The following is a 56,435-nucleotide window of genomic DNA, read 5'->3' on the forward strand; positions in this document are numbered from 1 at the left end:
TCGACCGCGAAGCCCATCCGCGCCAGGCCCTCGGCGATCAGCGGCCCGCCCTTGTCCTCGTACACCCCGGCCGCCGCCCGGTTCGAGGCGGTGACGACGAGGGCGGCGTAGGGGGCGGTGAGGGCGCCGCCGAGGCCGGCGCCGAGCGCCGGCACGACCTGCTCGTCGAGAGTCGGCTCTTCGTGAGCCCGGCCCTCGCCGGCCTGGTCCCCGTGGCCGTGCGCCCCGGTCACCCGGCCCCCGCGCGTCACGACTCGGCCCCTTCCCGGGTCCAGTCGCCCGACTTGCCGCCCGTCTTCTCCTCCACCCGTACGTCGGTGATGACCGCGCCCTTGTCGACCGCCTTGATCATGTCGACCACCGTCAGCGCGGCCACCGAGACCGCCGTCAGGGCCTCCATCTCGACGCCCGTGCGGTCCGTCGTCTTCACGGTCGCCAGGATCTCCACCGCGTCGTCCGCGACCGTGAGGTCCAGCTTCACGCCCGAGACCGCCAGCGGGTGGCAGAGTGGGATCAGGTCCGGGGTCTTCTTGGCGCCCATGATCCCGGCGATCCGGGCGGTGGCGAGCGCGTCGCCCTTCGGTACGCCCTCGCCCCGCAGCAGCTCGATCACGCGCGGCGAGACCAGGACGCGGCCACTGGCGCGCGCGGTCCGCGCCGTGACGTCCTTCGCCGAGACGTCGACCATGCGGGCCGCCCCCGCCTCGTCGATGTGGGTGAGTCCTTGCTGCGTGCTCATGGCCGTGACACTCCCGGTCGCTGTGTGGGACGCCACGGTACCGCCACCAGGCCCTCTTCAGCCGAGGAGGACCACGTCCAGCTCGGCGCCGGGCGCCACCTCCATGGTCTCCTCCGGTACGACGAGCAGCGCGTTCGCGTGCGCGAGCGCCGCGATCAGGTGGGAGCCCGAGCCGCCCACCGGAGTGACGGTCCCGGACTCGGCGTCGTACGTCCCGCGCAGGAACTGGCGGCGGCCCGAGGGGGACCGCAGCGGCTTGCCGGCCGCCAGCTCGGCCCGGACCCGCGGCCGGTGGAGGTCGCCGAGGCCCATCAGGGCCCGGATCGCGGGCCGCACGAAGAGCTCGAAGGACACGTACGAGGAGACCGGATTGCCCGGCAGCGCGAGCAGCGGGGTGTGGTCGGGGCCGATCGTGCCGAAGCCCTGCGGCTTGCCCGGCTGCATGGCCAGCTTGCGGAAGTCGACCTGGCCCTCGAACTGGCCGGCCGCCGTCAGCGCCTCCTTGACCACGTCGTACGCGCCGACGCTGACCCCGCCCGTGGTGACGAGGAGGTCGGCGCGGATCAGCTGGTCCTCGATCGTGGCGCGCAGGGTGTCGGCCTCGTCGGTGACGGCGCCGACCCGGTAGGCGATGGCTCCGGCGTCGCGCGCGGCGGCCGCGAGCGCGAAGCTGTTGGAGTCGTAGATCTGGCCCTCGCCCAACTCCTCGCCGGGCTGTGCCAGTTCGCTGCCGGTGGAGATCACGACGACCCGCGGGCGGGGGCGCACGCGGACGGTGGCGCGGCCGATCGCGGCGAGCAGCCCGATCTGCGGCGGCCCGAGGACCGTGCCCGCCTCCAGGGCCAGGTCACCGGCCTGGACGTCGCTGCCCCGCGCGCGGACGTGCGCGCGGGCCTCGGCGGACCGGTGGACGCGGACCTCGCCGCCCGCGCCCTCGGGGTCGGCGCTGGCGGCCCGCATCCCGGTCGCGGCGCCCTCGCCCGTACCGCCGTCGGTCCACTCGACCGGGACGACGGCCTCGGCGCCGGGCGGCAGCGGGGCGCCGGTCATGATCCGGGCGGCCTGACCGGGGCCGACGACGGGCAGGCCGCCGGCGCCCGCGGCCACGTCACCGATCACGGTCAGGACCGCGGGGAACTCCTCGGTGGCACCGGCGACATCGGCGACCCGGACCGCGTACCCGTCCATGGAGCTGTTGTCGAACGGGGGCAGCGCGACCGGCACCGTGACGTCCTCGACCAGGACGCAGCCCTGGGCGTCGGGCAGCTGCAACTCGATGGGTTCGAGCGGGACGATCGCCCCGAGGACGTCGTCCAGGTGCTCGTCCACCGACCACAGGTCGCGCGAGGGACCCGCGCAGGGATCGCCGGACACCGGTGCCGTACTGCTGCTCAAGGTGCTACATCTCCTCGCTGACATAACTGCGGAGCCAGGTCCGGAAGTCCGGTCCCAGGTCTTCACGTTCGCACGCCAGTCTGACAATGGCACGCAGATAGTCCCCGCGGTCGCCGGTGTCATAGCGGCGGCCCTTGAAGACCACGCCGTGGACCGGACCCCCGATCTTCCCCTCGCCGCTCGGTGCCGACTGGTACGTCTTGGCGAGCTTCTGCAGGGCGTCGGTCAGCTGGATCTCGCCGCCGCGGCCCGGCTCGGTCTCACGCAGTATGTCGAAGATGGCCGGATCCAGAACATAGCGGCCGATGATCGCGTAGTTGCTGGGCGCCTCGTCCGCGTCCGGCTTCTCGACCAGATCCGTCACCCGCACGACGTCGGAGTCGGCCGTCGCCTCGACCGCCGCACAGCCGTACAGATGGATCTGCTCGGGCTCGACCTCCATGAGCGCGATCACGCTGCCGCCTTCACGCTCCTGGATGTCGACCATCCGGGCCAGCAGCGGGTCGCGCGGGTCGATCAGGTCGTCGCCGAGCAGCACGGCGAAGGCCTGGTCGCCGACGTGCGGGGCCGCGCAGAGCACGGCGTGCCCGAGGCCGCGCGGTGCGCCCTGACGCACGTAGTGCATGGTGGCGAGGTCGCTGGACTCCTGCACCTTGGAGAGCCGCTCCTCGTCGCCCTTGCGGGCGAGCGCCTCCTCCAGCTCGTAGTTCCGGTCGAAGTGGTCCTCCAGGGGCCGCTTGTTCCGACCGGTGATCATGAGGACGTCCGAGAGTCCGGCCGCTACGGCCTCCTCGACGACGTACTGGATCGCGGGCTTGTCGACGACCGGCAGCATTTCCTTCGGCGTGGCCTTGGTGGCCGGGAGGAAGCGCGTGCCGAGACCGGCGGCCGGGATGACAGCCTTGGTGATCCTGGGAGGCGACTGAGTCATGCGGAGCACCATAGCCGTTCGGAATGAGAGGAAGATGGGGCTCCGATTAACTTCCTGTGCATAACGACAGGTACGAGAGGTTAGTGAGCCCACGTGATGTCCCGATGACGGCAGACATGTCCGACGACAAGGCCGCGTTGCGTCGCCAACTCCTCGCCGCTCGCGCCCGGCTGACCAGCCATGATGTCGAAGCCGCGGGAGAGCGGCTCGCGCGGGGTGCGCGGGACCTCGCCGAGCTGGCGGAGGCCTCGACCGTCGCCGCCTACGTGTCGGTGGGCCGCGAGCCGGGCACGCGCGCGTTGCTGGACGCCCTGCGCGCGAACGGCGCCCGTGTCCTGCTCCCCGTACTGCTGCCCGACAACGATCTCGACTGGGCCGCGTACGAGGGTGCGGAGCGTCTGGCGAAGGCCGGCCGCGGCCTCCTGGAGCCGACCGGTCCGCGGCTCGGCCCCGATGCCGTGTGCGCGGCGGACGTGGTCCTGCTGCCCGGCCTCGCGGTCGACGGCCGCGGGATGCGGCTCGGCCGGGGCGGCGGCTCGTACGACCGCGTCCTCGCCCGGCTCGCGCGGGCGGGCGCCGACCCGGCGCTCGTGGTGCTCCTCTACGCGAACGAGGTGGTCGCGCGGGTCCCGGAGGAACCGCACGACCACCCCGTGCACGCGGTGGTGACCCCGGAGGGGGTCAGGCGCTTCGAGCACCCTCAGGAGCCTTCTACGGCTTGAGGAGCAGCGTGTCCTTCGTCGAGGCGTCGACCGCCGCCTTGCCGAAGGACCAGTCGAGCAGCTCGCCCTTGACCCACTTGTCGGTCTGGTCGGTGTAGTGGTCGTGGTACGCGTGACCGGAGGCGCCCGACAGGTTGATCCAGCGGGAGCGGTCCCAGTCGCCGACGTTCACGACCATCCGCATCGACGGCACCCAGACGACCTCGTAGCCGCCCGCCGCGTTCCAGCCGGTCGCGTTCACCGCCGCCTCTCCGCCGCCCAGGTTCCACGGGCCGCGGTTGAGCATGGACTGGACGAATCCGGGTCCCGCGGTGCCGAGCGTCTGGTTCTGCAGGGTCAGCTGGTGCAGCCGGCCCCAGCTCCAGGTGGAGACGTCCTTGCCGAGCTTGGCGGTCAGCTCCCAGCGGGCGTCCTCCATGGCGCGGGCGAGCAGCTGGTCACGGTTCTCGGTGGCCTGGTCCGTGCGGTTGGCCTCGGTCTTCCACCACGCGCTGTTCTCCTGCTTGAGCAGCGGGCGGACCACCTCGTACCAGCGGTCGCCGCCGTCCGGCTGCGCCGTGTCCCCGTCGCGCTCGCCGCACTCCCGTACGCGCTTGTTCTGCTCGTCGACCGGGAGGCCGGTGGAGTCGGCCGGGCGGACGCTGATGCAGTCGCCCTCGGCCCGCAGCTCCTTGGGCAGCTTGTCGCCGAAGGCGAGCTTGAGGACGTTGCGCCAGACCGCGTTGAAGTACGCGGCGGCGGCCGAGTCGGGCTCCTGGGTGTAGTCCCAGCCCTCGAGCAGCTTCTGCGCCTCGCGGACGTACGGGTCCGAGATGTCGATCTTCAGCAGGAGCGGGTTGAGCAGGGTCGCGATCTCGCTGCGGTTGTCCATCTGCATGGTCCGCATGTCGTCCGGCGAGATCTTCCCGCCGTCCTTGATCTTCGACTCGATGAGGTCGTTTATCCGCTGGCTGCGCGAGCCGTAGCCCCAGTCCTCCGTCAGGAGGTAGGGGTACTTGTCGGCGTCGACGACGGCCTGGTTGGCGGTGACGATGTAGCCGCGGTCGGGGTTCTGCTCGTACGGCAGCTCGTCGTACGGGATGTAGCCCTTCCAGCGGTACGAGGAGTCCCAGCCGGGCGCCGGCACGGTGCCGTCGCCCTTGGCGCGCCGCGGGATCTTGCCCGGCGCCTGGTAGCCGATGTTCTCGGCGTCGGCGTAGATCAGGTTCTGGGAGGGGACGGTGAAGTCCTCGGCGGCGGCGCGGAACTCCTTGAAGTTCTTCGCGCGGTTGAGCCTGAAGACCGCGTCCATGGACTTGCCGGGCTGCAGGGCGGTCCACTGGAGGGAGACCCCGTAGCCGGTGCCACGGTCCGGGGCGACGTTGCCGACGGGCGCCTTCTGGCCGACCTTCTCCAGCTCGGAGGAGCGGTCGGAGACCAGCGGGCCGTGCTCGGTCGAGCGGACCGTGATCTTCCGGCTGCCGCCTCCAGCGATCTTGATGGTCTCCTCGCGGGTCGTGAACTCCTTGGTCCTGCCGTCCACCACGTAGCCGTCGTCCCCGACCTTCTCCAGGTACAGGTCGGTGACGTCGGCGCCCAGGTTGGTGAAGCCCCAGGCGATGTTGTCGTTGTGGCCGATGATCACGCCCGGCATGCCGGAGAAGGTGTAGCCGGCGACGTCGTAACGGCAGGTCGCCGAGACGGAGCGGCAGTGCAGACCCATCTGGTACCAGAGCGACGGCAGCATCGGGGCGAGGTGCGGGTCGTTGGCGAGGAGCGGCTTGCCGGAGGTCGTGTACTCCCCGGAGACGACCCACGAGTTCGAGCCGATTCCGTTGCCGTTGGGGCCGAGCAGCGCGGGGATGTCGTCGAGGGAGTCGGAGAGCGCGCCGAGCTGCGACTGCATGCCCTCCAGGGCGCCGCCCGGCGTGGTCCCGCTGCCGTCGTCGTTCTTCTTCGCCTTGGCCTTCGGGTCGAACGCGTCGGTCGCCTTGTCCACCGCGCCGTTCTGCACGATCGGCTGGTGCAGCTCGTACGGGTACCCCGGGTAGAGGTCCTTGATCTGCTGCTCGCTCAGCCGGCTCGTCATCAGGGAGCGGTCGATCTCGTCCTGCATGTTGCCGCGCAGGTCCCAGGCCATGGCCTTGAGCCAGGCCACCGAGTCCACCGGGGTCCACGGCTCGATCGCGTAGTCGTTGGAGAAGGCGAGCGCCGCGTACTCGACGGAGATGTCGGCGGACTCCTTGCCCTTGAGGTAGGCGTTGACGCCCTCGGCGTAGGCCCGGAGGTTCTTCTTCGTCTCCGCCGACAGGACCTTGTCGTACTCGTCCTGCGCGACCTCGCGCCAGCCCAGGGTGCGCAGGAAGGCGTCGGTGTCGACCTGGCTCTTGCCGAACATCTCGGAGAGGCGGCCTGCCGTCATATGACGGCGGACGTCCATCTCGTAGAAGCGGTCCTGCGCCTGGACGTAGCCCTGCGCGCGGAAGAGGTCGGCCTCGGTGTCGGCGTAGATCTGCGGCACCCCGTAGGCGTCGCGCTTGACCTCGACCTCGCCGGAGAGGCCGTCGAGCCGGAGTTCGCCCGTCGTCTGAGGGAACGAGGCACGGACGGTGCTGACGCCCCAGTACCCGCCGAAGCCGACGCCCGCGACCAGTGCGAGGACCAGGACGAGGACGATCAGGCGGGCGCGTCGCCCCTTCTTCTTGGCGGGAGGCGCGGTCGTGTTGGAGGGCATCGCTGTCCTTCGAGGGGCAGGGTGGTCCTGGAGTACGGGAGCAACCTTAGGCGCAGCCTCCGGACGGCCCGGACGCGGTGTCACCAAGAGGGCCACCCAAGATCGCACTGGCGATCGAGGACAAGCAAGGAACGCGTCAAGAAAGCGTTAAAGATTAGGTAAGGTAACGAAGTACCGGCTGCTGGAGGAACGATCCGGCCGCACGCGAGGGGAAGGATCGGCCACTGACTGTCCACGAGCTCAATGAACTCCTGCTCATCTGCTCGCTCGTGCTGCTCATCGCTGTCGCGGCGGTGCGGATCTCGTCCCGGAGCGGGCTCCCCAGCCTGCTGCTGTATCTCGGGATCGGGGTCGCGATCGGGCAGGACGGGATCGGCAACGTCGCCTTCGACAACGCCGAACTGACCCAGGTGATCGGCTATGCCGCACTCGTGGTGATCCTGGCCGAGGGTGGCCTGGCCACCAAGTGGAAGGAGATCAAACCCGCGTTGCCCGCGGCGGTCGTGCTGTCGACCGTCGGCGTCGCGGTGAGCGTGGGCATCACGGCCGCGGCCGCCCACTATCTGGTCGGCCTGGACTGGCGCCAGGCGCTGATCATCGGCGCGGTCGTCTCCTCGACGGACGCCGCCGCCGTCTTCTCCGTCCTGCGCAAGGTGCCGCTGCCCTCGCGCGTGACCGGTGTCCTGGAAGCCGAGTCCGGCTTCAACGACGCCCCGGTCGTCATCCTCGTCGTCGCCTTCTCCGCCGTCGGCCCGGTCGACTCCTGGTACGTCCTCGTCGGCACGATCTTCCTGGAGCTGGCCATCGGCGCCGCCGTCGGCCTCGGGGTCGGCTTCCTCGGCGCCTTCGGGCTGCGGCACGTCGCCCTGCCCGCCTCCGGCCTCTACCCGATCGCCGTCATGGCCATCGCCGTCACGGCGTACGCGGCGGGCGCGCTGGCCCACGGCTCGGGCTTCCTCGCCGTCTACCTGGCCGCGATGGTCCTCGGCAACGCGAAGCTGCCGCACGCCCCCGCCAACCGCGGCTTCGCCGAGGGGCTCGGCTGGATCGCCCAGATCGGCATGTTCGTCCTGCTCGGCCTGCTGGTCACCCCGACCAAACTGGCCGACGACTTCTGGCCCGCAGTCGTGATCGGCCTGGTCCTGACGGTGGTGGCGCGGCCCATGGAGGTCTTCGTCAGCCTGCTGCCGTTCCGTATCCCCTGGCAGGAACAGGCCCTGATGTCCTGGGCCGGCCTGCGCGGAGCCGTCCCCATCATTCTCGCCACCATCCCGATGGTGTCCGGGATCGAGGGCAGCGAACGGGTCTTCAACATCGTCTTCGTGCTCGTCGTCGTCTACACCCTCGTCCAGGGCCCGACGCTGCCCTGGCTGGCCAAGGCGCTGAAGCTGGGCGGCTCCTCCGAGGCCGCCGACCTGGGCGTCGAGTCGGCCCCGCTGGAGCGGCTGCGCGGACACCTGCTGTCCGTCGCCATCCCGGAGGGGTCGAAGATGCACGGCGTGGAGGTCGCGGAGCTGCGCCTCCCGGCCGGGGCCGCGGTCACCCTCGTCGTACGGGAGGACAAGAGCTTCGTGCCCGGTCCGGCGACCGTGCTGCGGCGCAACGACGAACTCCTCGTCGTCGCGACCGACCCGGTGCGGGACGCCACCGAGCGGCGGCTCCGGGCCGTCGGACAGGGCGGAAAGCTGGCCGGCTGGCTGGGGACGGGCGGCGCGACGGCCGTGTCGGAGCCCAAGGGCCCGCACTCGCACTGGCCGCATCTGCCCTTCACCAAGCGAACGTCCGATTAATCACAGGCGTACTTTCGAACGAAAGGGCGTTTTCCCAGGCGGGAAGACGCCCCTTCCCTGTACCATGAAGGCACACTAGATCGAACCAACTCTGCCTGACGCAGAGCTGGCGCGACCGTATGGCGGCCGTGACGCCCTCCGCAGTGGGGCCCGGTATCTACCGCAGTTCCGCGCATGAGGACAGCTCTCGGCGGCGCCCGCACCACCGTGCACGGGCGCGCTACCAGGCGGCAGAAAGGCAAGGACCGTGGTGTCCACGGTCACTTCTGACACGCCTGACACGTCCGTGACGAAGACGGACATGACCGATGTACCCGGCACCACCGGGAAGACCGGTGAGACGGGCAAGGCCGCGAAGGCCGCGAAGGCCTCCGGCAAGCGTGCCGGATACGGGCAGCTCCTGCGCACCCCCGGGGCGCTGTCGTTCCTGCTCCCCGGCTTCGCCGCCCGGCAGCCGTTCGCGATGCTGACGATCGGCATCGTCCTGCTCGTCCAGCACACCACCGGCTCGTACGGCAGCGCCGGCGCGGTCGCCGCCGTCACCGGCGTCTCCATGGCGATGTTCGCCCCGCAGAGCGGCAAGCTCGCCGACCGCTTCGGCCAGCGCGCCGTCCTGGTTCCCGGAGTGCTGATCCACTCCGCCGCGGTCTCCCTCCTCGTCGTGCTCGCCCTGGCGGGCGCCCCGATGTGGGCCCTCTTCCTCGCCGCCGTACCGGCCGGTGCCTCCGTCCCGCAGATCGGGCCGATGGTCCGCGCCCGCTGGGCGGCGAAGCTGGAGAAGTCCCCGCTGATGCCGACGGCCGCGGCCTTCGAGTCGGTCACGGACGAGTTCACCTTCGTCGTCGGTCCGGTCCTCGCCACCGCGCTCTGCACCGGCGTGCACCCGGCGGCCGGTCTGATCGCCGAGGCGGCGCTCACGCTCTTCGGCGGTCTGTTCTTCGCCGCCCAGCGGAGCACCCAGCCCGCCCACGGCCTCATCGCAGCCGCCGCCGGCGGGCCGCGCGTCTCCGCCCTGTCGATCCCCGGCGTACGGGTTCTGGCCATCGCCTTCCTGGGCATCGGCTCGGTCTTCGGCGGTATGCAGGTCTCGCTGACCGCGTTCTCCGAGGAGATCGGCAACCCCGGCGCCAACGGTCTGCTGTACGGGATCTTCGCCGCGGGCAACATGCTCGCGGGCATCGCGTGCGGCGCGGTGGCCTGGAAGATCGGCCCGCGCAAGCGTCTGATCCTGGGCTACGCCGGACTGACCGTGGCGGCCTCGCTGCTCTGGTCGGCGCAGTCCGTGCTGCTGCTCGGCGCGCTCGGCCTGATCGTGGGTCTGTGCATCGCCCCGGCCCTGATCACGGGCTACACCATCGTCGAGACCCTGGTCCCGGCCTCCGCCAGGACCGAGGCCTTCACCTGGCTCACCGGCGCCGTGGCGCTGGGGCAGGCGGCGGCCGTGACGGTCGCCGGCCGCCTCGCCGACGAGCAGGGCTCGAGCGCCGGATTCCTGGTGCCGCTGGTGGGCACGGCGCTCGCCCTGGCCACGCTCCTGGCGCTGCGCTCGCGACTGTCCCCCCGGGCGTCGGGCCGGGTCGCGGCGCGTGGTATCGGTCACCGAGTGCCGGTGACGGTGGACTGATCCCGCGGAATACGTCACTATGGATCGTCGTTAGCACTCGATGAGTGTGAGTGCCAGGAGGAAGACAAGTGCCGACCTACCAGTACCAGTGCACCGAGTGCGGCGAGGGCCTCGAGGCGGTGCAGAAGTTCACCGATGACGCGCTGACCGAGTGCCCGAGCTGCAAGGGACGCCTGAAGAAGGTGTTCTCGGCGGTCGGCATCGTCTTCAAGGGTTCCGGCTTCTACCGGAACGACAGCCGCGGCTCGTCGAGCTCCAGCTCCCCCGCGTCGTCGTCGTCGAAGTCCGCCGCGTCGTCGACCTCCTCGTCGTCCTCGGACGCGAAGCCGGCCGCTTCGTCGAGCTCGTCCGCGTCCTCGACGTCGAGCGCGTCGAGCAGCTCCAGCTCGGCCGCCTGATCCAGGTCTCGCGACCCCGGTTCTCACGGAAGCCCCACCGCTGTGCGCGGTGGGGCTTTCGCCGTTCCCGGGGCCGATGAGCCGTTCCCAGGGCCGATGAGCCGTTCCCGGGGCCGATGAGCCGTTTCTTCAGGCCGATAATGTGACCGGCATGGCGACCAACGCGTTTGCGGACATCGGTGTGATCGGCGGCTCGGGCTTCTACTCCTTCCTTGAGGACGTGACGGAGGTGTCCGTCGACACCCCGTACGGCAGCCCCAGCGACCGCCTCTTCCTCGGCGAGGTGGCGGGGCGGCGGGTCGCCTTCCTGCCCCGGCACGGCCGGAGCCACACACTGCCGCCGCACCGGATCAACTACCGCGCCAACCTCTGGGCGCTGCGCTCGGTGGGCGTACGGCAGGTGCTCGGACCGTGCGCGGTGGGCGGTCTGCGGGAGGAGTACGGGCCCGGCACCCTCGTCGTACCGGACCAGCTGGTCGACCGGACGAAGGCGCGGGCGCAGACGTACTTCGACGGGGAGCCGCTGCCGGAGGCCTGGGGCGGGGCCGTGCCGAACGTCGTGCACACCACCTTCGCCGACCCCTACTGCCCGGACGGGCGGCGGGTGGCGCTGAAGGCGGCCCGGGGGAAGGGCTGGGAGCCCGTGGACGGCGGCACGATGGTCGTCGTCGAGGGGCCTCGGTTCTCCACCCGCGCGGAGTCGCGCTGGCATGCGGCGGCGGGCTGGTCGGTGGTCGGCATGACCGGGCACCCGGAGGCGGTCCTCGCCCGGGAGCTGGGGCTCTGCTACACCTCTCTGGCGCTGGTCACGGACCTGGACGCGGGCGCGGAGACGGGCGAGGGGGTCTCGCACACGGAGGTCCTGAAGGTGTTCGGCGCGAACGTGGGGCGACTGCGGGAGGTCCTCTTCGACGCGGTCGGCGCGCTGCCGGACACTGCGGACCGGGACTGTCTGTGCACGCACGCGCACGACGGCTGGGACCTGGGGATCGAGCTTCCGTAGTGGCTCCGTGAATCCCCCCGGGGAGTGAGGGAGTTGTCCACAAGCGGCGAGTGATCCACAGGCCGCAGCGGGATGTTCGCGGAGCCGGGATGGTGGGTGCGGTTCTCCGGACGGCCGGAGGACGGTACGACTCCTTTCCTGACAGGCGGTGCTGCCATGACGACCTCAGCTTCCCCGGGCCCCCTTCCGTACGCCGACCACTCCCCCGTACCCGCGACATGCGCGGTCCCGCCGTTCGAACCGTTGCGGGTACGGGGCGGGCGGCAGCGGCTGCGCCGGGCGCTGCGGCGCCGGCGGCGGACCCCGGCGGCGATCCTCGCGATGAGCGCGGCCGCGTTCGCGGTCGCGGGCGGGGGCGAGGTCTCCGCCGGCCATCCCCCGCCCACGGCGGCGCGGGAGCGGCACCGGCCGCCTGTGGTGCGGCTGGTGTCGGCGCCGGTGCGGATCGCCGACGCGGAGGCCGTGCGACTGCTGCGGCCCGGTGACCGGGTGGACGTGATCGCCGCGCCCAACTCGCCGATGGGCGGAGGCGGTAGCGGGGGCGGTGAGGCGCGCGTGGTCGCCAGGGGCGCCCGAGTGGCCGACGTTCCACGCATGGGTGAGACTCGTCCGGACGGTGGGGCGTTGGTCGTCCTGTCCGTTCCACGGCCGACGGCTGCGGCTCTGGCCGGTGCGGGTGTCACGTCCCAACTGGCGGTGGCATTGTGCTGATTCGCACGGACTGCCTGTCAAGTAACCGTTCCGTGTGTACGGATTGGACGCATCTGCATCATGCGCGGCCTAATGGCAACGCTACTTGCACAGCTTCTTGCACGAGCGACGAAAGGCACCCGGGTGAGTCCGAAGAACGAAGGCGTGGTGGCAGGCTTCAAGGCCTTCCTCATGCGCGGCAATGTGATCGACCTCGCGGTGGCGGTGGTCATCGGTGCCGCGTTCACCAACATCGTGAACTCGGTGGTCAAGGGTGTCATCAACCCGCTGGTCGGCGCCTTCGGCACGAAGGACCTGGAGAGCTACCGTTCCTGCCTCAAGGGTCCGTGTGTGGTCGACGACGCGGGGAACGTGGTCTTCGGCATCCCGATCATGTGGGGCCTGGTGCTCAGCGCCGTCCTCAGCTTCCTGATCACTGCGGCCGTCGTCTACTTCCTGATGGTGCTTCCGATGGCGAAGTACCTGGCCAGGCGGGCCGCCCACGACAAGGCGAAGCAGGGCGTCCAGGAGACGCTGGAGATCAGCGAGCTGGAGGTCCTGAAGGAGATCCGCGACCTGCTCGCCGCCGGGCGGGGCCCGGACTCGGGCAACGGCGACGGCACGGACACGGGAACCGGTACGGGTTCAGGAACCGGTTCCGGTACGGGTTCAGGAACCGGTTCCGGTCCGCGCACGGGCTCCGGCGGAAGCGGCACCGGGACCGGAACTGCGACCGGGACCGGGACGCACCCCACCCCCTAGCCGGCGACTCGCACCGGCATCAGAGGTGGTGCGGCGGCTTCTCTTCGAGGAAGCGCGCAAGATCGGCGGCACTGTCGCTGCCACCGTGAGGCCGCTCGCCCCACCCGCGGTCCGTATCGTCCGCGGACTGCTGGTCCAGCGGATCGTCGAAGATCAGCTTCGGCTTCGTGGTGTTCTCGTGGTTGGACTCATTGCCGGGCTGCTCCGGGTCTCGCGGGCCGTGGGCGGGGGCGGTGCTCATACGTCCAGGGTACGCCGGGTGCGCGGCCCTGAACCCTGTGATTTCGGCGCTCCCGGCAGCCCGGTCGGCGGTCCTGCGGCGGCCCGGTCGGCGGTCTCGGGCCGACCGGTCAGCGGTCCTTCGGGTCGAGCAGCCACAGGCCGAGGACGACGAGGAACGACAGGACGAGGAAGCCGGCCCCCCACCAGGCCGTGCCGGTGTCCCCGGCCATCCACTCGTCGACCACGATCGTCAGTCCCCAGAGCTGGCCGATGAGGACCGTGAGGGCCAGGGCCAGGCGGGCGCTCAGTTTCGACGAGCGCTCGGGCTCCTGTTCCGTACCGGCGCCCGGGCCCGGGCCGGTGTGGCGGACCCGGGGGTCGCCGTAGCCGCTGGTGGGCCGGATCTGCGGATAGCGCTCGTGGACCGGACGGTTCAGCCGGGGCTGCGCGCTCCCGGGGGTGTAGGCGGGGCGCGGCGGCTGGTCGGGCGCGGCGCCGGGGCCCTGGTGGGGGGCGCCCGGGGGGCGGCCGGGGACCTCGGGGTCCCGGGGGAAGGGCGTGTCGGTCATGTGCGCTCGCTCCTCGTGACGGCGCCGCGTGCGGAGGCGCCCGGGCAGTCGAGGCGCTCGGCCAGATCCGGGCGGTCGGCCCCGAGCTGACGGCACAGGCCCTCTTGGACGCTCTCCCCGGAGCGGGTGGTGCCGACGGCCCAGACACTGCCGTCGGCCTCCTCCACCAGGAGCACCTTCGGCAGCGCCCGCGGGGGCGGGCCCGCGGTCACTGCTCCCGTACGGGCGTCGAAGATCCCTTCGTGGCAGGGGCAGTACAGCTCGCCCTCGCTGCCGCGGTCCTTGCGCCAGAGCACGGCGCAGGCGAGGTGGGTGCAGACGGCCGAGTAGCCGGCGAGGGTGCCGTCCTCCATGCGGATCGCGACCGCGCGGTCCGCCTCCTCCGGGTAGCGGAAGGCGAGGGACTCGCCGGGCAGCAGCTGGTCGGCGATCTTCTTCGGTTCGGGCGTCCCGTCGGAGTCGCCGTGGCGGTGCAGGATCCCGGAGGCGACGCCGATGCCTCCGATGGCCAGGCCGCCGGAGACGGTGGCGACGATCCGGAGGTAGTCGCGCCGGGTGGTGAGCGAGTCGGCGGCGATGCGGTCGTGCAGCGCCTCCTGGGCGGCGTCGGCCGCGCCCTGGCCGTCGGCGGGGGGCTGCTCCGTGACGCTCATCAGACAGCCTTCCCGTTGATCTCGACGACGGGGAGCCCGCCGGGGACCGGCCATTGGACCTTGTCGGCGGGGACGACCATCGCCACTCCGGTGGAGACCGTGGTCGAGCCGAAGGTGAAGGAGTCGGCGACCTGGACGCCGGGCCGCTCGGCCTGGAGCTCTTCGAGGGTTCCGTAGAAGAGGGCGCCGGTGGGGCAGACCGTGGCGCACATCGGGGCGAGTCCGTAGGCGGTGCGGTCGTAGCAGAGGTTGCACTTCATCTGCAGCTTCGCCTGGAGGTCGATCTTCGGGACGCCGAAGGGGCAGGCGTTGACGCAGTTGGCGCAGCCGATGCAGCGGGTGGTGTCGGCCTGCTGCACCACGCCGTCGGCGGTGACGAGGATGGCGTCGGCGGGGCAGACCTCGGCGCAGGGGGCGACCGGGTCCTCGCAGTGCATGCAGACCGTGGGAAGGGAGGCGACGGAGTGCCCCTCGTCGGGGTAGTCGAGATGGATCATCGACTTGCCGCGGTGCGAGTCGCACTCGCGGCAGGCCGAGACACACGCCTGGCAGCCGATGCAGCGCCCGGGGTCGATGAAGATCGTGCGGCCCATCATGAGCGGCGTCAGTTCCTCTCCGCGGTGCCACGGCCCTGCGGGGACGTGGGCGGCAGGGGGTCGGTACGGGAGACCTGCGTCTCCGGGTAGGCGCGGTGCCCGGGGGCGGTCGGGGGTTCGGGTACCTCGTCGATCCGCTCCGCGGCCTCGATGCGAGCCGCGCAGACCTTGTACTCGGGGATCTTGGAACGGGGGTCGAGGGCGTCGATGGTGAGGGCGTTGGCGGCGGTGGGGACCGGCCAGTGGTACGGCACGAAGACGGTGTCGGGGCGGATCGCCTCGGTGACCAGGGCGGGGAAGACCTCGCTGCCGCGGCGGGTGACGACGCGGACGGGTTCGCCGTTGCGGAAGCCGTGGGAGGGGTGGACCTCCACCCAGGGCCGCGGGGTCTGTTCGACGAGGGCGCCCAGGCGACGGGTCTGGTTGCCGGAGAGGAAGTGGGCGACGGTGCGGCCGGTGGTGAGCGAGAGGGGGTACTCCTCGCTGTACGGGTCCATCGGCGGGTGCCATTCGACGACCTGCATATGGATCTTGCCGTCCGGGTGGTAGGTCCTGCCGTCCTCGAAGAGGCGCGGGGTGCCCGGGTGGTCGGTCGTGGGGCAGGGCCAGGCGATGCCGCCGGTCTCCTCCAGGCGTTCGTACGTGATGCCGTAGTAGTCGTTGACCGTTCCGGCCGACGCGACACGGAGCTCCTCGAACACCGAGCGGGAGTCGGGGAAGGCGAACTTGTCCCCGGCGCCCAGGCGCCTGGCGAGCTCGCAGATCACCCAGGTGTCGGTGCGGACCCCGGCGGGCGGTTCCTGCGCCTTGTTGTGCTTGACGACCCTCGCCTCGGCGTTGGCCATCACGCCTTCGTCCTCGGCCCAGACGGTGACCGGGAAGACGACGTGCGCGTTGGCCGCGGTCTCTGAGGGAAAGAAGTCGAACTGGGCGTGGAACTGGAGGGTGTCGTAGCCGTTCTTGACGGTCCCGTAGTTGGGGAGGGAGACGAAGGGGTTGTTGCAGATACCGATCAGTCCGCGGATCTCCTCGCGCTGCATCTGCCAGACCATCTCCATCATGGAGGTGCCTGCGGACGGGAGTTCGGTCTCCTCGATGCCCCAGATCTCGCAGATCTGGCGGCGGTGCTCGGGGTTGGTGATCGAGCGGCCGCCGGGCAGCAGGTCGGACTTCTGGCCGTGCTCCCGGCCGCCCTGACCGTTGCCCTGGCCGGTGATCGTGCCGTAGCCCGCGCCCGGCTTGCCGATGTTCCCGGTGGCGGTGCACAGGTTGATGATCGTCAGGCAGTTCTCGACGCCCTGGGAGTGGTGTTCGACGCCGCGGGCGTGCCAGGCCATGGCCCGGTCCGCGCCGGCGAACATCCGGGCGGTGCGCACGATCTGCTCCTCGGGCACGCCGCAGATCTCGGCCGAGCGGGACGGCGGGTAGGCCTCGACGGTCCTCTTCACCTCGTCCCAGCCGGTGGTGTGGCCGGCGAGATAGGCCTCGTCGGTGAGGCCCTCGGCGACGATCACGTGCAGGACGGCGTTGAAGAACGCGGAGTCGGTGCCCGGCTTGAGGGCGACATGGAGGTCGGCGGTGCGGGCGATGGCCGTCTCACGGGGGTCGACGACGATCAGGGACGCCCCGCGGTCCCGGGCTCCCCAGAGGTACTGGGTCATCACGGGGAAGCATTCGCCGACGTTGGAGCCGGCGATGAGGAGGCAGTCGGTGAGGAGGATGTCGGAGAACGGGTTGCCGGCCCGGTCGATGCCGAAGGCCAGCTTGTTGGCTCCGGCGGCGGAGACCATGCACAGGCGCCCGTTGTAGTCGACGTGCCGGGACTTCAGGGCCACGCGGGCGAACTTGCCGACGAGATACGTCTTCTCGGAGTAGAGGCTGGCCCCGCCGAGCAGGCCGAAGGAGTCGTTGCCGTACTCGGCCTGGATGCGGCGGATCTCGGCGACGGTGAAGTCGAGCGCCTCCTCCCAGCTCGCCTCGCGGAACTCCTCGTCGCGGTTGCGGCGCATCAGCGGGGCGGTCAGCCGGTCGGGGTGGTTGACCTGTTGATACGCGTTGATGCCCTTGGGGCAGAGCCGCATCCGGTTGATGTCGTGGTTGCGGGGTTCCACACCGAAGACCTTGCCGCCGTTGTCGACACGGAGGTACATGCCGCACTGGACGCCGCAGAAGCAGCAGTGGGTGGGGACGAGCGTCTCGCCGTTCTGGTCGGCGTGCCAGCGGTCGGCGGGGATGCCGCCGGCGTCCCGGAAGTTACGGGTGCCGGGCGGGGCGATCGAGGGGTCGAGCGGGAGCTGTTGGTGCCGGCCCACGTGCTGCTGGGTCACTTGAAGCCCTTCTTGACGTGGGTCAGATAGGCGCTGCCGCGCATCACGCGCTTGCAGCGGGGGCAGTACTCCGGACCTTGGTCGAAGCCGAGCTTGAGATCGCGCATGGTGCCCTGGAGGTTCTCGACGTAGGGGGCGGTGTCGATGGGTTCCTGGCAGCGGCGGCAGGCGAGGACCTCGTCGCCTTCCTTGCGTCGGGAGGTGTACTTGAAGAGCTGCATACCGACGGCCGCGGGCCGCTGCACGATGTGGAAGAACTTCCCGAACGGGATGTAGATGAGGGTGAAGACCACCGACACCATGTGCAGGATCGCCAGGAACTCGTATCCGCCGCCGTGCAGGAAGATCGACGAGAAGGTGAGCAGGAGCCCGGTCACGGAGATGACGATGAGAGCGATCAGCGGGACCAGGTCGTAGGCGAAGCGCTGGCCGGTGATGGCACCGCGGTCCTTCATCCGGCGCCACAGGAAGTAGGAGGCGCCGGGGATGACGAGGACGGCGGCGACGTCGAGGCCGTGGAACATCAGCCAGCCGACGATGTTCAGGGAGTCGAAGCCGAGGACCTTGAAGCCCCAGATGCGCATCTCGTAGCCGGGCCCCGACCCGGTGGACGAGGTGAAGGTGAACCAGCCCCAGGTCAGCGGGAAGGTGATCAGGGCGGCCAGGATGCAGCCCCAGAAGATCAGCTGGTGTGCCGCCCAGCGGGCATGGGACCGGGCGCCGAGGAACTTCTGGAAACCGAGATAGGTGGCGATCATCTTCGGCAGCGCGGTGGGGGCCTTGCGGAAGTTGGCGGCCGAGAAGAAGGAACGCCAGCCCTGCTTGAAGAGACGGCGGGCACCCGGCGCGGAGATCCAGACGGTGTAGCGGTAGGCCACGCCGAAGGCGAGGAAGACGGTGGCGACGGCGTACGGGAGGAGCGCCGAGTCGAAGTCGCGCAGAAGCCGGCTGCCGAGGACGATCGCGACGATCAGCAGCGCGGAGACGGCGGTTCCGGCGAGCGCGGCCCGGCGGCGTACGTCGGCCGGGGTCTGGCGGCGCACATCGGGGGGCGTCTGGGCGACGGGCACGGGGCCCTGCGGTTGCTCGGTCAGGGGTGGCTCGGTCACGCGGACACGCTAGGGCGATTTGCCAGAATTAAGCCTGTTTTGCGGGCCGGGTGAGTGAGCGTGTCGCTCAGATGGCGTTCAGGCCGTGGGAGCGGAAGACGGCACGGGCCTCGTCGAGCCGGCCGGGGGTCGGCGAGGGGGTGCCGTGGAGGGTGAAGGGCATGGCGAGTGCTTGCCACTTCGCTTCGCCGAGCTTGTGGAAGGGGAGGATGTCGACGCGCGAGACATTGCCCAGACCGGCGGCGAAGGCGGCGACTCCCTCGATGTTCGAGGGGTCGTCGGTGAGGCCCGGGACGAGCACGAAGCGGACGTGGACCTCCTGGCCGAGGCGAGCGAGGCGGCGGGCGAAGTCCAGGGTCGGCTTCAGCGGCCGGCCGGTGACCTTCTTGTACGTGTCCGGGTCCCAGGACTTGATGTCGAGAAGGACGAGGTCGGTGTCGCGCAGCAGGGCGTCGGTGGCGCGGGCGCCCAGGAAGCCGGAGGTGTCGAGCGCGGTGTGGAGTCCGAGCTCGTGCTTCATCCGGTGGAGCAGCTCGCCGGCGAACACGGGCTGGAGAAGGGGCTCGCCTCCGGAGACGGTGGCCCCGCCTCCGGAGGCCGAGATGAAGCGGGTGTACTTCCGCGCTTCGGCGATCACGTCGTCGGCGGAGGTGCGTGTGCCGCTCCGCATCCGCCAGGTGTCGGGGTTGTGGCAGTAGAGACAGGTCAGCGGGCAGCCGGAGAGGAAGGTGACGAAGCGGGTGCCGGGGCCGTCGACGCCGGTCGACACGTCCCAGGAGTGCACCGAGCCCTCTGAGGGCCGGCGGGTGACCGCAGCGGCCGGTGTCGCGGGGCCGAGAGCGGTGGTGCCGGTGGTGCCCATGGTGCCGGTCGCGCCGGTCGCGCCGGCCATGGAGGTCTTCGTCGTGGTCGTCGTCGTGGTCGTCGTCGGCGTCGTCGCCGAGGTCATGGCAGGACCTCTCCGTTCCGAAGGGGTGCGAGGCACCGGGGCCGAGATGTGCACAGGCCCCGGGCCGCGCGGTCGGGGGTTTCTACAGCGAGCCGTGGAAGGTGCGGTTGAGGACGTCGAGCTGCTGGTCGCGGGTCAGCCGGACGAAGTTGACCGCGTATCCGGAGACCCGGATGGTCAGCTGCGGATAGTTCTCCGGGTGCTCCATGGCGTCCATCAGCACCTCCCGGTCGAGGACGTTGACGTTCATCTGGAATCCGTCGCTCGCCATGTAGCCGTCGAGAACACCGGCCAGGTTCCTGATCCGCTCCCCGGGGGTCCGGCCCAGGCCGTAGGGGGTGACCGTACTGGTCAGGGAGATGCCGTCCTCGGCGTCCTCGTACGGCAGCTTGGCGACCGACAGGGCCGAGGCCACATAGCCGTGGGTGTCGCGGCCGTTCATCGGGTTGGCCCCCGGGGAGAACGGCTCACCGGCGCGGCGCCCGTCGGGGGTGTTGCCGGTCTTCTTCCCGTAGACGACGTTGGAGGTGATGGTCAGAACGGACTGGGTGTGTTCCGCGTTCCGGTAGGTCGGGTGCTTGCGCACCTTCCGCATGAACTCCTCGACCAGCCGGACCGCGATCTCGTCGGCGCGGTCGTCGTTGTTGCCGTACGCCGGGTACGCGCCCTCGATCACATAGTCGGTCGCGAGACCGGTCTCGTCCCGGACCGGGGTGACCTTGGCGTACTTGACGGCCGCCAGCGAGTCGACGGCGACCGACAGGCCGGCGATGCCGCAGGCCATGGTGCGGCGCACGTCGCGGTCGTGGAGCGCCATCTCGACGCGCTCGTAGGCGTACTTGTCGTGCATGTAGTGGATGACGTTCAGGGCGTGGACGTACGTGCCGGCGAGCCACTCCATCTGCTCGTCGAACCTGGCCATCACCTCGTCGTAGTCCAGGACGTCCGACGTGATCGCTCCGGTGGCCGGGCCGACCTGGGCGCCGGACTTCTCGTCGCGGCCGCCGTTGACGGCGTAGAGGAGGGTCTTGGCGAGGTTCACCCGGGCGCCGAAGAACTGCATCTGCTTGCCGACCGGCATCGCCGAGACGCAGCAGGCGATGGCGGTGTCGTCCCCGAAGCGGGGCCGCATCAGCTCGTCCGACTCGTACTGCACGGAAGAGGTGTCGATGGAGACCTTGGCGCAGAACTCCTTGAAGCCCTGCGGGAGCTGCGGCGACCAGAAGACGGTCATGTTCGGCTCGGGGGCCGGGCCGAGGTTGTACAGGGTCTGGAGATAGCGGAAGGAGGTCCTGGTGACCAGCGGACGGCCGTCCTCGCCCATGCCGGCGAGGGACTCGGTGACCCAGGTCGGGTCGCCGGAGAACAGCTCGTCGTACTCGGGAGTGCGCAGGAAGCGGACGATACGGAGCTTGATGATGAAGTCGTCGACGAGTTCCTGCGCCTGCTCCTCGGTCAGGAGCCCGGCCTCGATGTCGCGCTGGAGATAGACGTCCACGAAGGTGGAGGTCCGGCCGAGCGACATCGCGGCGCCGTTCTGCTCCTTCACGGCAGCGAGGTAGGCGAAGTACAGCCACTGGACGGCCTCGCGGCCGGTCGGCGCCGGGCCGGAGATGTCGTGGCCGTAGGAGCGCGCCATCGTCTTCAGCTCGCCGAGCGCGCGGATCTGCTCGGAGAGCTCCTCGCGCAGCCGGATCGTCTCCTCCAGCGAACGGTCGCCTGCGGGAAGGGAGGTGAGCTCCTCCTTCTCGTCCTGCTTGACCGCGATCAGCCGGTCGACACCGTAGAGGGCGACACGGCGGTAGTCGCCGATGATGCGGCCCCGGCCGTAGGCGTCGGGGAGACCGGTGATGACGCCGGCCTTGCGGGCGGCGCGGATCTCGGGGGTGTAGGCATCGAAGACACCGGCGTTGTGGGTCTTGCGGTACTCGGTGAAGACCTTCTCCAGCTCGGCCGAGACCGGGTAGCCGTAGGTCTCCAGGGCGCCGGCGACCATGCGCCAGCCGCCGTACGGCATGATCGCGCGCTTCAGCGGGGCATCGGTCTGGAGGCCGACGATCAGGTCCTTGTCGCGGTCGATCCAGCCGGGGGCGTGGGCGGTGATGGTGGAGGGGATGTCGTACGCGACGTCGAGGACGCCCTTGGCCCGCTCCTCGGGGAAGCGGTCGGTGACGGCCTTCCACACGGCGATGGTGCGTTCGGTGGGGCCGGCCAGGAAGGAGTCGTCGCCCTCGTACGGCGTGTAGTTCTGCTGGATGAAGTCGCGGACATCGATGGCATCGCGCCAGAGTCCGCCCTTGAAGCCCTTCCAGGCCCCTTCGGTCACCGTTGCCTCAGCAGGGGTCGCAGTCATCGCCCGCACCGCCTTCTTCGAATCATTCGATCGCGTCGTTGCTCCCTCCATTGCACGCCCTTTGATCGATCATTCGGGTCGGCATTGGTCACCGGTCGACGGTCCGTTGGTCACCGGTCGGCGGTCCTTGGTCCCCTTCCCGGCATGCGGAAAGACCCCGCCTGAGCGGGGTCTTCTCCGAGCGCGGCCGGTACGCCGGTCACGCGGTCGGTACGCCGGTCACGCGGTCGGTACGCCGGTCACGCGGTCGGTACGCCGGTCAGCTGGGCGCCTCCGCGCCCTTGCGGGCGTAGAACCACCAGGTCACGACCGTGCAGCTGGCGTAGAAGGCGACGAAGCCCCACATCGCGCTGGTCACGGCCATCGAGCCGAAGAGGGCCGGGATGAAGAAGAAGCCGTAGGCGGCGATGCCTGAGGTGAAGCCGGTGACCGCACCGGACTCCATCTCCGACTGCTTCAGAGCCTTCGCGTACTCCGGGGTGCCCTCCGTCAGTCCCTTCAGATGGGTGCCGCGGAAGATCACCGGGATCTGGCGGAAGGTCGAGCCGTTGCCGATGCCGGAGAAGAAGAACGCCGCGAGGAAGCAGAGGAAGAAGCCGTAGAAGCTGCCCGCGTCGGACCCGGACGGAAGGAAGGTGATCACGCCGATGATCGAGGCGGCCATGCCCACGAAGGACAGGATCGTCACCCGCGCGCCGCCCAGCTTGTCCGCGACCCAGCCGCCCGCCCACCGGGCCAGGGCGCCGACGGCCGGCCCCATCCAGGCGTAGGTGGCGACGGAGTAGTCCGGGAACGTGGTCTTGATCAGCATCGGCAGGGCGGCCGCGAAGCCGATGAAGGAGCCGAAGGTGCCGACGTACAGCCAGGTCATCAGCCAGTTGTGCTTGCGCTTGAAGATGATCTTCTGCTGGCTGAAGGGGGTGGAGGCCACCTTCAGGTCGTTCTGCCCGAACCACGCCACCGCCGCGAGGACGAGCAGCACGGGCACCCAGATGAAGGCCGCGTTCTGGAGGAAGACGGGGGTTCCGTCGGCCTTGTGCTGGGCCTTGCCGATCGCAATCGTCGACCAGGTGATGACGATCGGCGTCAGCAGCTGGACCGCAGAGACGCCCAGATTGCCCAGACCGCCGTTGATGCCGGTCGCGCTGCCCTTCCTCGCCTTCGGGAAGAAGAAGCCGATGTTCGCGAGCGAGGAGGCGAAGTTCGCGCCGCCGATACCGCACAGGGCCGCGATGGCGACCATGACGACGTACGGGGTCGACGGGTCCTGGATCGCGATGCCCAGCCAGGTCAGCGGCACGATCAGCACGACCGTCGACAGCGCCGTGAAGCGGCGCTGGCCGATCCTGGGGCCGAGGAAGGTGTAGAAGATCCGGGCCGTGCCGCCCGTCAGACCGGGGATCGCCGTCAGCCAGAACAGCTGCGAGGTGGAGAAGCCGAAGCCGACGTCCCTCAGGTTGGTGGCGGTGACGCTCCACACCTGCCAGACGACGAAGGCCACCAGGAGCGCCGGCACCGCGATCCACAGATTGCGGCTCGCCACACGCTTCCCGATCGACTTCCAGAAGAGCTCGTTCTCCGGCTCCCAGTCGGTGATCGGCCGGCCGGGGCGGTACTGCTCCGCGTCGTACGAGGGTGCCGGCCCGCTCGTCGCCGCTCTGGTCTCCTGGAGTACGGAACTCATGGCGCTTCCCTGAGGATTGGGGCTTTCCTTGCCCTCCCAGGCTGCGCCCGTGCCTCAGGGGCAGGTCAGAGGCCATGGTCGTGACCCTGGCGGGCGGAGGTCCCGACATCGCCGGGCCCTAGGGACACACCCCAGGTCCTGCCCGCCACGGCCCGCGTGCCAAAGACGGCGGGCCGGGCCCCGCTCTGATGTCCTGTGGCGCATGACGCAACCGTTCCTGCCCCTCATCGCGCGCTCCCGCGCCGAGGCGCACCGCGCCGCCACACCGCTCGAGCTCTTCTTCGACCTCTGCTTCGTCGTCGCCGTCGCCCAGGCCGGCGCCGAGCTCGTGCACGCCGTCGCCGAGCACCACACCGCCGACGGCATCTCCCACTACGCGATGGTCTTCTTCGCGATCTGGTGGGCCTGGATGAACTTCACCTGGTTCGCCTCGGCCTACGACAACGACGACGTCCTGTACCGCGTCGCCACCTTCGTCCAGATCGCCGGTGTCCTCATCCTCGCCGCCGGGATCTCCCGCGTCTTCGAGGACGACTTCTCCGTCACCGTGCTCGGCTACGCGGTCATGCGGCTCGCCCTCTCCTTCCAGTGGCTGCGCGCCGCCCACCACGCGACGGACCGCGCCGAGCGCACGATGTGCCGGCAGTACGCGGGCGGCGTGGTCCTCTGCCAGATCGGCTGGACCGCTCTCCTCTGGGCCCCCGAAGCCGCCCGCGGCTGGATCTTCCTCGTCATGATCGTCGCCGAGCTGGCCGTCCCGGCGGTCGCGGAGCGGCACGCCACCACCCACTGGCACGCGCATCACATCGCCGAGCGCTACGGCCTGTTCACGATCATCGTGCTCGGCGAGACCATCGCGGCGGCGACGGTCGCCGTGAAGACGGGGGTCAGCGAGTACGACGCCCTCGACGAGCTGCTCCCGATCGCCGCGGGCGGCCTGCTGATCGTCTTCGCGGCCTGGTGGATCTACTTCGCCGCCCCCGCCCACGTCCGCCTCCACTCCAACCGGGTGGCGTTTCTCTGGGGCTACGGCCACTACCTCATCTTCGCCTCCGCCGCCGCCATCGGCGCCGGTATCGAGATCGCCGTCGAGCAGGCGGTGGGCAAGGCCCACATCTCCACGCTCGCCGCCTCCTCCGCCGTGACGATCCCCGCCGCGATCTTCCTGCTCTGCGTGTGGCTGCTGCACGCCCGGTACTTCAAGGTCGGCATCACGCAGCAGCTCGTCCTGCCCGTCTCGTCCCTGGCGATCCTCATGTGCACGTTCGCCGGCCGCTGGGCGGTCCTGCTCGCCGGTCTCGTCGCGGCGGCGACCGTGGCGGTCGGGGTGACTATGGCGGCGCGCAACCCCACCTCGCACGGGGCGGGCCCCGGCCACGGCCACTGACCGAACGGGCGTGGTACGCAAGGACCATGACGAAGCATGACGCAATCACGGACGTGACCGGGCTGAGGGTCGGCCACGCGCGCGTGGCGGGGCCGGCGGCCCTCAGCGGGACCACCGTCGTCCTCGCCCCGGAGGGCGGGGCCGTGGCCGGCGTGGACGTGCGCGGCGGCGGTCCCGGCACGCGGGAGACCGACGCGCTGGACCCCCGTAACGTCGTCCAGCGGATCGAGGCCGTGGTCCTGACGGGCGGGAGCGCGTACGGGCTCGACTCGGCGGCCGGGGTGATGGCCTGGCTGGAGGAGCGGGGGCGGGGGGTACGGGTCGGGCCCGAGCCCTCGCACGTGGTCCCGGTCGTTCCCGCCGCCTGTGTCTTCGACCTGGGCCGCGGGGGCGACTTCGCGGCCCGGCCGGACGCGTCCACGGGGCGGGCCGCGGTGGAGGCCGCCGCGGCGACGGAGCTGCACGCGCGCGTGGAGACGGGCGCGGTCGGCGCGGGCACGGGGGCCGTCGTCGGCGGGCTCAAGGGCGGGGTGGGCACGGCGAGCACGGTCCTGGAGTCGGGGATCACGGTCGGCGCGCTGGTCGTCGTCAACGCGGTCGGCTCGGCGGTCGATCCGGAGACGGGCGCGCTGTACGGGGAGTACTTCCAGGGCCGCCCCGCCTACCCGGAGGCGGCGGTCCACGAGGCCGCGAAGCTGCGCCTCGCCGAGGCCATGGCGAGGAACACGCCGCCGCCCCTCAACACCACCCTGGCGGTCGTCGCGACCGACGCCGCGCTGACCCGGGCGCAGGCGCAGAAGTTCGCGGGCACGGCGCACGACGGCATCGCGCGCGCCGTCCGTCCGGTACATCTCCTCAACGACGGCGACACCGTCTTCGCCCTCGCGACCGGCGTGCGCGACCTGGCGCCCGAGGCCGGTCCGCTCGCCCTCAACGACATCCTGGCGGCGGGCGCGGACATGGTGACCCGGGCGATCGTACGGGCGGTCCGGGAGACCACCGAGGGGGTGGCGGGACCGGGCGGGGACTTCCCCTCTTACCGCGAGCTGTACGAACCCGGCCCTGCTGTCGACTCCCGGTCCGACAAGGGGAGTTGAGCCGCTCGCACACCCGCGTGCGGGAACTTCCCGCACGCCCCCTTCGTTTTGCCGAACCCCGGACACGATGTCAGACCCAGGGACTACGTTAAGCAAGCACCGAGTGACATGCGGCGACGGCCTGGAGACCCTCTTGAACGATCCGCGGGATCATCACGATCCGTACGAGACGACCGAGACGCACCTTGAGCGGCTCCTCGGCCGGGCGCTCAACTCCTTCGACCTGCCCGACTCCACGATCGAGCGCCTGGAGACGGCGTTCGCCCACTCCAGCGCGCTGCACTCCTCGCACCACAGCGCGTCGCTGCACCGTACGACGTACCACCACACCTACCTCCTGGCCGACGGGACGGCGCTCGGCCTGTGGGAGCTGGTGCACAATTCCGGCCGGGACGGCACCGAGCAGCACGAGCTGTACGCGGACGAGGCGGAAGCCCGGCTCGCCGCCTCCCGGCTCCCGGCCCGCTTCTCCCCGGGCTGGGGCGCCGAGCGCTCCACCGACCTGGACTACGACGAGGACAACGACCTGGAACTGCTGAGCGCCCTGCTGTCCCGCCGCATACCGAAGCAGCCCAGGAGGTACGTCCCCGACGACTCGCCGGACCACGCCCGCCGGGTGCTGCGCCGCGCGGAGAACGAGGACCGCCCCGGCGAGGAGACCGCGCGCCGGCTCCGCGTGGCGTACGCGCACCACATCACCCAGGCGTTCGGCCGCCACTGCGCGGTGGAGGGCGGCCGGGACGCCGGCTTCACCCTCTACGAGCACGCGTTCCTGCTGCTCGACGGCACGGAGATGAGCCTCTGGGAGGTGGAGCACACGGCGACACCGGACGGCCGCCACATGTGCGAGGTCTACGAGGACGAGCGCACGGCCCGCGACGCGATGGAGCACCGGGCGCGGGTGCGGTGAGGCGGGAGCGGTGAGCCGGGAGCGGTAGGACGGGAGCGGTAGGACGGGAGCGGTGAGGCGGGAGCAGGGTCCCTGCTCCCGCCCGGGCCGTCCGCCCGCTCAGGGCTTGCGGACCAGGAGGGCCACCGTGACGCCGGTCAGACGTTCGGTACCGGTCGCGGTGTAGTGCTTCCGCAGGGCGCGCGCCTGGGAGGCGGGGAGCGCGTCCAGCGGGTCGGCCGCGCCCTCGGGTACGACCAGCCAGATGCGGGCCTCGTTCCGCAGACAGGCCGCCGGGTCGGGGCACTCCGAGGACCACAGGTCCGCGCGGTCGGCGGCCGACCGGGCCAGGAAGACGTCCCGGGGCCGCAGCTCGTCGGGCAGATAGTGACGGACGCCCAGGTCGAGGAGACGCCAGTAGTCCTCGCCCCGGTCGTACACCACGGCGTCGCCCGGCCGGTGGTACCTGGCAATAGTCTCGGCGGCGCCCTTGTAGTCCACCCCGTGCCAGAAATGCGCGTACGTCTCCCGCACCGACCGCTGCTCCGGCAGGGTCAGCACGGCCAGGGCGACCAGGGCGGCGGCGAGGACGGAGCGGGAACGGAGCGCGGCGAGCGCCGCACCGGCCAGGACCGCCCACGCCGGCAGGGTGAAGAGCAGGTACCGGTAGAAGAAGTACGAGATGTCGCCGTGCGAGACCGCCCACAGGACGAGGACCGGCAGCACGGCCATGGCGGTCACGGCCAGGGCCGGCCCCCGGGACGCCGGCCGCCAGGAGCTGCCGCTCGCCGACGGAGGCGCGCCGGCGCGGCCCGCCCGCCGGGGCTCCGCCCAGGCCGACACGGCGAGGAGCGTCACCGCCCCGGCGAACGTCCCGGAGGCGTACAGCTGAGGGAGGAAGGCGGCCAGGCTCTCCAGATCCGGTTGGGGGATCCAGGCGATCTGACGTGACGCCTGTCTGCTGCCGAGCACCGCCGCCGGCGCCGCGGCGGCCACCCCGGCCAGTGCGGCGAGCCCGGCCCGGACGGCGAGGGCGCGGTCGACTCGGGCCCATGCCGCCACGACGACCAGCTGACCGGCCAGCACCGTGAGCGCGACCAGGTGCAGCAGTCCGACCGCGGCGACGCACCCGGCGTACGCGGCCCAGCGCCCCACGCGCTCCGGCCGGTCCAGGGCCCGCAGCAGCGCCAGCGTGGCGAGGGCGACGGCGAGGACGACCAGGGCGTACGGGCGAGCCTCGTGGGCGTAGCGGACCACCACGGGGGTGAGGGCGAAGAGCAGCCCCGCGACGAGCCCGGCGCGGCGGCCGAACAGCCGCTGCCCGATCAGCGCCGTACAGGCCGCGGCGCCGGTCATCGCCAGGGCGGAGGGCATCCGCAGGGCGGTGACGGAGTCGCCGAAGACGACCGTCCATCCGTGCAGCAGCAGGTAGTAGGCGGCCAGGACCGCGTCCACGTTCCCCACCGTGTCGAGGAGACGGCCGGTGGGGCGGGTGACCATGTCCCAGGTGTTGAGCTCGTCCTCCCACAGCAGCGGGTGGTCGATCTCGTACAGCGTCAGGGCGAGGGCGAGGAGGGCAGGCCACAGCCAGACACCGTGCCGCAGCCCGCCCTCACGGCGCGGCGCGGCGGGGCGGCGGGTGGCCGGGGCGGGATCCCGGACCTCGGCGGCGACGGAGGAGGGCGTTCCCACGGCGGGCCCCTCAGCCGCGCACCGGCGCGGGCGCGTCGGCGGCGGTCGGAACGGCTGCGGAGGCAGCGCCGGGGGGCGCGGCCGTGGGGGCGGGGGCGTGCGGTGCGGTGGCCGTGGGGGCGGCGGAGTGCGGTGCGGTGGCCGCGTGCGGGATGGGGGTGGCGGCGAGCTTGCCGACGGCGAACTCGCGGTTGGCGCGGGTCTGCTTGCGGTACGGCTCCGGCAGGTCGGGCAGGGCGAGGAGCCGGTCGCAGGCGGCGAGCGAGGCGGCGTAGTCGCCGACCCAGTACGCGGTGATCGAGTATTCGAACAGCAGGCCCCAGCGGTACACCCACGGCTGGGTGAACAGGATGTCGTCCGGCGGCTCGCGGTCGACGACGGCCGTGGTGATCGCGTGGGCGCTGTGGTGACGGTTCATCTTGCGCAGCCGCGCCGCCAGCTCGTAGCAGGCTTCGAGGCGCTCCGGGCGCGCCTCCCAGGCGCGGGAGAGCGCGTCTGCTGCGGCCGGCCAGTCGCCCGTGTCCGCCCTGAGGACTCCGGACTGGAACAACGCGTAGTAGACCTCCTCGATCCAGCCGCCCATGCTCGCCCGGCGCTCGTAGAGGTCGATCGCCTCACCCGTACGACCCATGTCCCGCATGGTCTGGGCGAGATAGAAGACCGTGCGGGTGTTGGCGGGGTCGCGGGCGAGTTCGGCGGAGAGCAGCCGGGCGTCGCGTTCGAACTTGTCGTGGCGCGAGCCCCCGTCGGCGTGGTCCTCGATGACGAGGGCGTCGAGGTTCTCCTGGACGTGGTCCTGGTCCGCGGTGAGGTACTCGTGGGTCACACCCTCGTACCGCCAGGGGAGATCGCCCCTGACCAGGCGCTTGATGCGGTACTCCATCGCGCCCTCGTGGCGCAGCATGTAGGCGTCTGCGGTCGGTGCGGGAAGCGGTCCGTCCTGCCGCAGGACGAGGTCGGCGTCGAGGAGCAGGAGATAGTCGGCCCGGCCGCGGGCGTGGGCGATGTTCAGACTGCGGTTGTGCCCGAAGTTGACCCACGGCTCCTCGTACAGCTCTCCCGGGATTCCGTGGAGAGCCTTGCGGATCAGGTCCTGGGTGCCGTCGGTCGAACCTGTGTCGGAGATGACCCAGGTGTCCACCAGGTCACGGACTGAGGCGAGGCAGCGCTCGATGACGCGGGCCTCGTTCTTGACGATCATGCACAAGCAGATGGATGGCTTCACGGCAACACCACTTTCGGTGCGTCGGCGGGGGGCGACCATAAGCACAGGCCAGGGACCGTCGGGGACGGCACGCCGACAGGCGCTTTCAGGTTCGCCACGCCGTACGCACCCAGGGGGATGGTGGCGGTAGGCCAAGGCGTTGACAGTTCCCTCGGAGCCGTAAAGGCGCCGCGATCGCAGTCCGATGATCTGAAAGGAAGCTCGAACTCGCTTCCGGTGAATCACTCGATCCGGATGAAGAAGGAGCTGTTGCATGAGTCCTGATTCCAGGACCAGGTCCGCACTGGGCCCGCTTCCGCGACGCCGCGCCTGGCTCAACGGAGGTGCCATCGCATCGATCGCACTTGTTCTCACGGGCCTCACGGCCCCCGTCTCCGCCGCGCCGCAGCGCGTGGCCGGGCCTTCGGGGGTGAACGCCGCGGACGCGCCGTCGGGCGGTGACGACTGCCGAGACCACGAATCGCGTCCCGACGAGCAGAACGGACCCCCTCCGGTGCTGTGGGGTCCGGTGTCGAACGAGAAGAACGCCCCGATGCCGCACGCGGGCCCTCCCTCACTCGGTGACCTCCAGAACTACGTGGACCATGAGGTCCAGCAGTCCATGGGCGGCGGCCTCGCGCAGTACCTGCGAGGGGCGTCCGCGGAGGACCTCGACCGCTACGTACGGGCAGTGCCCGAGGGCGACCCCGACCACTGCCACGACGGCCGGCCCGGCCCGACAGGACCGCCCGGCCCGACGGGCGCCACCGGAGCCACCGGAGCCACGGGCGCGACCGGGGCCACCGGGGCCACGGGCGCCACGGGTGCGACGGGTGCGACCGGAGCGACGGGTGCGACCGGAGCGACGGGCGCGACCGGTGACGCCGGACCCACCGGAGCCACCGGAGCCACCGGAGCCACGGGTGCCACCGGAGCCACGGGTGCGACCGGAGCGACGGGTGCGACCGGTGACGCCGGACCCACCGGAGCCACCGGAGCCACGGGTGCGACCGGCGCCACGGGCGCAACTGGCGCCACGGGTGCGACCGGAGCCACTGGGGCCACCGGGCCCTGCTCCGACATCGACCTCTACGCACCCAGTGGCACCCGTGACTTCACCGCTGTCCTCACCGGCGGCAGGGTGTTCGCCGGCGTGGCTGCGGCGGCCGGTGGGGCGATCCAATGGCAGGACCTCACCAACACGACCGCGGTCGGCATGGACCCCGCCAACCCCAATTACCCGCCGAACGTGTGCGCCGTCGGCATCGAAGCCCAGGGCGACGATGCCTACATCAAGGTGCTCACGACGGGCGGGCAGGTGTGGCAGACACACGGTGACATCAACGGCGAGTTCACGTGGGACGAGGCCTGGACCCTCCAGACGACGCCCACACCGGTGGTGCTGCGCAACACCAAGTTCAGCCGCAGCTTGGAGGCGTCAGGTGTGATGAACCGCCCCTGACCTGAGCGGCACGCCCGAGGGGGCGGTGCGTACACGCGCGGTACGTCACCACCCCTCGGGCTCCACGCGGCGCCGGTCAGGCCGCTACGGCCACCTTGGTCTCAGCCTGAGGTTGTTCCCCCGCGCCCACCCCCTCCGGCGCCGACTTCCGCGCGCCCTTCAGGACGATCACGAGCGCGGCGCTCACCACCGTGCCCGCCACGATCGCGAGCAGGTACAGCAGCGGGTTGCCGATCAGCGGGATCACGAAGATGCCGCCGTGCGGGGCCCGCAGCGTGCATTCGAAGGCCATCGACAGCGCGCCGGTGACCGCGCCGCCCGCCATGGCCGCCGGGATGACCCGCAGCGGGTCGGCCGCGGCGAACGGGATCGCACCCTCGCTGATGAACGAGGCCCCGAGCACCCAGGCCGCCTTGCCGTTCTCCCGCTCGGCCTTGGTGAACAGCCTGCCGCGCACCGTAGTCGCGAGCGCCATCGCGAGCGGCGGGACCATACCGGCGGCCATCACCGCCGCCATGACCTTCAGGGAACCCTCGTTGGGGGTGGCGAGGCCGCCGACGGCGAAGGCGTACGCGACCTTGTTGACCGGGCCGCCGAGGTCGAAGCACATCATCAGGCCGAGAAGGGCTCCCAGGATGACCGCGTTGGCGCCGGAGAGGCCGGAGAGCCAGTCGGTGAGGGCGTTCTGGAGACCGGCGATGGGCTTGCCGATCACCAGGAACATCAGGAAGCCGACGACGATCGACGCGAGCAGCGGGATCACGACCACCGGCATGATGCCCCGCAGGGCCGCGGGCACCTTCAGCTTCTGGATGGCGAGGACCGTCCCGCCCGCGATCAGACCGGCGGCCAGGCCGCCGAGGAAGCCCGCGTCGATGGTGAGGGCGATCGAACCGCCGACGAATCCGGGGACGAGACCCGGCCGGTCGGCCATGCCGTACGCGATGTAACCGGCGAGGACCGGGACGAGGAAGGCGAACGCGAGGCCGCCGATCTGGAACATCAGCGCGGCCCAGCTGTCGGCCTGGCCCCAGGCGAAGTGCTCCGCGACGGAGGGGGCCTTGTCGATGTCGTAGCCGCCGATGGCGAAGCCGAGGGCGATGAGCAGACCGCCGGCGGCGACGAACGGGACCATGTAACTGACTCCGGACATCAGCCACTTGCGGAGCTTGGTGCCGTAGCCCTCGGTGGGCTCGCCCGCGCTCTCGACGGGGGTCGGACTCCCGGCGGGGGCCGTGAACTCGCCGCGTTCGGCCTTGCCGCGGACCTCGGAGATCAGCTCGGCGGGCCGGTTGATGCCGGCCTTGACGCCGACGTCGACGGTCGGCTTTCCGGCGAACCGTTCCTTCTCTCGTACGGGAACGTCGTGCGCGAAGATCACGCCGTCGGCTGCCTCGACGACCGCCGGGTCGAGCCGGGTGAACCCGGCGGACCCCTGCGTCTCGACGACGACCTCGACACCGGCGGCCTCGCCCGCCTTTTCGAGGGCTTCGGCAGCCATGTAGGTGTGGGCGATACCGGTGGGGCAGGAGGTGACGGCGACGATACGGAAGGGGGCCGCCTCGGCCGGCGCGGGCGCGGGGGCCGCCGCGGCCGCGCCGACAGAGCCGTCCGCCCCGAAGGAGCCGTCCACGTCGGCGGAGACGTCCGCCTCGGGGCTCTCGGGCTCCGGCTCCTCGCCCGCGATCAGGGCCGCCGCCTCCGACGCCGAACTCGCCGACCTCAGCGCCCTCGTGAAGTCCTCGTCCATCAGCTGGCGGGCCAGGGAGGAGAGGATCGTCAGGTGGGCGTCGTCCGCTCCCGCCGGGGCCGCGATCAGGAAGATCAGGTCCGCCGGGCCGTCCGCGGCACCGAAGTCGATGCCCGCGCGGGAGCGGCCGAAGGCGAGGGTGGGGGCCGTCACATGGGCGCTGCGGCAGTGCGGGATGCCTATGCCGCCGTCGAGGCCCGTCGGCATCTGGGCCTCGCGCGCGGCCACGTCCGCCAGGAAGCCGTCCAGGTCCGTCACCCGGCCGAGCGCGACCATGCGCTCCGCGAGCGAGCGGGCCGCCGCTTCCTTGGTGCCGGCGGACAGGTCGAGATCGACCAGGTCCGCGGTGATCATTCTGCTCATCGCGGGCTCCCTTGCTCGCTGAGTACTCGGTCGAGGGGTACGTCGTCGGTCACCGTGACCGCCGGCGGGTTCAGATCGGCCGGGGTGGGCATCTCGCTCCCCGGCAGCCGGACGGCCGCCGCGCCGTGCGCGACCGCCGCCGCCAGCGCCTCGGGGCCCTCTCCCCCCGCCGAGAGGAAACCGGCCAGGGACGCGTCGCCCGCGCCCACGTTCGAGCGGACCGTGTCGACCGGCGCCGTGGCGTACCAGGTGCCCGCGGCGGAGACGAGGAGTTGGCCGTCAGCGCCCAGGCTCGCGAGCACCGCGCCCGCGCCGAGCCCCCGCAGCTCCTCCGCGGCCTTCACCGCGTCGCCGACGGTCGCCAGGGGCCGGCCCACCGCCTCGGCCAGTTCGTCGGCGTTCGGCTTGACGACGTCCGGCCGGGCCGCGAGGGCTGCGAGCAGCGGGGGGCCCGAGGTGTCGAGCGCGATCCGGGCGCCCGCGCCGTGCGCGCGGGTGACCAGCTCCGCGTACCACTCCGGCGCGAGGCCGCGCGGCAGGCTGCCGCAGCAGGCGATCCAGTCCGCGGCCGGGGAGTAGGCCCCGACGGTCGCGAGGAGGGTCTCGGACTCCTCCGAAGTGAGCTCGGGACCGGGGGCGTTGACCTTCGTCAGCGTGCCGTCCGGTTCCGCGATCGCGATGTTGGAGCGGGTGTGGCCGGCCACCGGCACCGGCGCGACCTCGATCCCCTGATCGGCCAGGAGCTGGGCGACCAGCGCGCCGGGTGCCCCGCCGAGCGGCACGACGGCCACGGTCCGATGTCCGGCGGCGGCGACGGCGCGGGAGACGTTGACGCCCTTGCCGCCGGGGTCCATCCGCTCGGCGGAGGCCCGCAGCACCTCGCCGCGCTCCAGGGCCGGGACCTCGTAGGTCCGGTCCAGCGAGGGGTTGGGGGTGACGGTGAGGATCATGTGCGTACGACTTCCGTTCCCGCGGCCTCGATCGCCGCGGCGTCCTCGGGCCTGAGCCCGCTGTCGGTGATGAGCAGATCGACGTCGGCGAGGGCGCCGAAGCGGGCGAAGTGCTCCTCGCCGAACTTGGCGGAGTCGGCGAGGAGGACGACCCGGCGGGCCGAGGCGATCACGGCCCGCTTCACCGCGGCCTCGGCGAGGTCGGGGGTGGTGAGCCCGAGGTCGGGCGAGTAGCCGTTGGCACCGATGAAGGCGACGTCGGCGCGGATCTCTCCGTACGCCCGCAGCGCCCAGGCGTCGACGGCGGCGCGCGTACGGTGCCGGACCCGGCCGCCGACGAGGTGGAGGTCGATGCCGGGGTGGTCGGCGAGCCGGGCGGCGACGGGCAGGGCGTGGGTGACGACGGTCAGCCCGCATTCGAGGGGGAACCCGGCGGCGAGCCGGGCGACGGTGGTGCCGGCGTCGAGCACGACGCTTCCCTCGTCGGGGAGTTCGGCGAGTGCGGCCCGGACGATCCGTTCCTTCTCGTCGGCGGCCGTCGCCTCGCGTTCGGCGAGGTCCGGCTCGAAGTCGAGCCGCCCGGCCGGTATCGCGCCGCCGTGCACCCGGCGTACGAGTCCGGCCCGGTCGAGGGCCTTCAGGTCGCGCCGCACGGTCTCGGCGGTGACCTGGAACTCCTCGGCGAGGGAGAGGACGTCGACGCGTCCGCTCTGACGGGCGAGCCGGAGGATCGCTTGCTGCCGCTCGGGTGCGTACATGTGGTTTTACGTCCGTTCCATGCCCGAACCTGTGGTTTCACTGGCAGGCTACGCCCGCGTGAGCGGAAAGTAAACGAATTCGGGCACGCTGACGGACACGAACGGGCATCGGCCGGAATTCGGGCCGAAGGCCCCGGGCCGTTGGAACCGGCCCGCCGACGCCCCGGAACGGCGAAAGGCCCGGACCGGGGCCATCGGCCCGGAACAGCGAAAGGCCCGGACCGGGGGCGCCCCGGTCCGGGCCTTGCGTCGCCGTCGTACGAGGCGGGTCGCCTCGCGGAAGGTCAGTGCGCGAGCACCGGCTCCTTCCCGACGTCCACGGAGTCGTCCACGCCCCCGGCCGCGTCGTCCGCGCCCTCGATGTGCTGCTTCGGCTTCGCCGGCAGCGCGAACATCACCAGGAAGATCAGGGCGAGCACCGCCACCCCCCATCCCATCGCGTTCTGGAACGCGTCGGTGAACGCCGCCCCGACCTCCGCCGGGGCCTTCGCGAGCCGCTCCTCGTCGATCACGCCGAAGAAGACGACCGACACGAGCCCGAGTCCGAGCGCGTTGCCCATCTGCCCGGTCGTGTTGATGAGGCCCGAGGCCGAGCCCGCGTGCTCGCGCGGCACGTCCGAGAGGACCGCGTCCGTCAGCGGGGCCACGATCAGGCCCATGCCCAGGCCCATGACGACGAGGGGCGGGATCATCTGCCAGGCCTCGATGCCGGTCCCGTACCGCCCGGCCTCCCACAGGTAGAGGAGCATGCCCGCGGCCATCGTCGCCGCACCCGTCTGCAGCACCTTGCGGCCGAAGCGCGGGACCAGCTTCTGCACCGACAGACCCGCCGCCGTGGAGACGGCGATCGAGAACGGCACGCCCGTCAGACCCGCCTTCAGCGGGCTCCAGCCGAGGCCGACCTGCATGTACAGCGTCCAGACCAGGAAGAAGATGCCCATCACGACACCGAAGGTCAGCTGCACGGCGATACCGGCCGCGAAGCTCTTCACCTTGAAGAGCGCCAGCTCGAGGAGCGGGGAGCCGTCCTTCTTCGTCTTGTACTTCTCGTACGCGATGAGGGCGGCGAACACCACGAGGCTGCCGGCCATGCACAGGTGGCCCCACAGCGGCCAGTCCAGCTCGCGGCCGCGCGTCAGCGGGTAGATCAGCATCAGCAGCGCGAGCGTCACGAGCAGCACGCCCACGATGTCGAGGCGGAGCGCCTTGGGCGCCTTCGACTCGGTGATGAACTTCCGTCCCAGGATCAGGCCCGCGATGCCGACCGGCAGGTTGATGAGGAAGATCGGGCGCCACTCCAGGCCCGCGATGTTCCACTGGGTGAGGAGCGCACCGAGGAGCGGGCCGGAGACCGCGCCGAGGCCGATGATCGCGCCGAACATGCCGAAGACCTTGCCGCGCTCGTGGGCGGGGAAGGTGACGTGGATGATCGACAGGACCTGCGGGACCATCATCGCCGCGGCCGCGCCCTGGAGCAGGCGGGAGGCGACCAGCATCTCCGGGTTCGCGGCGAAGCCGCAGAGCGCGGAGGCGACGGTGAAGCCGGCCGTGCCGAGGAGGAACAGCCGCTTGCGGCCGTAGATGTCGCCGAGACGGCCGCCGGTGATCAGGCCGGCGGCGAACGCCAGGGCGTAACCGGCGGTGATCCACTGGATCGCGCCGAAGGACGCGCCGAGGTCCCGCTCGATGCTCGGGATCGCGATGTTGACGATCGTGGCGTCGACCAGGTCCATGAAGGCGGCGGTCATGACGATGGCAAGGGCTATCCAGCGCCTGCGGTCGGTGGCCGCTGCACCCGGCACGGCGGTCTCGTGTGAACTCATACGAGAAACGTAGAGGCCATATAGGTCAGCTGATGTCCTAGATGCGTCGCATGCTGGAACGCATGACGGACACTCCGGCACGACTCCTCAATCTGCTCTCGCTGCTCCAGACGCCGCGCGAGTGGCCGGGCAGCGAGCTCGCCGAGCGGCTCTCGGTCTCCGCGCGCACGATCCGCCGGGACATCGACCGGCTGCGGGAGCTCGGCTATCCGGTGGAGGCGACGAAGGGCGCGGTGGGCGGGTACCGCCTGGTCGCCGGTACGGCCATGCCGCCGCTGCTCCTCGACGACGAGGAGGCGGTCGCGATCGCGGTGGGCCTGCGGGCGGGGGCCGGGCACGCGATCGAGGGCGTGGAGGAGGCGTCGGTGCGGGCGCTCGCCAAGCTGGAGCAGGTGCTGCCGTCGCGGCTGCGGCACCGGGTCTCCACGCTGCAGAACGCGACGATCCCGCTGACGCGCGGGGACGGGGCGACGGTCGCGCCGTCGACGCTGACGGCCCTCGCGGGCGCGGTGACGGCGCAGGAGCGGCTGCGGTTCGGCTACCGCGCGGGGGACGGGACCGAGTCGCGCCGGCTGGTCGAGCCGTACCGGCTCGTGTCGACGGGGCGGCGGTGGTATCTCGTGGCGTACGACATGGAGCGCGAGGACTGGCGTACGTTCCGGGTCGACCGGGTGTCCGACCCCTTCGCCACGGGGGCTCGCTTCGCCCCGCGCGAGCTGCCGGCGGGCGGCGCGGCCGAGTACATGACGCGCTCGATGTCCCGCGCCCAGCCCGAACTGGACCTGGACGTCACCTTCGACGCCCCGGCCGACTTCGTGACGGCCCGCCTCCCGGCGCACCTCGCCCCGGCACCGACGGGCCCGACGACGTGCCGCCTGCGCACGCGCACCACGGACTCCACGGAATGGCTGGCCATCCGTCTGGCCCTGGTGGACGCCCCCTTCACGATCCACGCCCCGTCCGCCCTGCTGACGTACGCCAAGGACCTGGGCGCCCGCCTGTCGGCGGCGACGGGGTAGGGCCGGGGCAGGCACCTCGGCAGGCGCCGGGGGGCAGGCGCCGGGGGGGCAGGCGCCCGAAGCAGGCACCTGGGCAGGCGCCGGGGCGCACACGAACCCGGCCCCCGGACGCCGGGCTCCCCGGGGGCCGGTTCGCCTGCTCCTCTAGGCCACCGCGTCGAAGCCCGTGTCGCGGGCCATCTTCTTCAGTTCCAGCAGCGCGTGCTTCTCGATCTGGCGGATCCGCTCACGCGTCAGGCCGTGCTCCTTGCCGACCTCCGTCAGCGTGCGCTCGCGGCCGTCCTCGATGCCGTACCGCATCCGGATGATCGACGCCGTGCGGTGGTCGAGCTTGTCGATCAGGTCGTCGAGCTCCTCGCTGCGCAGCAGCGTCAGTACCGACTGCTCCGGCGACACCGCCGACGTGTCCTCCAGGAGGTCGCCGAACTGCGTCTCGCCCTCGTCGTCCACCGACATGTTCAGCGAGACCGGGTCGCGCGCCCAGTCCAGGACGTCCACGACCCGCTCGGGCGTCGAGCCCAGCTCCGCCGCGATCTCCGCGGGCTCCGGCTCGCGGCCGTTCTCCCGGTTGAACTCGCGCTGCACACGCCGGATCCGCCCCAGCTCCTCCACCAGGTGGACGGGCAGCCGGATCGTGCGCGACTGGTCGGCTATGGACCGCGTGATGGCCTGACGGATCCACCACGTGGCGTACGTCGAGAACTTGAAGCCCTTCGCGTAGTCGAACTTCTCGACCGCGCGCACCAGGCCCGCGTTCCCTTCCTGGATCAGGTCGAGCAGCGGCAGCCCGCTGCGCGGATAGCGTCGCGCGACCGCGACGACCAGCCGCAGGTTCGACTTGATGAAGAGGTCCTTGGCACGCTCGCCCGCCTCGTACAGGGCTTCGAGCTCCTCGCGGGACGCGCCGCCCGCTTCGGACTCCACCTCGCCGTCGAGGATCTGGCGGGCGTACACACCCGCCTCGATCGTCTGGGAGAGCTCGACCTCCTTGGCGGCGTCGAGCAGGGGCGTGCGTGCGATCTCGTCGAGGTACATGCCGACCAGGTCGCGGTCGGCGATCTCCCCGCCCACGACGCGAACGCTGCTCGCCCGGCTCTTGCCGCTACCGCCGGTGGCGGAGGACTGACGACGGGCGACGGCACGGGTTGCCATGCGTGCTCCCTTGCTGAGTAGGTCGCGACACCTTTTCGGGTGCCCTGCATCCGACGGAAACAACGACTGGAATCAGGACAGAATTCCCACGCGGCGCATCGATTTTCGCGATCATGCAGTACCCTGTGCCGCCACCGAGGGGGTTCCACGCCGTCCGGACGCACAGAGGCGCAGGTCAGGCCGGGCACGGAAGGCGACCTGGCACCGCTCACGGAGCTGTACAACCACTACGCCGTGAGACCGCGATCACCTTCGACGCCGAGCCCTTCACTCCGGAACGGCGGCTTCCTTGGCTCCGCTCCTACCCTGAAGACGGCCCGCATCGCCTTCTGGTTGCTCACGATGACCGGAAAGGGGCGAACCGGCGAATTCTCGGATATGCCACAAGAAGCCCTTTGCGTCCCAGACCGGTGTACTCCACCTCCGTCGAGGTCAGCGTGTACCTCTCCCCCGACGTCGCCGGCCGCGGCATCGGCGCGCTTCTCCGCGAGAAGCCGGCCGGAAGTTCGGCCGGTACTGGGACGTGGCCTGGTACGAGAAGCGGCTCGGCCCCGGGGACTAGGTCCCCCGGCCGTTACGGACGAGGCACGGCCCCGCCTACGGTCACGACCATGACCGACACCGCGCGCATCTCAGGCACCGACAGCCCTGGCATCGACGGCACCGACAGCCCCAACATCGACCGGTCGCACCTCGACCGGTCGGGCATCGACCGGTCCGGCGTCCTCGACGAAGCCCTCCAGCGTCTCCACGCCAGCGGACCGGAACGGAACGGCTGGCTCAGCAACCACGCCCCCATGGCCGTCGAAGCGCTCGTGCGCCACGGCCAGGCCGCCGCCGTGCACCGCTGGCTGGACCAGTACCGGCCCAAGCTGGAGGACATGCCGGAGCCCCACACCCCGGTCACCGCCGCCACTTGGCGCGAGGCGCTGGGCGACCCGGCGCGCATCGCCGACTGGGCCCGCTTCTTCGAGCGGGAGACGACGGAACGGCCCTGGCGCGAGGTGCTCGCCGAGTGGTGGCCGCGCCTGCTCCCGGGCATAGCGGCCGGGGCGACGCACCCCGTGATCCGTACCGGTCACGCCGTACGCACCCTGCTGACGACCGAGGAGACGGCGCCGCGCCGCACCGAGCTGGCGCACGCGCTCGGCTACTGGGCGGCCCGCGCGCAGCCGCTGCCCGCGCTGACCCCGCTCGCCCCGGCGCCCACCGCGGCCGCCGCCCTCGACGCCGTACCCCCCGTCCCCGACCAGGAGGGCGGGATCCGCACGCGCCTCGCGCAGCTGACCGCGTTCCCCAGCTGGGGGACGACCGCCGACCCCGACACCGCGCGCGCCTCGCTGACGGAGCTGGTCACGGCCGCGACCCACCGCTATGCCACGCACGGCCACGGCGAGCCCACGATGCTGGTCCACGCGGCGACCGCGCCCAACGCCGTCCTGCGCGCGCTCCCGGCCCTCCCGCGCGAGCTCTGGCCGGCGAGCCTCGCGGCCGCCTGGGCGGCCTCGGCCGCCGTGACCGCGGCCTACACGCCGCGCGAGCCGGCGCCGTACAGCGGGACGGCCCTCACCCCGGAGGAGGTCTTCGAGCGGGCCACGGCACACGGCGACGACCACACGATCAAGTTCGCCGACACCGCGCTCGACGTCGGAGATCCGCTCGCTCTGACCGCCGCCGTCCGCGCGATCGACCTCAACCCTCCGGCCTTCTAGTTCCCGCGAAAGTCCGGACCGGTCGTACCTGCCGGACCCGCCACATCCCCTACCCGAACTGGACCGAGCGTTTCGCGAGCCCCATCCAGAAGCCGTCGATCACGCTCCGTCCGCCGCCCAGGTCACCGGCCGCGTCCGCCGCGCCCAGGGTGACGAACAGCGGCGCGAAGTGTTCCGTATGCGGATGGGCCAGGCGGCCCGCCGGGGACGTGTGCTCGAAGTCCAGAAGCGCGTCGACGTCCTGTGCCTCCAGCGCGTGCCGCCCCCAGTCGTCGAACTCCGCCGACCAGCCTGGCACCCCCGCCCCCACGTGCCGCAGCGCGGCCAGGTTGTGGGTGAAGAAGCCGCTGCCGACGATGAGGACACCCTCGTCGCGCAGCGGCGCGAGCCGGCGTCCGATGTCCATCAGCTTCCGCGGATCGAGGGTGGGCAGGGAGATCTGGAGTACGGGAACGTCGGCGTCCGGGAACATCTCCACCAGCGGGACGTACGCGCCGTGGTCGAGCCCGCGGTCGGGGATGTCCTGCACCGGCGTACCGGGACCGCGCAGCATCGCGCGGACGGACGCGGCGAGTTCGGGCGCGCCGGGCGCCGCGTACCGCACCTGGTAGTAGTGCTCGGGGAAGCCCCAGAAGTCGTGGACGAGGGGGATGGTCTCCGTCGCGCCGAGGGCGAGCGGGGCCTCCTCCCAGTGGGCGGAGACCATGAGGATCGCCTTCGGCCGCGGCAGCCCGGCGGACCAGGCGGCCAGCTCGCCGGGCCAGACCGGGTCGTCCGCGAGCGGAGGGGCGCCGTGCGAGAGATAGAGGGCGGGCATCCGTTCCGGCGTGGCGTCCATGACGACCGCCTCCCGTGATCCGAGGGGTGAGGGTAAGAGGACAGCGAGGCCAGTGCTTGAAGGTTCAAGCGTGCCTCACCCTGAGCGTAGAACGATGTAGTTCAACTTTCAAGGACGAGTCGTAGGATGGATGCATGACCACGGCACCCGAAGGCACGGCGGAGCGTACGGACGCGCCCCGCTGGCTCAGCGACGAGGAGCAGCGCGTCTGGCGCGCGTACCTCCACGCCACCACCCTCCTCGAGGACCATCTCGACCGCCAGCTGCAGCGCGACGCCGGGATGCCGCACATCTACTACGGCCTGCTCGTCCACCTCTCCCAGGCACCCCGGCGGCGGCTGCGGATGACCGAGCTGGCCAAGGACGCCAAGATCACCCGCTCCCGGCTCTCCCACGCCGTCGCCCGTCTGGAGAAGAGCGGCTGGGTGGTGCGCGAGGACTGCCCGTCCGACAAGCGCGGGCAGTTCGCGCGCCTCACGGACGAGGGGTTCGAGGTGCTGAGGCGGACGGCTCCCGGCCATGTCGCCGCCGTACGGCAGGCGATGTTCGACCGGCTCAGCCCGGAGCAGGTGGCCCAGCTCGGCGAGATCATGAAGGTGATGGCGGAGGGCCTCCAGCCGGCGGACCCGAACGCGGACCTGCCCTGGCTCCGCTGAGCGGAACCAGGGCAGGCGGCGGTACGCGGACGGGACGTCAGTGCGCGATGACGGGGATCTTCACCTCGTCCTCGGCACCCTCACCCGAACCCGAGCCGGCCACCACGCCGACGTCCGGCTTCCCGGTGTTGATGAGCGCGACGGCGATCGCGGCGGAGACGGCCAGGATGCCGACGGCCCACCAGATGGCCGCCGCGTAGCCCTCGACCATGCCCTGGAGCTGGAGCAGCTTCTGGGCGCCCTGGGTCGTGGCACCGGCCGCGTTGTCGGCGATGTACGCGGTCGTGGCCGAGGCCGCGATCGTGTTCAGCAGAGCCGTACCGATGGCGCCACCGACCTGCTGCGAGGTGTTGACCATCGCGGAGGCCACACCGGCGTCCCGCGGGTCGACGCCGTGCGTCGCGAGCGACATGGCCGGCATGAACGCCGTACCCATGCCCAGGCCGAGCAGCAGCTGGGCGGGGAGGATCAGACCGGCGTACGAGGTGCCGATCTCCAGCTGCGTCAGCAGCAGCATGCCGACGGCGGCGGTCAGGAAGCCCGGCCCCATCAGCCAGCGCGGGGGGACCCGCGTCATCAGCCGCGTACCGATCTGGGTCGAGCCGATGATCATGCCCGCGATCATCGGGAGGAATGCGAAGCCCGTCTTGACCGGCGAGTACCCCTTCACGACCTGGAGGTAGTACGTCAGGAAGAGGAACAGGCCGAACATCGCGATGACGGCCAGACCCAGCGAGAGGTACACACCGCCGCGGTTGCGCTCGGTCAGGACACGCAGCGGCAGCAGCGGCGACTTGACCTTCGCCTCGGTCAGGACGAACGCGGCGAGGAGCACGGCGGAGCCGACGAACATGCCGATCGTCGTGGCGTCCGACCAGCCCTCGGACTCGGCGCGGGTGAAGCCGTAGACGAGCGCGACCAGACCGAGGGTGGAGAGGATCACGCCGGGGATGTCGAGCGGCGAGCGGTTGCGGCCGCCGGCCGGCTCACGGATCACGAAGTACGCGCCGACGGCGGCGACGATCGCGAAGGGGATGTTGACGAAGAAGGTCCAGCGCCAGTCCAGGTACTCGGTGAGGAAGCCGCCGAGGATCAGACCCACGGCGCCACCGCCGCCGGCGATCGCACCGTAGATGCCGAAGGCCTTGGCGCGCTCCTTGCCGTCGGTGAACATCACCGCGAGCAGGGAGAGCGCGGCGGGCGCGAGCAGCGCGCCGAACGCACCCTGGAGCGCGCGGGCACCGAGCATCATCGCCTCACCCGTCGCGGCCCCGCCGAGCGCGGAGGCGGCGGCGAAGCCGATCAGACCGACGACGAAGGTGCGCTTACGGCCCCACAGGTCGGCGATGCGGCCGCCGAAGAGCAGCAGACCGCCGAAGGCGAGGGCGTAGGCCGTGATGACCCACTGCCGGTTGCCGTCCGATATCCCCAGGTCCTGCTGGGCGGAGGGCAGCGCGATGTTCACGATCGTCGCGTCGAGCACGACCATCAGCTGGGCGAGGGCGATGAAGACCAGGGCTTTCCAGCGCCTGGGATCCGTTTCGGACATGGGGGGAGCCACCTCTTGGTGCGTAAAGGAAAAAACTGGACGTAAGTACGGGGTGTTACACAGGGATGCGCAGTCGCGAGACCGGGTTGCGGGACGGTCGGGTCGAGGTCAGGTCACTACTCGTGGGAGTCGCCCCGCAGGTCCTCCAGAGTGGCGGCCGAGCCGGGCAGCACGGAGCGCGCGGGCGCCTCGAGACCGTCCAGGAACAGCTGCAGATGGCGGTGGACGAAGCGGTCCATGTTCAGGCAGGCGGTGCCCGGGAGCGGGCGGGTCAGCTGGGACACGGCCACCAGCAGGTCCCCGACACCGACATCGGCACGGAGCTTGCCCGCCCGGTGCGCGCGGTCGACGAGGCCCTGCACGGCCGACTCCAACCGCTCACGTTCGGCGTGCAGTTCGGGGTGGTTCGCGTCGAAGGAGCCGTCGAGCATCGGGCACAGGGCGCCGATCCGTTCGTCGGCGGCGCCATGGGTGAAGCGGCGGAGCGCGTCGAAGGCGTCGACCTCCCCCGCGTCCACGGCCGCGGCCGCCTCCTCCGCCAGGTCCGACGTGCGGGACGTGACGGAGACGACGACCTCGTGAATGAGGTCGTTGCGCTCGGGGAAGTTGCGGTAGAGCGTGGCGTTGCCGACCCCGGCGCGCCGCGCGATCTCGTCGAGCGGCACCTGCGGGCCGAACTCGACGAACATCTCCCGCGCCGCCGCGACGATCCGCTCACGGTTGCGCAGGGCGTCGGCCCGCGGGCGGGGTGCGCGACGGGCGGGCGCGGTGTCGGCTTCGGTGGTCACGCCACGGCCTCCTTCACATCTGAGTACATCTGGGATCCGCACCGGGACCACATCTGGGATCGCGATCCGGGGAGCGAGTCCCCACTTCCTCGAACACAGGCGTAAACGGGGAGCGAGTCCCCGGTTATTTCCCGCCTGGAATGTGATGTGGGTCACATCTCCCGCACCTCGTGGAATACCCACGATCGGGCCAACCCGGCGCGCGCCCCCGCGCCTCTCGACACAGGCTGATCGAGCAGCAGCTCTGATGAGGAGAGGCGACCGCATGCAGCAGACCCGCCGGCGCATACGCAGACCCGTCGCTCTCGCCGCGACGGCGGCCGTCGCACTCGCCGCACTCGCCTCGGCCAGCTCCACGCTCCCCGGCCCGGCACCCGCGACGGCGGGCCCGGTGGCCTCCGCACCCCCCGCGGACGGCGCGGACGCCGCGGCGGCGCTCGGTCCGTGCCGGATCGCGACGACGATGGGTGTGCAGATGTCGGAGGGAATGCCCACCGCCCCGGGCTACGCCCGCTCCACGGGCCGCGTCAGAGCCCTCAACCTGATGGTCGACTTCCCGGACGCGCCCGGCGAAGGCACCGCGCTCAGCCGGTACGACGAGTTCTTCCCGCAGACGGCGGAATGGTTCAGCACCAGCTCGTACGGGCGCCTGCACTACCACCCCGAAGCCCCGATACCCGACTGGCTGCGGATGCCGCAGCCGTTCGCCTCGTACGGGATAGAGCGCGGCTCACCGTACGAACCGGGGTACCGCGGCCTCGTCGAGGACATCGTGAAGGCCGCCGACCCGAAGGTGGATTTCAGCGCGTACGACCTGGTCAACATCCTGGTCACCCCGAATGCCGGGCCCTCGGCCCTGGACACCGTCCTGAGCGTGACCTTCTCGGGGAACGACGAGGCGCCGTACGCGGACGGGGTCCCGCTCTCCAACACGTCCTTCGTCTACAGCCGCCAGGACGACGGCTCGGGGACGTACGCCGAGACCGGCTACCGCGTCCTGCCGCACGAGAACGGCCATGTCTTCGGCCTTCCCGACCTCTACACCGTGGACGGCGGGGGCACGGTCGGCCACTGGGACATCATGTCCGAGGACTGGGGGGCCAACAACGACCTGCTCGGCTGGCACAAGTGGAAGCTGGGCTGGCTCGACAACGACCAGGTCGGCTGCGCGTCCCAGCAGGGCACCACCGAGTACCTCCTGACCCCGCTGGCCACGGCGGGCGGCCGGAAGCTGGCCTTCGCGCCGCTCTCCGAGAAGTCGGGGTACGCGGTCGAGGTCCGCACCCGCGAGGGCAACGACGAGGCCGTCTGCGAGCCGGGCGTCCTGATCTACCGCGTCGAGTCGGACGTCGACACCGGGCACGGCCCGGTGACCGTGGCGGACAGCGACAAGGACAGCGGCGGCTGCACGCGCCGCCCGAACGTCCACGCGGAGCTGTCGGACGCCCCGTACCGGCCGGGCGAGACCTTCACGGACCGGACGAACGGCATCCGGATCACGGTGGTGGACGAGGCCGCGAACGGCGCGTACCGCGTCCGGATCACCCGGTCCTGACGGCGGCTTGGACGTCGGCCTGCACCTCGGCTTGGACGTCGGCCCGGACGTCGGCATGCGTCTCGGCTTGAACGGCGGCCTGGACCTCGGCTTGGACGCTTGCCTGGACCTCGGAGGCCCGGACGTCGACCTGGCGGTCCGGGAGCGGTCCGAGGCTGTCCGGGAGCGCCTCGCGGAGCTGCCGCTTCAGTACCTTCCCCGTGGCGTTGCGGGGCAGCTCGGCGTCCCGTACCAGGATGTGTGCGGGGACCTTGAACGCGGCGAGGCGCGCCCCTGCGTGCGCCCGCAGCTCGTCGGCGGTGACGGCCGACGCCGCCCTGAGCCGTACGACGGCGGCGACCTCCTCCCCCAGGGTGGGATGCGGCACGCCGAGGACGGCGGCTTCGAGGACGTCCGGGTGGTCGTGGAGGACGGCCTCGACCTCGACGCAGTACACGTTCTCGCCGCCCCGGATCACCATGTCCTTGAGCCGGTCGACGAGGGTGACGCGCCCGTCGCGCAGGTGGGCGAGGTCGCCCGTGCGGAACCAGCCGTCGTCGGTGAAGGCCTCCCGGGTGGCGGCGTCGTCACCCCAGTACCCGCGGACGAGGGACTGTCCGCGCAGCCACAGCTCCCCCACGCCGTCGCCGTCGGGCCGGTCGACGCGGACCTCGGTGGCAGGCGTGGGACGGCCGACGCTGCGCGGATGGGCGCGGTACTCGGCCCCGAAGTTGGCGAACACGCCGCCGCAGGTCTCGGTGAGCCCGTAGCCGTTACGGGGTTCGATGCGCTCCCCGTACGCGGCGGTGAGGCGGGCCACGAGCTCGGGCGGGGCGGCGGCGCCTCCCGTGTTGAGCATGACGAGGCTCTCCAGCGGATCACCGGTCGCCTCGGCGCGGTCGAGCAGCTGGAGAGCGGTGGTCGGGACGCCGGCGTAGTGGGTGACGCGGTGGCGCCGGATCAGCTCCAGGGCCTTGTCGGCGTCCCACTTGCGCATGAGGACGAGGGTCCCGCCTGCGGCCATGACGGAGTAGAACGAGGTGAACGCGGCCACGTGGAAGAAGGGGAACGTGGTGAGCGAGACGGGCGCCGGCCCCTGTCCGGGCACCGTGCCGCGGCCGAGGGCGGAGGCGGCGGCGTAGTACCGCGGATTCATCGCGGCCCCGGCCTGCGCGAGGTGGGTGGCGACGGCGCCCTTGGGGCGGCCGGTGGTGCCGGAGGTGTAGATGATGGTCGCGTCGTGCTCGGGCAGGACGTCGACGGGCGGCGGCCCGAGGAGGGAGTCGGTGTCGCGTACGTACGCCGGGAAGCCGCCGCGCCGGAGGCGGTCGCCGCCGCCCCGGAGCGGTTCGCTGCCGTCACCGCCACGGCCTTCACCGCTACGGCCTTCACCGCCACGGGCGTCACCGCTACGGCCTTCGCCGTGAAAGACGATGCCGGGCACGTGATGCTCCCGCGCCCACGCCCGTACGCGCTCCTCCCGCTCCCCGTCGACGAGCAGGATGCGGGGCGTGCAGTCGTCGAGGGCGTACGTGAGCTCGTCCTCGGTCCACCAGGCGTTGAGGGGTACGGCGACGAGACCGGCGAGCTGGGCGGCCCAGAAGGCGATCTGCCACTCGGGATCGTTCCGCATGGCGACGACGGCCCGGTCGCCCGGCCGGAGCCCGTACTGATCGACGAGACTCCGGGCGAGCCCGCAGGCGGCGTCGAAGAACTCCCGGTAGCTCAGCACCCCGTCTTCGGAGACGAGGAACGGCCGGTCCCCGTAGGCCCAGGTGGCCTCGACGAAGTCGCGCAGCGTGCGGGGGCCCTCGACGTACACCCCGCCCTCGACGGCGAAGAGCGCCCCGGGCTCGACCAGCCGATCGACGACGTCACCCACGACGACCACCTTCCCTGAGCGCTTGCTCACCCCTCGGACGCTAGGTCCACCCTGCCACCCCGTCCGCAGCGCCGTACACCGGCCCACCCGCGCCCCCGGCGAGGAACGGACCGCAGGAACCCATGGCGCCAACAAGGCGACACCGTGGCACACCATGGCGCCATGAAACTTGCAATGGCGCCACGATGGTGCCACCATTGCGTCATGGACCTCACGCCCTACGTAGACAATCTCCGCCATGAGCTCGGCGTGGCCGCCGAGGCCGGGGGCGACGAAGCACGCGCCCTGGCCGACCGGCTCACCGGTCAGCTCGAGTCGGCCGCCCGCCTGACGCTGCTCAACGCACTGTCGGACGCGATGGACGAGGTCACCCGTGACCTGGCGCCCGGCTCGGTCGACCTCCGACTGCGCGGCCTGAACCCCGAGTTCGTGGTGACGCCGCCGCCCACCGCCGACATCTTCGAAGAGGCCGAGACCTCGCTGCCGGCCCCGCCGCCCCCGCCGACGCTTCCCGTGGAGGTCGAGGAGGGCGCCACCTCGCGCATCAACTTCCGGCCGCCGGCCCAGCTCAAGGCCCGGGTCGAGGAGGCCGCGAGCCGCGAGGGGCTCTCGGTCAACGCCTGGCTCGTCCGAGCCGTGACCGCCGCCCTCGAACCCGGCACGGCGGGTCGCACCCGCACCGGCACCACGGGCGTGGGCCCCGCCGTCGGGCAGGGATTCACGGGCTGGGTCCGCTAGCCCCACCCGCAGCAGGCCTCGCGCCACCGCCCCACGGCTCCCACCGCCCCACCGCCCCTCCGCCCCACGCCCAACTGAGGCACACCACCCCGCCACTTACCTCCACCCAGTCAAAGGACGGCACAGCCATGCCTACGTTCGACACCCCCGAACCCCTCTCCGCCACCGTCGAGATCGAGATCGGCCGGGCCCGGATCGTCGCGGGCAAGCGCACCGACACCGTCGTCGAGGTGGTGCCGAGCGACCCCGGCGACAAGCTGGACGTCCAGGCCGCCGCGGAGACCAAGGTCACCTGCGCGGGTGGGAAGCTGCTGGTCAAGGGCCCCAAGAAGCGCTCGCTCTTCGGCAAGGTCGGCGCCGTCGACGTGACCGTCGAACTGCCCGCGGGCTCCGAGCTGATCGGCAGCACGGGCCTCGGCGAGCTGATCGGCGAGGGACGGTTCGGCGACTGCCGTCTCACGACCGCCGCCGGTGACATCCAGCTGGAAGAGGCCGCGGCCGTACGGCTCAAGACCTCGCACGGCGACATCCTGGTGGACCGCACGACGGGCGAGGCCGAGATCCAGGGGTCGGGCCGGGTGCGGGTCGGCCGGATCGACGGAGCGGCGACCATCAAGAACCTGAACGGCGAGACCACCCTCGGCGAGGTCGGCGGCGAGCTGCGCGTGAACTCGTCCAACGGCCCCATCGGCGTCGCACGCGCCCTGTCCTCGGTCACCGCCAAGACGGCGAGCGGCGCGATCCGCCTCGACGAGGTCGTGCGCGGGCAGATCACCCTGGACTCCGCCGCCGGCGGTCTGGAGGTCGGCATCGCCGAGGGCACGGCCGCCTGGCTCGACGTACGGTCCAAGGCGGGCCGCGTACGCAACGAGCTGGGCACGGCAGAGGGACCGGGCCAGTCCGACGAGACGGTCGAGGTCCGGGGCCGTACGAGCGTCGGCGACATCGTCATCCGCCGCGCCTGAGAGCCGGCTCTTCCCCCGGCGCACGCCACGCGAAGGGCGGCCTGACGAGCCGGCCGCCCTTCGGCCCCCTAGAGATCCCGTACAGCCCCGACTCCGAGCGGCGTACGTAACTCCCGGCCGCACCATGCCCGCCATGCTGCCCTCGCCGGTTCCTGCCTGAGGCGCGCCCAGCGCCATCGGATGGATGGCGCCACAACCCTGCCGCGACGGCGATGCCCGCCTCGCACCAGCCGTGCGCCGCCCAGCGCCACCCATGCACCACCCCTGCGCTATCCGGCGCCACTTCGCGCTGCCCAAATCCGGCAGGACAACCGGCCGCCGCGCACCGCGCGCCGCGCACCGCGCGCCGCGCACCGCACGCCACGCACCGCGCCGCACGTGAACCGCACGTGGACCTCACGAGCACCGCACCACGCGTACACCGCACCACGCGGCATCACACCGCACCGCACCGCACTGACCACCACCGACCCTTACGGGAGCCCCACCGTGGCTACGTTCCTTTCCAGACTGGGCCGTCTCGCCTTCCGCCGCCGGGGGGTGATGGTGCTGCTCTGGCTGCTGGTGTTCGGCGGCATGGGCTTCGCCGCCTCCACCGCGCCGGCGCCGCCCGCCGATACGTTCTCGATGCCGGGCACCGAGTCGCAGGAGGCCTTCGACCTGCTGACCGAGAAGTTCCCGGACGCGAGCGCCGATGGCGCCGGCGCCCGGGTCGTCGTCCGCGCTCCCGAGGGCGCGAAGATCACGGCGCCCGCGCAGCGGACCGCGGTCGAGCGTCTCGTCGCCGAGCTGAGGGCATCGTCCCCGCAGGTGGTGGCTGTCGCCGATCCGTACGAATCCCCCGCTGTCAGCATCAGCAAGGACGGCACGACCGCCTACATGGTGGTGACGTACAAGGTTCCCGCGATGGAGGTCGACGACAAGGCGCACGACGCTCTCGACGCGGCCACGGAGCAGGCTCGTGAGGCGGGGCTCACCGTCGAGGCCGGCGGCGACGCCGTGAAGATCGAGCAGGCGATGGGTGGCACCGGCGAGCAGATCGGCATCCTGGTCTCCGCGATCGTCCTCGTCCTCACCTTCGGTTCGGTGATCGCGGCCGGAATGCCGCTGCTCACCGCGCTGATCGGCGTCGGCATCGGCATCTCCGGCATCACGGCGCTCGGTTCGACGCTCGGCCTGTCGGGTACGACGTCGACGCTCGCGATGATGATCGGCCTCGCGGTCGGCATCGACTACGCGCTGTTCATCGTGTCCCGGTTCCGCGCCGAACGGGCCGAGGGGCGCACCCCGGAAGAGGCGGCGGGACGGGCCGTCGGCACGGCGGGCTCGGCCGTCGTCTTCGCCGGCCTCACGGTCGTCGTCGCCCTCGCCGGGCTCGCCGTGGTGAACATCCCGATGCTCACCAAGATGGGCCTCGCCGCGGCAGGCACCGTCGCGGTCGCCGTACTCGTCGCGCTCACCCTGGTCCCCGCCCTCCTCGGTTTCGCGCCGGTCAAGGTGATGGCCCGTAAGGGACGCCTGGCGTACGCCGTCAAGCCGCTGTCGGACCGCAAGCAGCGCAGGGCCGCGAAGCACGCGGCGAAGCTGGCCAGGAAGACCAAGCCCAACCTGGGCTCCCGCTGGGCCGGTTACGTCCTGCGTCACCCCGTCGCCGTGCTGCTCGTGGGCGTGGTGGGCCTCGGCACCGTCGCCGTACCGGCCGCGAGCCTGGAGCTCGGCCTGCCGGGCGAGGGCCAGATGTCGACGGAGACCACACAGCGCAGGGCGTACGACCTGCTCTCGGAGTCCTTCGGGCCCGGCTTCAACGGCCCCCTGATGGTCACCGTGCAGACGACGGGCACCGAGGGGACGGCCAAGGACGCGAAGGCGGCCGGCGACGAGATCGGCAAGGCGCTGCTGAAGACGGACGGCGTGGCCTCGGTCTCGCCGGCCACCGCGAACAAGGCGGGCGACACCGCGATCCTCAACGTCATCCCGGAGACGGGACCGACCGAGAAGGAGACCGAGGAGCTCGTCCGCGAACTCCGCGACACCGCGGGCGCCTTGGAGCGGAGCACGGCGTCCCGGATCCTCGTGACCGGCCAGACGGCCATGTTCATCGACTTCTCGCAGACCCTCGACGACGCGCTGCTGCCCTACCTGGGCCTGGTCGTGGGCCTCGCGTTCCTGCTCCTGATGGTGGTCTTCCGCTCCGTCCTGGTCCCGCTCAAGGCAGCCCTCGGCTTCCTGCTGTCGGTGGCCGCGGCGCTCGGCGCCGTCGTGGCGGTCTTCCAGTGGGGCTGGCTCGCCGATGTCTTCGGCATCGACGCACCGGGCCCGATCATGAGCACGATGCCGATCTTCATGATCGGCGTGGTTTTCGGCCTCGCGATGGACTACGAGGTCTTCCTGGTCAGCCGGATGCGCGAGTCGTACGCCCACGGAGCACGCCCTGCCGAAGCCGTGGTCGACGGCTTCCGCCACGGGGGCCGGGTGGTGAGCGCGGCCGCGATCATCATGATGAGCGTCTTCTCGGGCTTCATCGTCGAGGACAACGACTTCGTCAAGATGATCGGCTTCGCCCTCGCGATCGCCGTGCTTTTCGACGCCTTCGTGGTCCGTATGGCGATCGTGCCCGCGCTCTTCGCCCTGCTCGGCAAGTCCGCCTGGTGGCTGCCGAAGTGGCTGGACCGGATCCTGCCCCGGGTGGACGTCGAGGGCGAGAAGCTCGGCCAGGCGCAGGCACCGACGACGCCCCGGGGCCGGGGCCAGGGCCAGGACCGGGAGCGCACCCCGGTCGGCTGAACGGGCTTCACGGCCCGCCGCGAGGGGCCCCGCACCGGCTCAGGCCGGGGCGGGGGCGCCTTCTGCTCTCTCCCTAGGACGACAAAGCCGCAGGTCAGACGCCACGACGCCACACAGTGGCGTCAATGGCGCCACTGTGGCTCGACATGGCGCCATGAATGTGTCACCATGATGGCGCAAGCGAGGCACGGGAATGGCGCCACAAGGCGCCAAGCCCGGCAGACTCGCCGGCCCGCCAGACCCACCCCTGGACTCCCCGGAAGAGAAAGGCCCGCTCCCATGAACACCGCGACCACAGCGGCCACCAGCACGCGCTCCGCGGCGATCTCCGCGATCGGCCTGCGCAAGTCGTACGGCGACAAGGTGGTGCTCGACGGCATCGACCTGCGGATCCCCGAGGGCACGATCTTCGCCCTGCTCGGCCCCAACGGGGCGGGCAAGACCACCACGGTGGAGATCCTCTCCACGCTGATCACAGCCGACGGGGGCGAGGCGCGGATCGCGGGCCACGACGTGGCCGCCGACGCCGACTCGGTACGCGGCCTGATCGGCGTCACGGGACAGTTCGCCGCCGTCGACGGGCTGCTCACCGCCGAGGAGAACCTGCTCCTCATGGCCGACCTCAACCACCTGAGCCGCGGCGAGGGCCGGCGTCGCACGGCCGAGCTCCTGGAGCGGTTCGAGCTGACCGAGGCGGCCCGCAAGAACGTCGCCACCTTCTCGGGCGGTATGCGCCGCAAGCTCGACCTGGCGATGACGCTGGTCGGCCGTCCGCAGATCATCTTCCTCGACGAGCCGACGACGGGCCTCGACCCGCGCAGCCGCCGCGTGATGTGGGAGCTCATCCGGGACCTGGTCACGGATCAGGGCGTGACCATCTTCCTCACCACGCAGTACCTGGAGGAGGCCGACCACCTCGCCGACCGCATCGCCGTCCTCGACCACGGCAAGCTCGTCGCCGAAGGCACCGCCGAGGAGCTGAAGCGGCTGATCCCCGGCGGCCATGTCCGCCTCCAGTTCGCCGACGAGGACCAGCTCGCCTCGGCGGCCACGATCTTCGGCGTCGCCACCAGCGACGACGAGTCGCTCACCCTGCAGATCCCCAGCGACGGCTCGGTCGCCAATCTCCGCGCCATCCTCGACACCCTCGACAACACCGGGCTGCAGGCCGAGTCGCTGACGGTGCACACCCCCGACCTCGACGACGTCTTCCTCACCCTCACCGGCCGGCAGAACGCCCCGGCCGCCGCCCCCTCCGCTTCCACCATCGCCCAGAAGGAGTCGACCCGATGAGCACCGCGACCCTCACCCCCGCCAAGCCCGCCAAGGCCACCCGCTCGTACGCCCTGCGCGACTCCATGACGATGCTGCGCCGCAACATCAAGCACATGCAGCGCTACCCCTCGATGACGATCTCGATACTCGTGATGCCGCTGCTGATGCTGCTGCTCTTCGTGTACGTCTTCGGCGGCGCGCTCGGCATGGGCATCGGGGCGGGCGACGACCGCGGCGACTACATCAACTACCTGGTGCCCGGCATCATCCTGATGTCCGCGACCTCGGGCGCCGTCGCGACGGCCGTGTCGGTCTGCACCGACATGACGGAGGGCATCGTCAACCGCTTCCGCACGATGTCGATCTCCCGCGGCTCCATCCTCACGGGCCATGTCCTCGGCAGCGTCATCCAGGTCACGGCGGTCCTCGTCCTGATCACGAGCGTCTCCCTCGCGATCGGCTTCCGCCCGAACGCCTCGCTGGTCGAGTGGCTGGCCGCCCTGGGCCTGCTCGTCTTCCTCGCCTTCGGCATGGCCTGGCTGTCCGCCGCGATGGGCATGGGCGCCAAGACGGTCGAGGCCGCGAGCAACGGCCCGCTGCCGCTGACGTTCCTGCCCTTCCTCGGCAGCGCGGTCGTCACCCCGGACTCGATGCCGACGGTCCTGCGCTGGTTCGCCGAGTACCAGCCCTTCACCCCGATCAACGAGACGCTGCGAGGCCTGCTCCTCGGCACCCCGATCGGCAACGACGGCTGGATCGCCCTGGCCTGGTGCACGGCCCTGGCCCTGATCGGCTACCTCTGGTCCCGCGCGGTCTTCAACCGCGAGGTGACCCGCTGACCCACCACCCCCACCCCCGCGAACCGGCCCCGGCCCCTCACCTGCCACCCCAGGCGAGGCCCGGGGCCGCCGCACGAGCCCGACGCGGACCGCGCGGGCACCCCCCAAGATCACCCACACGCTCGCGGCCTCAGCCGGTACGCACCTCTCTCCACCCTCGGATCAAGCACCACCCGCTACACTGACCGCGGTGGCTACGCCCTCCCGGGCTGCCACCACGACCTGTCGCCAAGCAGGCCTGAACAGACCGCCGCTCCAGGCAGCCTGTCCGGACAAGCTTTCCGACGGATCCCCGCCTTCGTAGCTCAGGGGATAGAGCACCGCTCTCCTAAAGCGGGTGTCGCAGGTTCGAATCCTGCCGGGGGCACAAGCGAGAAGACCCCCAGCCGATCATGGCTGGGGGTCTTTGACATCTGCGACGTCACGGAGGCCCTGAAGAGGGCGTGGCCCGCGGGGTCCGGGAAGTGTCAGACAGCCGAGTCGATCGCGGTCATGCGTCCCACCCGCAAGAGATCACGGCCCGAATGACCGAGGTCCACGGAATCCCGCCTGCTCGAACGCCCTGAGCGGCGCAGGCCCCCGCGTCCGCAGCCACAACGACCGCCACCTCATGGGAAGGCTTGCATGACGACCCCCGTAGCTCTCGGTTTCGAGCTTCTGTCAGAGAAGTCCCCCACGACAACCTTCGCTTGCGCCTTGGGACATACCGCCACACCTGCGATTCGTACTACCTCGACAGCGACGACTCCCCCACGGCGTCCCCAGACCTCAGGACGGACCTCGCACGCCTCCTGGCGCAGTGGAGGACCCAGGTTGACGGACTGAGGGGAAGGGGAGGCACTGCCTACCTGCCCTACGACTTCTCCGACGAGTGCACGGGCTGGCTCCGCGTATCGTCCACCGAAGGCCACAGCGCCGAGGTGCAAGCGGGATGCATGGTGAACGGCTGGAGCTTCGCGCCCTCCGACTACCTCACGACAGCTGCCGAGATCACCGATTTCGAGCCCGTGAAGAACGCCCGGATCGAGTGCTCCTTGGACGAGCTGTCCCACCGCATCACCACGAACGCCGCGACCTTCACGGCCCGCTGACCGTAATACGGCAGGCGACCGCCGAGGAGGCGACTACTCGGCATCCGGAAGGCCGCACTCGTCACCCACATCTGACGGCCCTGGCGAGGCAGTCCACAGCCGTGCCAGATGCGTGCCGGGGCCTGCGGGTCTGTTTCCAGGTCTCCGGCCGGTCCGTGGGGCCGGCTGCCCGGGGCCGCGCCTACTGCCAGGTCGCCGTGTCCGGGTCGATGCCGTGGGTGCGGGCGCTCGCGTCGATGGCGTGGCGGAGCCAGGTGGACAGGCCCGGGTGGATGGCGTCGTAGTGGGCGGCGAAGCCCGGGTCGGATTCGTATCTGCGGCCGAGGCAGACCTGCATCTGGCGGGTGAGGGGGAAATACGAGGCGAAGACTTCGCGGTGCCGCTCGACGAGTCGATTCGCCTCCGGGCTGCCCGACGTGACGCCGGCGGCCATCGCTTCCCCGAGGGCGCGGTCGAGGTCGGCCACGGTGTCGGTGATCCTCTGCCATTCCTCCGGGCCGCGAGAGGCCGAGCGTTCGGCGTACTGCTGCCATTGCTTCGTGGCTCCGTAGTGCTGACGGGCTCGCGTCGGCCCCTCCGGGTCCCATCGAGGGCCGAAGATCGCGGCCTGCTGCTCGGCGGTCAGCAGCAGGCCGCGCTCGTGCGCGTCGATCATCCGGTCCAGTCCGGTACCGAGCTGCTGGAGTCGCTCGATCCGTTCCGCGACCTGGGCACGTTGGGCACGCAACGCGCCAGGTACGTCCGCCGTCGCGTCGTCCATGATCGTCCGGATCCTGTCCAGGCCCAGGCCGAGTTCGCGGTAGACCACGATGCGGTGCAGGCGTTCCAGATCACCGGCGGTGTAGAGCCGGTATCCGGCGGCCGTGCGCAGCGACGGTCGCGCCAGGCCGATCTCGTCCCAGTGGTGCAGCGCGCGGACCGTCACGCCCAACCGCGTCGAGGCCTGACCGACGGTCAGGCCGTCGGTGTCGGTGGCATCAGGCATGTTCCTCATTGTCGCCTCGGCCGG

48 protein-coding genes, 1 tRNA gene and 1 pseudogene (2 of these 50 only partly in view) are annotated in these 56,435 nt (G+C 71.3%); 23 read left to right on the forward strand and 27 right to left on the reverse strand.

The window, feature by feature from the left end:
- The 4 genes from ACFY8U_RS32830 to galU all read right to left on the reverse strand — a co-directional run.
- A protein-coding gene (locus tag ACFY8U_RS32830) for a molybdenum cofactor biosynthesis protein B (protein WP_389575984.1) crosses the window boundary here: on the reverse strand, positions 1-155 show its start. It extends 370 nt beyond the left edge of the window; 155 of the gene's 525 nt are visible here — the first part of the coding sequence; it begins with the start codon at positions 153-155; its stop codon lies beyond the left edge, outside the window.
- Between the two features lie 92 nt (positions 156-247).
- Entirely contained in the window at positions 248-739 is a 492-nt protein-coding gene (gene moaC, locus ACFY8U_RS32835) for a cyclic pyranopterin monophosphate synthase MoaC (protein WP_361438438.1), read from the reverse strand.
- Between the two features lie 57 nt (positions 740-796).
- Positions 797-2,134: a gephyrin-like molybdotransferase Glp gene (gene glp, locus ACFY8U_RS32840; RefSeq protein WP_389575833.1), complete on the reverse strand. Its 1,338-nt coding sequence runs from the start codon at positions 2,132-2,134 to the stop codon at positions 797-799.
- 4 nt (positions 2,135-2,138) lie between these two features.
- Positions 2,139-3,065 (reverse strand): UTP--glucose-1-phosphate uridylyltransferase GalU, encoded by a 927-nt coding sequence (gene galU / locus ACFY8U_RS32845; RefSeq protein WP_389575834.1) that lies wholly within the window; start codon positions 3,063-3,065, stop codon positions 2,139-2,141.
- A 104-nt stretch (positions 3,066-3,169) separates the two neighbouring features.
- Here galU and ACFY8U_RS32850 point away from each other — a divergent pair, with 104 nt between their 5' ends.
- The gene (locus tag ACFY8U_RS32850; RefSeq protein ID WP_389575835.1) at positions 3,170-3,787 is read left to right on the forward strand and encodes a 5-formyltetrahydrofolate cyclo-ligase; all 618 of its coding nucleotides are present in this window, start codon (positions 3,170-3,172) and stop codon (positions 3,785-3,787) included.
- Here the strand turns inward: ACFY8U_RS32850 and ACFY8U_RS32855 are convergent.
- Complete coding sequence (locus ACFY8U_RS32855) at positions 3,777-6,500, reverse strand: penicillin acylase family protein (RefSeq protein ID WP_389575836.1); 2,724 nt, start codon at positions 6,498-6,500, stop codon at positions 3,777-3,779. The two genes, ACFY8U_RS32850 and ACFY8U_RS32855, sit on opposite strands and share 11 nt — an antisense overlap.
- A gap of 269 nt (positions 6,501-6,769) precedes the next feature.
- Between ACFY8U_RS32855 and ACFY8U_RS32860 the strand changes: the two genes are divergently transcribed.
- The 6 genes from ACFY8U_RS32860 to mscL all read left to right on the forward strand — a co-directional run bounded on the left by ACFY8U_RS32860 (position 6,770) and on the right by mscL (position 12,767).
- The gene (locus ACFY8U_RS32860) at positions 6,770-8,290 is read left to right on the forward strand and encodes a potassium/proton antiporter (protein WP_389575837.1); all 1,521 of its coding nucleotides are present in this window, start codon (positions 6,770-6,772) and stop codon (positions 8,288-8,290) included.
- 301 nt (positions 8,291-8,591) lie between these two features.
- Positions 8,592-9,914, forward strand: a complete 1,323-nt coding sequence (locus ACFY8U_RS32865; RefSeq protein ID WP_389575838.1) for an MFS transporter — start codon at positions 8,592-8,594, stop codon at positions 9,912-9,914.
- A 68-nt stretch (positions 9,915-9,982) separates the two neighbouring features.
- Entirely contained in the window at positions 9,983-10,312 is a 330-nt protein-coding gene (locus ACFY8U_RS32870) for an FmdB family zinc ribbon protein (RefSeq protein ID WP_389575839.1), read from the forward strand.
- Between the two features lie 151 nt (positions 10,313-10,463).
- Positions 10,464-11,315: an S-methyl-5'-thioadenosine phosphorylase gene (locus ACFY8U_RS32875; protein WP_389575840.1), complete on the forward strand. Its 852-nt coding sequence runs from the start codon at positions 10,464-10,466 to the stop codon at positions 11,313-11,315.
- A 156-nt stretch (positions 11,316-11,471) separates the two neighbouring features.
- Positions 11,472-12,026 carry a hypothetical protein gene (locus ACFY8U_RS32880; RefSeq protein ID WP_389575841.1) on the forward strand — a complete coding sequence of 185 codons (555 nt, stop codon included), beginning with the start codon at positions 11,472-11,474 and terminating at the stop codon, positions 12,024-12,026.
- Between the two features lie 123 nt (positions 12,027-12,149).
- Entirely contained in the window at positions 12,150-12,767 is a 618-nt protein-coding gene (gene mscL, locus ACFY8U_RS32885) for a large conductance mechanosensitive channel protein MscL (protein ID WP_389575842.1), read from the forward strand.
- Positions 12,768-12,786: 19 nt separating this feature from the next.
- On the opposite strand, the gene ACFY8U_RS32890 is transcribed toward mscL, so the two are convergent.
- The 9 genes from ACFY8U_RS32890 to ACFY8U_RS32930 form a co-directional block, all read right to left on the reverse strand.
- Positions 12,787-13,008: a hypothetical protein gene (locus tag ACFY8U_RS32890; RefSeq protein ID WP_389575843.1), complete on the reverse strand. Its 222-nt coding sequence runs from the start codon at positions 13,006-13,008 to the stop codon at positions 12,787-12,789.
- A gap of 109 nt (positions 13,009-13,117) precedes the next feature.
- Positions 13,118-13,558: a hypothetical protein gene (locus tag ACFY8U_RS32895; RefSeq protein WP_389575844.1), complete on the reverse strand. Its 441-nt coding sequence runs from the start codon at positions 13,556-13,558 to the stop codon at positions 13,118-13,120.
- A complete protein-coding gene (locus ACFY8U_RS32900; protein ID WP_389575845.1) occupies positions 13,555-14,211 on the reverse strand; it encodes a Rieske (2Fe-2S) protein in 657 nt (218 codons plus the stop codon). The genes ACFY8U_RS32895 and ACFY8U_RS32900 overlap by 4 nt, the downstream gene beginning before the upstream one ends.
- Positions 14,211-14,807: a 4Fe-4S dicluster domain-containing protein gene (locus ACFY8U_RS32905; RefSeq protein ID WP_361671807.1), complete on the reverse strand. Its 597-nt coding sequence runs from the start codon at positions 14,805-14,807 to the stop codon at positions 14,211-14,213. Before ACFY8U_RS32905 ends, ACFY8U_RS32900 begins: the two co-directional genes overlap by 1 nt.
- Positions 14,808-14,815: 8 nt before the next feature.
- Positions 14,816-17,134 carry a molybdopterin oxidoreductase family protein gene (locus tag ACFY8U_RS32910; RefSeq protein ID WP_389575846.1) on the reverse strand — a complete coding sequence of 773 codons (2,319 nt, stop codon included), beginning with the start codon at positions 17,132-17,134 and terminating at the stop codon, positions 14,816-14,818.
- A complete protein-coding gene (locus tag ACFY8U_RS32915) occupies positions 17,131-18,204 on the reverse strand; it encodes an MFS transporter (protein WP_389575985.1) in 1,074 nt (357 codons plus the stop codon). Before ACFY8U_RS32915 ends, ACFY8U_RS32910 begins: the two co-directional genes overlap by 4 nt.
- A 106-nt stretch (positions 18,205-18,310) precedes the next feature.
- A complete protein-coding gene (gene pflA / locus ACFY8U_RS32920; RefSeq protein WP_389575986.1) occupies positions 18,311-19,105 on the reverse strand; it encodes a pyruvate formate-lyase-activating protein in 795 nt (264 codons plus the stop codon).
- Positions 19,106-19,274: 169 nt separating this feature from the next.
- Positions 19,275-21,545, reverse strand: coding sequence for a formate C-acetyltransferase (gene pflB / locus ACFY8U_RS32925; protein ID WP_389575847.1), 2,271 nt, complete (start codon positions 21,543-21,545; stop codon positions 19,275-19,277).
- A 259-nt stretch (positions 21,546-21,804) separates the two neighbouring features.
- Positions 21,805-23,229 carry an MFS transporter gene (locus tag ACFY8U_RS32930; protein ID WP_389575848.1) on the reverse strand — a complete coding sequence of 475 codons (1,425 nt, stop codon included), beginning with the start codon at positions 23,227-23,229 and terminating at the stop codon, positions 21,805-21,807.
- Positions 23,230-23,431: 202 nt separating this feature from the next.
- Between ACFY8U_RS32930 and ACFY8U_RS32935 the strand changes: the two genes are divergently transcribed.
- The 3 genes from ACFY8U_RS32935 to ACFY8U_RS32945 all read left to right on the forward strand — a co-directional run bounded on the left by ACFY8U_RS32935 (position 23,432) and on the right by ACFY8U_RS32945 (position 26,623).
- Positions 23,432-24,616, forward strand: coding sequence for a low temperature requirement protein A (locus ACFY8U_RS32935; RefSeq protein ID WP_389575849.1), 1,185 nt, complete (start codon positions 23,432-23,434; stop codon positions 24,614-24,616).
- Between the two features lie 26 nt (positions 24,617-24,642).
- Positions 24,643-25,713: a P1 family peptidase gene (locus tag ACFY8U_RS32940; RefSeq protein ID WP_389575850.1), complete on the forward strand. Its 1,071-nt coding sequence runs from the start codon at positions 24,643-24,645 to the stop codon at positions 25,711-25,713.
- Positions 25,714-25,846: 133 nt separating this feature from the next.
- Positions 25,847-26,623, forward strand: coding sequence for a DUF6227 family protein (locus ACFY8U_RS32945; RefSeq protein ID WP_389575851.1), 777 nt, complete (start codon positions 25,847-25,849; stop codon positions 26,621-26,623).
- Between the two features lie 99 nt (positions 26,624-26,722).
- Here the strand turns inward: ACFY8U_RS32945 and ACFY8U_RS32950 are convergent, their stop codons facing one another.
- Both ACFY8U_RS32950 and ACFY8U_RS32955 read right to left on the reverse strand, forming a co-directional pair.
- Entirely contained in the window at positions 26,723-28,294 is a 1,572-nt protein-coding gene (locus ACFY8U_RS32950; RefSeq protein WP_389575852.1) for a glycosyltransferase family 39 protein, read from the reverse strand.
- 10 nt (positions 28,295-28,304) lie between these two features.
- Entirely contained in the window at positions 28,305-29,495 is a 1,191-nt protein-coding gene (locus tag ACFY8U_RS32955) for a glycosyltransferase (protein ID WP_389575853.1), read from the reverse strand.
- A 277-nt stretch (positions 29,496-29,772) separates the two neighbouring features.
- On the opposite strand from ACFY8U_RS32955, the gene ACFY8U_RS32960 reads away from it, so the two are divergent.
- Complete coding sequence (locus ACFY8U_RS32960; protein ID WP_389575854.1) at positions 29,773-30,960, forward strand: hypothetical protein; 1,188 nt, start codon at positions 29,773-29,775, stop codon at positions 30,958-30,960.
- 76 nt (positions 30,961-31,036) lie between these two features.
- Here the strand turns inward: ACFY8U_RS32960 and ACFY8U_RS32965 are convergent, their stop codons facing one another.
- From ACFY8U_RS32965 to ACFY8U_RS32980, 4 genes are all read right to left on the reverse strand, one after another.
- Positions 31,037-33,073, reverse strand: coding sequence for a fructose-specific PTS transporter subunit EIIC (locus ACFY8U_RS32965; protein ID WP_389575855.1), 2,037 nt, complete (start codon positions 33,071-33,073; stop codon positions 31,037-31,039).
- Positions 33,070-34,023 carry a 1-phosphofructokinase gene (pfkB, locus tag ACFY8U_RS32970; protein ID WP_389575856.1) on the reverse strand — a complete coding sequence of 318 codons (954 nt, stop codon included), beginning with the start codon at positions 34,021-34,023 and terminating at the stop codon, positions 33,070-33,072. The genes ACFY8U_RS32965 and pfkB overlap by 4 nt, the downstream gene beginning before the upstream one ends.
- Positions 34,020-34,781 (reverse strand): DeoR/GlpR family DNA-binding transcription regulator, encoded by a 762-nt coding sequence (locus tag ACFY8U_RS32975; RefSeq protein ID WP_389575857.1) that lies wholly within the window; start codon positions 34,779-34,781, stop codon positions 34,020-34,022. Before ACFY8U_RS32975 ends, pfkB begins: the two co-directional genes overlap by 4 nt.
- A 284-nt stretch (positions 34,782-35,065) precedes the next feature.
- Positions 35,066-36,604, reverse strand: a complete 1,539-nt coding sequence (locus tag ACFY8U_RS32980) for an MFS transporter (protein ID WP_389575858.1) — start codon at positions 36,602-36,604, stop codon at positions 35,066-35,068.
- A gap of 62 nt (positions 36,605-36,666) precedes the next feature.
- On the opposite strand from ACFY8U_RS32980, the gene ACFY8U_RS32985 reads away from it, so the two are divergent.
- Positions 36,667-37,623, forward strand: a complete 957-nt coding sequence (locus ACFY8U_RS32985; RefSeq protein WP_361438396.1) for a transcriptional regulator — start codon at positions 36,667-36,669, stop codon at positions 37,621-37,623.
- Between the two features lie 144 nt (positions 37,624-37,767).
- On the opposite strand, the gene ACFY8U_RS32990 is transcribed toward ACFY8U_RS32985, so the two are convergent.
- Positions 37,768-38,775, reverse strand: a complete 1,008-nt coding sequence (locus tag ACFY8U_RS32990; protein WP_361438394.1) for a sigma-70 family RNA polymerase sigma factor — start codon at positions 38,773-38,775, stop codon at positions 37,768-37,770.
- A gap of 123 nt (positions 38,776-38,898) precedes the next feature.
- Between ACFY8U_RS32990 and ACFY8U_RS32995 the strand changes: the two are divergent.
- A pseudogene (locus tag ACFY8U_RS32995) lies at positions 38,899-39,337 on the forward strand (GNAT family N-acetyltransferase).
- Positions 39,338-39,386: 49 nt separating this feature from the next.
- Entirely contained in the window at positions 39,387-40,487 is a 1,101-nt protein-coding gene (locus tag ACFY8U_RS33000) for a questin oxidase family protein (protein WP_389575859.1), read from the forward strand.
- Positions 40,488-40,536: 49 nt separating this feature from the next.
- Here ACFY8U_RS33000 and ACFY8U_RS33005 read toward each other — a convergent pair whose 3' ends face one another.
- Positions 40,537-41,325, reverse strand: a complete 789-nt coding sequence (locus ACFY8U_RS33005) for a dioxygenase (RefSeq protein WP_389575860.1) — start codon at positions 41,323-41,325, stop codon at positions 40,537-40,539.
- Positions 41,326-41,459: 134 nt separating this feature from the next.
- Between ACFY8U_RS33005 and ACFY8U_RS33010 the strand changes: the two genes are divergently transcribed.
- The gene (locus ACFY8U_RS33010) at positions 41,460-41,981 is read left to right on the forward strand and encodes a MarR family transcriptional regulator (protein ID WP_361600811.1); all 522 of its coding nucleotides are present in this window, start codon (positions 41,460-41,462) and stop codon (positions 41,979-41,981) included.
- Positions 41,982-42,018: 37 nt separating this feature from the next.
- Here the strand turns inward: ACFY8U_RS33010 and ACFY8U_RS33015 are convergent, their stop codons facing one another.
- Entirely contained in the window at positions 42,019-43,530 is a 1,512-nt protein-coding gene (locus ACFY8U_RS33015; RefSeq protein WP_361671757.1) for an MFS transporter, read from the reverse strand.
- 116 nt (positions 43,531-43,646) lie between these two features.
- Positions 43,647-44,318: a TetR/AcrR family transcriptional regulator gene (locus tag ACFY8U_RS33020; RefSeq protein ID WP_389575861.1), complete on the reverse strand. Its 672-nt coding sequence runs from the start codon at positions 44,316-44,318 to the stop codon at positions 43,647-43,649.
- 265 nt (positions 44,319-44,583) lie between these two features.
- Here ACFY8U_RS33020 and ACFY8U_RS33025 point away from each other — a divergent pair, with 265 nt between their 5' ends.
- Positions 44,584-45,873 carry a M6 family metalloprotease domain-containing protein gene (locus ACFY8U_RS33025; RefSeq protein ID WP_389575862.1) on the forward strand — a complete coding sequence of 430 codons (1,290 nt, stop codon included), beginning with the start codon at positions 44,584-44,586 and terminating at the stop codon, positions 45,871-45,873.
- Here ACFY8U_RS33025 and ACFY8U_RS33030 read toward each other — a convergent pair.
- Complete coding sequence (locus tag ACFY8U_RS33030; RefSeq protein WP_389575863.1) at positions 45,860-47,764, reverse strand: class I adenylate-forming enzyme family protein; 1,905 nt, start codon at positions 47,762-47,764, stop codon at positions 45,860-45,862. The two genes, ACFY8U_RS33025 and ACFY8U_RS33030, sit on opposite strands and share 14 nt — an antisense overlap.
- Positions 47,765-47,938: 174 nt before the next feature.
- Here ACFY8U_RS33030 and ACFY8U_RS33035 point away from each other — a divergent pair, with 174 nt between their 5' ends.
- The 7 genes from ACFY8U_RS33035 to ACFY8U_RS33065 all read left to right on the forward strand — a co-directional run bounded on the left by ACFY8U_RS33035 (position 47,939) and on the right by ACFY8U_RS33065 (position 55,426).
- Positions 47,939-48,472, forward strand: a complete 534-nt coding sequence (locus ACFY8U_RS33035) for a hypothetical protein (protein ID WP_361600799.1) — start codon at positions 47,939-47,941, stop codon at positions 48,470-48,472.
- A gap of 128 nt (positions 48,473-48,600) precedes the next feature.
- Entirely contained in the window at positions 48,601-49,437 is an 837-nt protein-coding gene (locus ACFY8U_RS33040) for a DUF4097 domain-containing protein (protein WP_389575864.1), read from the forward strand.
- Between the two features lie 489 nt (positions 49,438-49,926).
- Positions 49,927-52,221, forward strand: a complete 2,295-nt coding sequence (locus ACFY8U_RS33045; protein WP_389575865.1) for an MMPL family transporter — start codon at positions 49,927-49,929, stop codon at positions 52,219-52,221.
- A gap of 279 nt (positions 52,222-52,500) precedes the next feature.
- A complete protein-coding gene (locus ACFY8U_RS33050) occupies positions 52,501-53,514 on the forward strand; it encodes an ATP-binding cassette domain-containing protein (RefSeq protein WP_389575866.1) in 1,014 nt (337 codons plus the stop codon).
- Positions 53,511-54,335, forward strand: coding sequence for an ABC transporter permease (locus ACFY8U_RS33055; protein WP_361757906.1), 825 nt, complete (start codon positions 53,511-53,513; stop codon positions 54,333-54,335). Before ACFY8U_RS33050 ends, ACFY8U_RS33055 begins: the two co-directional genes overlap by 4 nt.
- A 294-nt stretch (positions 54,336-54,629) precedes the next feature.
- Positions 54,630-54,702: transfer RNA gene (locus ACFY8U_RS33060), tRNA-Arg, on the forward strand.
- A 568-nt stretch (positions 54,703-55,270) separates the two neighbouring features.
- Positions 55,271-55,426, forward strand: a complete 156-nt coding sequence (locus ACFY8U_RS33065; protein WP_389575867.1) for a hypothetical protein — start codon at positions 55,271-55,273, stop codon at positions 55,424-55,426.
- A gap of 181 nt (positions 55,427-55,607) precedes the next feature.
- Here the strand turns inward: ACFY8U_RS33065 and ACFY8U_RS33070 are convergent, their stop codons facing one another.
- Positions 55,608-56,411, reverse strand: a complete 804-nt coding sequence (locus ACFY8U_RS33070; protein WP_389575868.1) for a MerR family transcriptional regulator — start codon at positions 56,409-56,411, stop codon at positions 55,608-55,610.
- A protein-coding gene (locus ACFY8U_RS33075; RefSeq protein WP_389575869.1) for a VOC family protein crosses the window boundary here: on the reverse strand, positions 56,404-56,435 show its end. It continues 505 nt past the right edge of the window; the window shows 32 of its 537 coding nt (coding positions 506-537); the start codon falls outside the window, past its right edge; it ends in the stop codon at positions 56,404-56,406. Before ACFY8U_RS33075 ends, ACFY8U_RS33070 begins: the two co-directional genes overlap by 8 nt.

The organism is Streptomyces sp. NPDC012508, assembly GCF_042902595.1.
Taxonomy (GTDB): Bacteria; Actinomycetota; Actinomycetes; order Streptomycetales; family Streptomycetaceae; genus Streptomyces.

What these genes read in the sequence shown, in the direction of transcription:
- ACFY8U_RS32940 (WP_389575850.1), top strand. Translation starts at nt 24,643, where the DNA reads ATGACGAAGCATGACGCAATCACGGACGTGACCGGGCTGAGGGTCGGC.
- ACFY8U_RS32850 (WP_389575835.1), top strand. Translation starts at nt 3,170, where the DNA reads ATGACGGCAGACATGTCCGACGACAAGGCCGCGTTGCGTCGCCAACTC.
- ACFY8U_RS32930 (WP_389575848.1), bottom strand. Translation starts at nt 23,229, where the DNA reads ATGAGTTCCGTACTCCAGGAGACCAGAGCGGCGACGAGCGGGCCGGCA.
- pfkB (WP_389575856.1), bottom strand. Translation starts at nt 34,023, where the DNA reads ATGATCCTCACCGTCACCCCCAACCCCTCGCTGGACCGGACCTACGAG.
- ACFY8U_RS33065 (WP_389575867.1), top strand. Translation starts at nt 55,271, where the DNA reads ATGGTGAACGGCTGGAGCTTCGCGCCCTCCGACTACCTCACGACAGCT.
- ACFY8U_RS32965 (WP_389575855.1), bottom strand. Translation starts at nt 33,073, where the DNA reads ATGAGCAGAATGATCACCGCGGACCTGGTCGATCTCGACCTGTCCGCC.
- galU (WP_389575834.1), bottom strand. Translation starts at nt 3,065, where the DNA reads ATGACTCAGTCGCCTCCCAGGATCACCAAGGCTGTCATCCCGGCCGCC.
- pflB (WP_389575847.1), bottom strand. Translation starts at nt 21,545, where the DNA reads ATGACTGCGACCCCTGCTGAGGCAACGGTGACCGAAGGGGCCTGGAAG.
- moaC (WP_361438438.1), bottom strand. Translation starts at nt 739, where the DNA reads ATGAGCACGCAGCAAGGACTCACCCACATCGACGAGGCGGGGGCGGCC.
- ACFY8U_RS33070 (WP_389575868.1), bottom strand. Translation starts at nt 56,411, where the DNA reads ATGCCTGATGCCACCGACACCGACGGCCTGACCGTCGGTCAGGCCTCG.
- ACFY8U_RS32960 (WP_389575854.1), top strand. Translation starts at nt 29,773, where the DNA reads ATGAGTCCTGATTCCAGGACCAGGTCCGCACTGGGCCCGCTTCCGCGA.
- ACFY8U_RS33035 (WP_361600799.1), top strand. Translation starts at nt 47,939, where the DNA reads ATGGACCTCACGCCCTACGTAGACAATCTCCGCCATGAGCTCGGCGTG.
- ACFY8U_RS33015 (WP_361671757.1), bottom strand. Translation starts at nt 43,530, where the DNA reads ATGTCCGAAACGGATCCCAGGCGCTGGAAAGCCCTGGTCTTCATCGCC.
- ACFY8U_RS32855 (WP_389575836.1), bottom strand. Translation starts at nt 6,500, where the DNA reads ATGCCCTCCAACACGACCGCGCCTCCCGCCAAGAAGAAGGGGCGACGC.
- ACFY8U_RS32975 (WP_389575857.1), bottom strand. Translation starts at nt 34,781, where the DNA reads ATGTACGCACCCGAGCGGCAGCAAGCGATCCTCCGGCTCGCCCGTCAG.
- ACFY8U_RS32985 (WP_361438396.1), top strand. Translation starts at nt 36,667, where the DNA reads ATGACGGACACTCCGGCACGACTCCTCAATCTGCTCTCGCTGCTCCAG.
- ACFY8U_RS32955 (WP_389575853.1), bottom strand. Translation starts at nt 29,495, where the DNA reads ATGATCGTCAAGAACGAGGCCCGCGTCATCGAGCGCTGCCTCGCCTCA.
- ACFY8U_RS33000 (WP_389575859.1), top strand. Translation starts at nt 39,387, where the DNA reads ATGACCGACACCGCGCGCATCTCAGGCACCGACAGCCCTGGCATCGAC.
- ACFY8U_RS33055 (WP_361757906.1), top strand. Translation starts at nt 53,511, where the DNA reads ATGAGCACCGCGACCCTCACCCCCGCCAAGCCCGCCAAGGCCACCCGC.
- ACFY8U_RS33050 (WP_389575866.1), top strand. Translation starts at nt 52,501, where the DNA reads ATGAACACCGCGACCACAGCGGCCACCAGCACGCGCTCCGCGGCGATC.
- ACFY8U_RS32890 (WP_389575843.1), bottom strand. Translation starts at nt 13,008, where the DNA reads ATGAGCACCGCCCCCGCCCACGGCCCGCGAGACCCGGAGCAGCCCGGC.
- ACFY8U_RS32895 (WP_389575844.1), bottom strand. Translation starts at nt 13,558, where the DNA reads ATGACCGACACGCCCTTCCCCCGGGACCCCGAGGTCCCCGGCCGCCCC.
- ACFY8U_RS32880 (WP_389575841.1), top strand. Translation starts at nt 11,472, where the DNA reads ATGACGACCTCAGCTTCCCCGGGCCCCCTTCCGTACGCCGACCACTCC.
- ACFY8U_RS32865 (WP_389575838.1), top strand. Translation starts at nt 8,592, where the DNA reads ATGACCGATGTACCCGGCACCACCGGGAAGACCGGTGAGACGGGCAAG.
- ACFY8U_RS32980 (WP_389575858.1), bottom strand. Translation starts at nt 36,604, where the DNA reads ATGAGTTCACACGAGACCGCCGTGCCGGGTGCAGCGGCCACCGACCGC.
- pflA (WP_389575986.1), bottom strand. Translation starts at nt 19,105, where the DNA reads ATGGGCACCACCGGCACCACCGCTCTCGGCCCCGCGACACCGGCCGCT.
- ACFY8U_RS33010 (WP_361600811.1), top strand. Translation starts at nt 41,460, where the DNA reads ATGACCACGGCACCCGAAGGCACGGCGGAGCGTACGGACGCGCCCCGC.
- ACFY8U_RS33005 (WP_389575860.1), bottom strand. Translation starts at nt 41,325, where the DNA reads ATGGACGCCACGCCGGAACGGATGCCCGCCCTCTATCTCTCGCACGGC.
- ACFY8U_RS32935 (WP_389575849.1), top strand. Translation starts at nt 23,432, where the DNA reads ATGACGCAACCGTTCCTGCCCCTCATCGCGCGCTCCCGCGCCGAGGCG.
- ACFY8U_RS32905 (WP_361671807.1), bottom strand. Translation starts at nt 14,807, where the DNA reads ATGATGGGCCGCACGATCTTCATCGACCCCGGGCGCTGCATCGGCTGC.
- ACFY8U_RS32900 (WP_389575845.1), bottom strand. Translation starts at nt 14,211, where the DNA reads ATGAGCGTCACGGAGCAGCCCCCCGCCGACGGCCAGGGCGCGGCCGAC.
- ACFY8U_RS32875 (WP_389575840.1), top strand. Translation starts at nt 10,464, where the DNA reads ATGGCGACCAACGCGTTTGCGGACATCGGTGTGATCGGCGGCTCGGGC.
- ACFY8U_RS33025 (WP_389575862.1), top strand. Translation starts at nt 44,584, where the DNA reads ATGCAGCAGACCCGCCGGCGCATACGCAGACCCGTCGCTCTCGCCGCG.
- ACFY8U_RS32990 (WP_361438394.1), bottom strand. Translation starts at nt 38,775, where the DNA reads ATGGCAACCCGTGCCGTCGCCCGTCGTCAGTCCTCCGCCACCGGCGGT.
- ACFY8U_RS33040 (WP_389575864.1), top strand. Translation starts at nt 48,601, where the DNA reads ATGCCTACGTTCGACACCCCCGAACCCCTCTCCGCCACCGTCGAGATC.